The following is a 57,671-nucleotide window of genomic DNA, read 5'->3' as shown; positions in this document are numbered from 1 at the left end:
CGCCTACATGAAGGCCCACGCCTACGGCAACACCACCAGCGCCGACCTGTGGGCCGCCCTGTCGCAGGTCTCGCACCAGGATGTGGCGACGGTCGCGCGCAGCTTCACCGAGCAGCCGGGCATCCCGCTGGTCACCGTGAGCCGTCGCTGCGAAGCCGGCAAGACGACCCTGACACTGACCGAGGGCCGCTTTTCCATCGGCGACGCCCATCCGCTGCCCGCACGCTGGAACATCCCCGTTACCGTCGCGGGTCCCGACATCACCGCGCAGCGCGTGATCCTGACGTCCGAACAGCCGGCGCATCTGACCTTCGCCGGCTGCGACCTGGCGCTGAAGGCCAATCCGGGCGAAAACGGCTATTATCGCGTCGCCTATGACGCCTCGTCGCTGGCGGCTCTCGGCAAGGCCTTCAGCCAGTTGAGCCCCGTGGATCGTGCCAACCTGCTGGGCGACCAGTACGCCCTGTTCCAGGCCGGCCTGGCGCCGCTCTCGACCTGGCTGAATCTGGTTGCCGCCCTGCCGGCCACGCACGAGGACAATATCGCCGTCTGGCAGGACACGATCGGCCGCCTGAGGGATCTGGACGCCATGGAGCGCGGCAGCCCGTCGCGGCCCGCCTTCCACGCCTTCGCCCGCGCCCTGCTGGGGCCGCAACTGGCACGCCTGGGCTGGACACCGCGCGCGGATGAATCCTTCCTCGATACCCTGCTGCGTCCGCAGGTGATCTCGGCTCTGGGCCAGTTCGACGACCCGGCGGTCGTCAGCGGCGCGCAGGAGCGCTTCGCGGCCTACGTGAAGAACCCCGCCAGCCTGCCGCCCAGCCTGGTCGACCCCGTCACCTCGGTCGTCGGCCGGCATGCCGATGCCGCGACCTACGCCATCCTGGCCCGGAAGCTGCACGCGGCCACCAGCACCGAAGACAAGCTGCGCTTCTTCAACGCCATGGCCGGGGCGCATGATCCCGCGCTGATCCGCCAGAGCGTGCAGCTCGCCTATAGCGGCGTCATTCCCAACGGCCGCGTCGCCCACTCGCTCGCCCGCGTGGCCAGCGCCAGCGACAATCCCGATCTTGTCTGGTCGCTGGTGCAGGATCCGCAGACACAGAAGCAGATCCGCGCACGTCTGGCTCCCTGGTCGCAATCCGCCCTGCTGCCGGCCATCGCGTCGTACTCGATCAATCCCGACGTCGCGAAAGCACTGGCTGCCGACACCTCCGCCACGGAATCGACTGGTGCCAGGATCGAGGCCCACAAGGCCACCGATCTGATCGCGGCCAACGCCGCCATCGCGGCCCGCGCCCAGGCGGACCTGACCCCGTGGCTGGCTGCCCTCTCGCACTGATCACGATCGGAAACGCCGGAACACCCACCCGATCGTTTCAGGCCGGCGGAGCCTGAAACGATCGTCTCCGGCAATCCCACCTCGGGGCGCGATCAATCGCGGCCCCACCTGCCGCCGAGGCATTGTTCGTCCGTATAACTTCGCGAACAACGCCCCGGCGCCATTTCTCCATCGCCCTTTCAAATCCCGCAGGGCAACCCAGCCCTGAGCCACCGCGCTTGCGGCAAAGATCCGCGTCCGGCCTACAGGGCCTGTGGCCTATGGCGCTGGAGGTGCTGTATCAGGCCGCAGCGGCGCCTGATCGAAGAACCGCGCGGAACCGGCCGGGGCGCACATATGCCGCCCGAAGGACTGCCGCAACGTGCCCCCAGGCAGGTCAATCACCGCAGTGGCCGGCGAGATGCAGTGGTGACCGTCATAAACGTCACCCGAGACCCAATGCAGCCGCGCCGTCAGTGCCACGCCGGGCATTACCTGAACCGATGACAGGACCGGTCCAGGATGCATCCCAGGCGGCGCACGGCGCACCGCGTCCACTGCGCGACCATCGGCATCCTCGAAATGCAGGCGCGGTAGCGCCCGCACCCGGCACGGCGTGCGACCGATATTCCGCAGCACCAGCAGCGTACCGCTCTGCGACATGCCGTTGAATGCTCCCCCTTCGTCATCGAAGCCGAGCGAGAGCTGCGAAACCGGGCATTGGGACGACCGTACCGACGCGGCTTGAACCACGGAAGCGGACAGAACACCTGCGACGAATAGCCCGGCGCAAGACGAAAGAACCGCAAACCCCACACGTCGCGCGTTCATCATATCCTCAGCATTCCCTATCGTTTGCCGAGCCGACAGCCTAAGAACAGCACGTCATCTGAAGCAAGCGTGCGGCAGGCGGCCCACCATCACAGAGAGAAAACCGTCCTGTCCCGCGCCAGCCGCCTGCTCGACCTGCTTCAGGCCCTGCGCCGCCGCCGTCATCCTGTCACGGCCGGCACGCTCGCAGGCGAACTGGGTGTCTCCGTGCGCACGGTCTATCGGGACATCGCGACATTGACCGCGCAGGGTGCCGCGATCGAAGGGGAGGCCGGCATCGGCTACGTGCTCCGGCCCGGTTACCTGCTGCCTCCCTTGCGCTTCACCGGGGACGAACTGGACGCATTGATTCTGGGCCTGCGCCTTGTACGCCAGCGGGGCGATGATACTCTGGAACATGCGGCGGCCGATGTACTCGCCAAGATTTCCGCTGTCCTGCCCGATACGCACGGGGAAGAAGTCGAAACCAGCGGCATGCTCGCCGGACCGGCCGGCCGGAACGAGATGCCTTGCCTCGCGGTCATCCGGCAGGCAATCCGCGACGAGACGAAATTGCACCTGCGATACACGGACAAGAAGGAGCACACGACCGAACGCCTGATCTGGCCCGTTGCGATCGGTTTCTTCGAAGCCGCCGAGGTGCTGGCCGCATGGTGCGAGAAGCGCGCCGATTTCCGGCATTTCCGTCTTGACCGCATCGTGGCCGTCACCCCAGGCCGCGAGCGTTATCCGAGACGGCGGCGCATCCTGCTCGCCGAATGGCGCGCGCTCACGGGGATCGACACGCCCTACTGACGGAAACTGTCACAGGCGCCTGATAGGCAACAGCCGTTCCAACAATCGGGAGACCGGCTCATGTTTCGCTCAGCGTCCACCATTCTCTACGTTGATGACCCCACGACCAGTGCGCGCTTCTATCATGCACTGCTCGGGGTCGCACCGGTCCGGCAATCCCCCGGCTTCGTCCTCTTCCCGCTGCCCGGCGGGGCCAATCTGGGGCTTTGGCAACGGGATGCCGTCACACCGCCGGGCCGGGATGGTGAAATCACCCTCACGACAGATGATCCCGATACGCTCCATGCACTCTGGGCCGAACGCGGATACAGGATCATCCAGCCCCCGACGGATATGGGCTTCGGGCGCAATGTCCTGATCACAGACCCGGACGGCCATCGGCTCCGCGCCTTCCGACCGTCCGGACAGTAAGCAGGGTCTGGAAGGAGGGTCTGGCAGGTTCGACCGCGAAATACCCTGCCCCACCGCCCAACTTTACAAAGGCTGTTTCGGCAGCATGATGCACGTCATGAGGGGAGCAGGCTGCCACGCCCCCCCATGACGCACGACAGTTCAGCGCAATGTCGCTCCCATGTCCGCCGAGATGGCCCGCGCGGCATCAAGCACAAGCCCACCAAGCGGTGCGATCCTTTCCTCGACGATGCGGGCCATGGGTCCGGAGGCGGAAACGGCGGCGACGACATCGCCTGTTTCGTCAAAAATCGGCGCGGCAATGCACCGCAGACCTACCGCATGCTCTTCGTCGTCGACGGCATACCCCACGGCCCGCACGCGTTCGAGTTCCTCGCGCAAAGGGAGAGGCGCTGTGATCGTCTTGACGGTCAGGCGCGGCATCCCGTGCTGATGCAGAATTCTGGACAAGGACTTGTCGGACGTTGCCGAGAGTATAGCCTTTCCCACGCCCGAGCAGTGCAACGGTACCCGGGTTCCCGGCCGCGCGAAAACCCGCATCATCTGGCTGCATTCGATCTGCGCCAGATAAACCGCCTGCCCCTCGTCCACGATGGCGAGATTAACGGTTTCACCTCCCTCCTCCATCAGATGGCGCATATGCGGCCTGGCCACCGCGACCAGGCTGCGCGTTTTCGTGAAGGTACACCCCGTTACGAACGCCTGGACACCAACCGTCCACAGACGCTGCTCATGATTGAAACGCACATACCGTTCCTGCTCCAGCGTGGTCAGCAAACGATGCGCGGTCGAAGTAGGTAGCCCAACCTGCTGTGCGAGATCGGTAAGGGAAGCACCATCGGGCGCTTCCGCGATCCGGTTCAGCAGCCCCAACGCACGAATCAGCGATTGAACCTGATCGCCGTTCCCGCGTGAGGCCACGGCGTTCCGGCCCGGTTGGGCAGCCCGCTTCCTGACTGTGCGTTGCGGCATGACGTCCTCCCCGTCCGACATAATCGGTACCGTTCAACATCCTGAAATGATTGATACGCGAGCCTTCTATCCCACGATATGGAAAAAATTCCATTTCCCTACCAAAAGAGCCTTATTTTACCTTATCGGAATCATGTAACATATTATATTAAAACGATTATTTTCTTATTTCCCGCACTACGGAAATCATCCCACAAAAAAATCCTGCCTGTCATAGTGCGTTCAACAACGAAACGCCGGGGAGAGTAACGTGCCCAAGATGACCGCAGTCGACGCCGCTGTCCTCGTTCTGGAACGGGAAGGTATTTCAACCGCCTTTGGCGTGCCCGGTGCCGCGATCAACCCATTCTATGCCGCGTTGCGCAGGCGCGGCACGATCCGTCATATTCTGGCACGCCATGTCGAGGGCGCCTCGCACATGGCGGATGGCTACACCCGCGCCAGGCCCGGCAATATCGGCGTCTGTATCGGCACGTCGGGCCCCGCCGGCACCGACATGATCACGGGGATTTACGCCGCGGCCGCCGATTCCGTACCCATTTTGTGCGTCACGGGCCAGGCCCCCCGCGCGAGGCTCTACAAGGAAGATTTCCAGGCGATCGACATCGAATCCATCGCGAAGCCGGTCGCAAAATGGGCGGTCTGCGTGCGCGAGCCGGCGCTGGTCCCGATGGTCTTCCAACAGGCTTTTCATGTGATGCGCTCGGGTCGTCCCGGCCCGGTTCTGATCGACCTGCCCATCGACGTTCAGATGGCCGAAATCGAGTTCGATATCGAGACCTACCAGCCGCTGCCGATCTACAAACCCGCCGCGTCACGGCAGCAGGCCCGGCGCGCCATCGAGATGCTCAACGCATCGCAGCGGCCGCTGATCGTCGCCGGCGGCGGCATCATCAGCGCCGACGCCAGCGATCTTCTCGTCACCTTCGCCGAACTCACCGGCGTACCGGTCATCCCGACCCTGATGGGTTGGGGAGCGATCCCCGACGACCACGCGCTGATGGCCGGCATGGTCGGCCTGCAGACCAGCCACCGCTACGGTAACGCCACCTTCCTGAAATCAGATTTCGTGCTCGGCATCGGCAACCGGTGGGCCAATCGCCATACCGGCTCCGTCGAGGTCTATACGAAAGGCCGGACCTTCGTGCATGTCGACATCGAGCCGACGCAGATCGGCCGGGTGTTCGGGCCGGATTTCGGCATTGTCTCCGACGCCCGCGCCGCACTGGAACTGTTCATCGAGGTCGCCCGCGAGATGCAGGCGGATGGTTCGCTCAGGGACCGCTCCGTCTGGGCCGGACAATGCCTGCACCGCAAGAACAGCATGCTCCGCCAGAGCCATTTCGATCAGGTGCCGCTGAAACCCCAGCGGGTCTACCAGGAAATGAACGACATCCTGGACCGCGATACCTGCTACGTCACGACCATCGGCCTGTCCCAGATCGCCGGCGCGCAATTCCTGCACGTCTACAATCCGCGCAACTGGATTAATTCCGGCCAGGCCGGGCCGCTGGGCTGGACCCTGCCCGCCGCGCTCGGCGTCCGCGCCGCCGACCCCGACAAGAAGATCGTGGCGCTCTCCGGCGACTACGATTTCCAGTTCATGATCGAGGAACTGGCGGTAGGGGCACAGCACAAGCTGCCCTTCCTGCATATTGTCGTGAACAATTCCTATCTCGGCCTGATCCGGCAGGCCCAGCGGGCCTTCCAGATGGATTTCGAAGTCAGCCTCGCCTTCGAAAACATCAACGCCAAGCCGGATGGCGACGCCGTACCCGGCTACGGCGTAGACCATGTGGCCGTTGCCGAAGGACTCGGCTGCAAAGGCCTCCGCGTCAAATCCGCAAATGAATTCAAGGCGGCTTTCGCCAGAGCCCACGAACTGATGGCCGAACATCAGGTTCCTGTCGTGCTTGAATTCATCCTGGAGCGCGTCACCAACATCGCCATGGGCACCGAGATCGACAGCGTCAACGAGTTCGAGGAAATCCTCTGCCTCGACCCCGACCTCTCAATCCGGGAAAGCGAAGATATGCGCGACGTCGCGGAGCCCTTGCCCTCGAACGTGCGTTAGGTCGCTGACAGCCGGCCTCCGCGCACCTGCCGAACAATAACGATTCTCGTGAACAGGGAGGGTCTTATGCCCAAATTCGCCGCCAACCTCACCATGTTGTTTACCGAACTGCCCTTCCTCGAACGCTTCGCCGCCGCCAGGGTGGCGGGCTTCGAAGCCGTCGAATTCCTGTTCCCCTATGATTTCGACAAACAGGAGCTCGCCGCCCTGCTGAAACGGCATCGGCTGAGCCTTGTCCTGCATAACCTGCCGGCGGGCGACTGGGGCGCCGGCGAGCGCGGCATCGCCTGCCACCCCGACCGGACAGCCGACTTCCGGGCGGGCGTCGATCGTACCATCGACTATGCAACGGCACTGTCCTGCCCACAGGTGAATTGCCTCGCCGGGATCCTGCCCAAAGGCGTCCCGGCGGAAGTCGCCCGCGCAACGCTGATCGACAATCTGCGCTATGCGGCAGAGAGGCTTGAGGCCGCCAGCATTGGCCTGCTGCTTGAACCGGTCAACAGCCGGGACATTCCAGGCTTTTTTGTTGACCGCACGGCGCCCGCGCTGGAGATCATCGCGGCTGTCGGCTCGGCAAACCTCAAGCTGCAATACGATATTTATCACGCACAGGTGATGGAGGGCGATCTCGCCCGCACGATCGAGACCCATTTCGCCCGCATCGGCCATATCCAGCTCGCCGACAACCCTGGCCGCCACGAACCGGGCACGGGCGAAATCAATTACAGCTTCCTGTTCCAGCACATCGACAGGCTCGGCTACGCCGGCTGGATCGGCTGCGAATACAAGCCACTGACCACGACGGCGGCCGGGCTGGACTGGCTCCAGCCCTACGCGCCGCCCCCCGCGGCCTCGTCACTTGCGCAAGTCTCCTGAAAATCGGGAAAAGATCATGAGCAGAATCGGATTCATCGGACTGGGCATCATGGGCCGTCCCATGGCCGGCCATCTTCTCACCGCAGGCCATACCCTTTTTATTCGAAACACCGGAACCCCGCCGCAGGAACTGCTCGACAAGGGCGCCCACGCCTGTCGCAGCGGGCGCGAGGTCGCCCGCCAGGCCGACATCATCATCACCATGGTCCCCGATACGCCCGATGTGGAAGAGGTTCTTTTCGGCCCCGATGGCGTCGCCGAAGGGCTCACACCCGGCAAGATCGTGGTGGACATGAGCAGCATCTCGCCGATCGCGACGAAGGCGTTCGCCCGGCGCATCAACGAACTTGGCTGCGATTATCTCGATGCCCCGGTCTCGGGCGGCGACGTCGGAGCGAAAGCCGCGAGCCTCACCATCATGGTGGGTGGCCCGGATGCCGCATTCGAAACAGTGAAGCCGATTTTCGAACACATGGGAAAGAACATCACCCTGGTCGGTGGAAACGGTGACGGCCAGACCACCAAAGTCGCCAACCAGATCATCGTCGCCCTGACCATCGAAGCGGTGGGCGAGGCGCTCCTGTTCGCCTCCAAGGCCGGCGCCGACCCGGCGCGCGTCCGCCAGGCGCTGATGGGCGGCTTCGCCAGTTCCCGTATCCTGGACGTGCATGGCGAACGCATGGTGAAGCGCAATTTCGCGCCCGGCTTCCGCATCGCGCTGCACCAGAAGGATCTCAATCTCGCCTTGCAGGGCGCCCGCAGCCTCGGCGTCAGTCTGCCCAATACGGCAACCTGCCAGGAACTTTTCAATGCGGCGGTTGCGGCGGGCGGCGAAGCCTGGGACCATTCCGGCATGGTTCGCGTGCTGGAACGCCTTGCCTGCCACGAGATCGGCGAGAAAGCTGCGGGGGCATAAGGCCCGGCGGACGCAACGGCGTTCGTCCATGGTCGCAGCCTGGAACAACCTGTCCGGCCGATAAAGGCGGCCACATCGAAGACCTGGCACGCGTGGGCGAGGTCGTCACCATCACCGCATCAACACCATTCGACATCATCGGTACCAAAAATCTCTTGAAACAAGAACGCGACCGCGGGTGAGGCGAAGCCTCCCTGACGGGAAAAGAAATGTTCAAAGGGAGAGATATCCGTGTTCCAGCAACTTCTGGCGCCTGTCGGCGGCAGCCTGGGCCTATCCTTCATCGTCGCGGTCCTACCGGTTCTCGCAGTCCTGACCCTTCTCGGCATATTGCGCCGGCCCGCCTGGGAGGCCGCGCTTGCAGGGCTCGTCATCGGCCTGATCGCGGCAATCGCGGTCTGGCGCATGCCCGCGGGACTTGCCGTCGATGCCGTGCTCAATGGCGCCGTCTTCGCCTTGTGGCCAGTGATGTGGATCGTGCTCAGCGCGCTCCTTCTCTACAACATCGCAGTCAGGTCAGGCCGCTTCGATGCGTTCCGCACCTGGCTGCTCACCAACCTTCCCAATGACCGGCGCGTCGTGCTCGTCGTCATCGGCTTCTGCTTCGGTGCCCTTCTCGAAGGGGTCTCCGGTTTTGGCACGCCAGTGGCGATCACAAGCTCGCTCCTGATCCTTGTCGGTTTCCCCGCGCTCGAAGCGCTGGTGTTCGTGCTCATCTTCAACACCGCGCCCGTCGCCTTTGGCGCACTCGGCGTGCCCGTGACCGTACTCGGAGCCGTTACGGGGCTCCCCGCTCATACGCTCGCGGCAATGATCGGGCGACAATTGCCGTTTATCGCCATTGCCCTGCCCTTTTATGTAATGGCCCTCTATGGCGGCAGGCGTTCCCTGCGGGCGCTCTGGCCGCTTCTTCTCGTCGCGGGAGGCAGCTTCGCCCTTTCGCAGTTCGTGTCGTCGAATTATCTCGACTACGCCCTGACCGACGTGCTCTCCGCGCTCGGCTCGCTCGGCGCCACCCTGATATTTCTCAGGACATGGCGTCCGGCACCAGACCCGGAATTCGCCATCGACGCATCGATCCTGAATTTGCAGGCACCAACCCGCACCGTCGCGTCCTGGCAGGGATGGCTGCCCTGGCTGATCGTCTCCGCCGTCGTGATCCTCTGGACACATTTCGGCGTTTTCCTCGTCGGCCAGCAGAAGATCCATTGGCCGGGCCTCGACAATGCGATCGCGATCACGCTCTACGACAACAGGCCCTACGCCGCCGTCTGGGTATTCCAGCCACTGGCGACCGGTACCGCAATCCTGATCTCCGCCATCATCACCGCCCTGGTCGTCAGACTGTCGTTGGCCGATTTCATCGCCTGCATCGGCCAGACCCTGCGTCAGGCGTGGCTCGCCGTCATTACCGTGATGCTGATCATCGGCCTGGCCTATCTGATGAACTATTCCGGGATGGCCTACACACTCGGCAAGGCGGTGGCCTCCACCGGCCATCTGTTCGTCTTTCTCTCACCCTTCCTGGGCTGGGTCGCCGTCCTGCTTTCAGGCAGCGACACGTCCGGCAACGCGCTATTCGGCAATCTGCAGGTCGTCGCTGCCCGGCAGCTCCATTTCGATCCGGTCCTGTTCGCCGCGACCAATTCCTCGGGCGGCGTCATGGGCAAGATGGTCTCGCCGCAGAACATAGCGACCGGCGTCGCGGTCACCAGGCTGAAGGGGCAGGAAGGTGTCGTTTTCGCCCGCACCTTCTGGCATAGCATCGTCGTGACGCTGGCACTCAGCCTCATCGTCGCGGCACAGCAGTTCCTGGTTCCCTGGATCATTCCAACCCTGGGAGGCGGCCAATGATCAGGATGCCCGCTCCCGACGAAGCCGTGCTTGCCCGTCGTTCCGAAATCGTCGATGCGCTCCGGCGCATCGTGCCCGGCGAAGGTGTCATCGACAGCGAGCCCGAACGTCGCGCCTTCGAATGCGATGGCCTCACCGCCTACCGCCAGCTTCCGATGGTGGTGGTCCTGCCGGAGACGACGGCACAGGTCTCCGAAATTCTGCGCTACTGCCATGCCAATCGGATCAAGGTCGTGCCGCGGGGCGCCGGCACCTCCCTGTCCGGGGGCGCTCTGCCATTACAGGACGGCATTCTACTCGGCCTTGGCAAGTTCAAGCGCATTCTCGACATAGATGTCGAAAACCGCTGCATCGTGGTGCAGCCGGGCGTGACCAATCTCGGCATTTCCCAGGCCGTGCAGGCACAGGGTCTCTATTACGCCCCCGATCCCTCAAGCCAGATCGCCTGCACGATCGGCGGGAACGTCGCGGAGAATTCCGGCGGCGTGCATTGCCTGAAATACGGCCTGACCACCAACAACGTCATCGGTGTCGAACTGGTGATGATGGACGGCGAGATCATTCGCCTCGGCGGCAAGCATTTCGATGCATCCGGCTATGACCTGCTCGGCGTCCTGGTCGGGTCGGAAGGCATGCTCGGCGTCGTGACCGAGGTCACGGTGCGCATCCTGCCGAAGCCTCCGGGCGCCCGCGCCCTGATGATCGGTTTCGCAACCATCGAGGGCGTTGGTCATTGCGTCGCGGAGGTGATCGCCACCGGCATCATTCCCGGCGGCATGGAGATGATGGACCACCTCGCGATCGAGGCGGCCGAAGCCTTCGTCCATGCGGGTTATCCACTCGATGCGGCGGCATTGCTCATCATCGAACTCGACGGTTGCGCGGCCGAAATCGACCATCTCATCGCCGCGGTCGAGGCAATTGCCGGCAGGCACGGCGCGACGAGCTGCCGCGCCAGCCAGTCCGAGGAGGAACGGCTGCTGTTCTGGGCCGGCAGGAAGGCGGCGTTTCCCGCCGTCGGCCGGCTTTCGCCCGATTACTATTGCATGGACGGGACGATCCCACGCCGGCAGATCGGCACCGTGCTGCAACGCATGGAAGAGATGGAGGCGAAATATAAACTGCGCGTCGCCAACGTCTTTCATGCCGGCGACGGCAATCTGCATCCGCTCATCCTCTATGACGCCAATCGGCCGGGCGAATTGCAGCGCGCCGAGGATTTCGGCAACGACATCCTTCGGCTCTGTGTCGAGGTCGGGGGCGTTCTGACCGGAGAACACGGGGTCGGCGTCGAGAAACGCGACCTGATGGGCACGATGTTCAACGACAGCGACCTCGCTCAGCAAACCCGGCTGAAATGCGCTTTCGATTCCGAAAGCCTGCTCAATCCCGGCAAGGTCTTTCCTCAGCTTTGCCGCTGCGCGGAGCTTGGCCGCGTCCATGTGCATGCCGGGAATCTGCGCTTTCCCGACCTGCCACGCTTCTGAGAAGGGATGACCATGATCGTCCTTCGACCATCGAACGACGCCGAGGCGCAAGACATGATTGGCTGGGCGATGGCGGAAAACCATCCGCTCGAAATCGTCGCCGGCGGCAGCAAGCGTGCACTCGGGCGGCCGCCACGGACCGACCATCAACTCGACGTCTCCAGGCTCAGCGGCATCGTCGATTACGAACCGGCGGAACTCGTCATGACCGCCAGGGCCGGCACCCCGATGGCGGACATCCAGCGCCAGTTGGCGGACCAGCAGCAGATGCTGGCATTCGAGCCACCCGACTGGCGCAAACTGCTCGCAAGCAATGCCGAACCGACGCTGGGCGGCGTGCTGGCCTGCAATCTCTCCGGCCCGCGACGCCTGCGCGCCGGGGCGGCGCGCGATTTCTTCCTCGGTTTCGCCGCCATCAACGGGCGGGGGGATGCCTGGAAAGCAGGCGGGAAAGTCGTCAAGAACGTCACCGGTTACGATATGTGCAAGTTGCAGGCCGGCGCTTTCGGCACGCTCTCGCTGCTGACCGAGGTCACACTGAAGGTCATGCCGAAACCCGAGACCTCCTGTACCCTGCTTCTCCACGGGCTCGCCGACGACGTCGCGATCCCGACCATGCTGCGGGCTCTCAACACACCTCACGAGGTTTCGGGCGCGGCGCACCTGCCCAGCCCGGCCGCCCGCCGCTCCGGCGTCGATGCGGTGGCGAACGGCCTCGGCGGCGTGACCGCGCTGCGCCTTGAGGGGCCCGCGCCCTCGGTGATCTACCGCGCCGCCGAACTTGAGAAGCTGCTTGGCCATGGCGACCGTCTCGACGCAGCCGCGAGCGAACGACTTTGGACGGAGATCGCCTCCGTAGAGTCCCTGGTCGCGGGGCGGGAGCGCTATTTATGGCGGCTCTGTCCTACGCCCGCCAGGGCGAGTGCCGTCGTACAGGCGATACGTGCCCGACTGGTTTCCGCCGACACGCTGTTCGACTGGGGCGGCGGACTTGTCTGGCTGAACCTCGATGCGGAGGACGCCGGCCCCGATGGCGGCGCGGCAATCATTCGCGCCGCGATGGGCCAGGTCGGCGGTCACGCCATGCTCGTGGTCGCGCCGGAGGCGCTGCGTGCCGCGACACCCGTCTTCGAACCAGCCAGCGCGACGATGGATGCGCTTCAGTGCCGCATCAAGCAGGGCTTCGACCCCGGCGGCATCCTCAACCCGGGTCGCATGTGGGAGGGTCGATAAACACCATGCAGACGAATTTTTCCCCGGCTCAACTCGCAGATTCGGATATCCGGGAATCCGAGAGGATTGTGCGTTCATGCGTCCATTGCGGCTTCTGTACGGCGACCTGCCCCACCTACACATTGCTGGGCGACGAGCTCGACAGCCCGCGCGGACGCATCTACCTGATCAAGGACATGCTCGAAAATGACCGGCCGGCCACCACGGAGGTGGTCAAGCATGTCGACCGCTGCCTCTCCTGCCTCGCCTGCATGACGACCTGCCCCTCGGGGGTCAACTACATGCACCTCGTCGATCATGCGCGGAGCCATATCGAAAAAACATATCGCCGGCCGTGGATGGACCGTACGCTACGCCGGCTTCTCGGCGTGGTCCTGCCCCGGCCCGGTCTTTTCCGCCTCGCGCTGCGCGCCGCGAAGCTCGCCAGGCCGTTCGCGCATGTCCTGCCTGCCCGGCTGGCGGCAAGCCTGCGCCTGGCGCCCTCCCGGGTGCCTCCGCCATCGCCCGTCGACCGGCCGCAGTCATTCCCGACGGAAGCACCACGGGTCCGGCGGGTGGCCCTTCTCAACGGCTGCGCCCAGCAGGTGGTCGCCCCACAGATCAACGAGGCGACGATCCGCCTGCTGACGCGCCATGGCTGCGAGGTCGTCGTGGCCAGGGGGGGCCGGCTGCTGCGGCGCCCTCACCCACCATCTCGGCCAGGACGGTCACGCCTTCGCACGCGCCAACATCCTGGCCTGGACCAGGGAGATCGAGGCGGACGGCCTCGATGCGATCGTCATCAACGCTTCAGGTTGCGGCACGACCGTCAAGGATTACGGCTTCATGTTTCGGGAAGACGCGGAACTCGCCGAGCCCGCACGACGCATTTCGGCGCTGGCACGCGACATGACCGAGATCATGAGCGAAATCGGCCTGCTGCCCCCCGTCCAGCCCATGAAGCACCGGGTCGCCTACCACAGCGCCTGCTCGCTGCAACACGGTCAGCGGATCATCCAGCAGCCGAAACGGCTGTTGCAGGAGGCCGGCTTCGATGTCGTCGAGCCCCCCGAAACCCATCTCTGCTGCGGTTCGGCAGGAACATATAATCTGTTGCAACCAGACATCGCGACCCGCCTGCGCGATCGCAAGGTCGCCAATATCGAGAGCACCGCGCCGGATTTCATCGCAGCTGGCAATATTGGCTGCATAACGCAGATCGCCAGCGGAACGGACCTGCCGGTCGTCCATACCGTCGAACTCCTCGATTGGGCGACAGGGGGACCAAAGCCACCAGCATTGACCCCATCACCAGCAGGATGACCCGACCGTCATCCGAGGATCACCGGCCGGGACGCGACCAACCATCTGACCGACGAAAACCCGCCCGTCATCCCCCTGCATTCATTGCGTGATGCGCTCTCCGCTACCCAACAGGATCGGTCGGTCCCGGCGGACGATGGCGATCAGCGTCTGGTTCGTCTTCTCCGGGAGCCGATAAGCGCGGTAGTCGCACACCGTTGCCGGGGACTGTCCAATGACAGTCCCCGCCTCTGGACTATGCGCGATTGATCTGCCTCTGTGAAACTGGTCCGGTTTGAGTGTTAGTTTTTTTGGCGGATTTTCCTGATGAAGGGGTTCACGGAATGAAGACGAAGCGGTTCAGCGTGGAGCAGATTGTAGCCTGTCTGAAGCAGGCGGAACTGGGGCTGCCGGTGGCGGATCTGATCCGTCAGATCGGGATATCGGAGCAGACGTTCTACCGCTGGAAGAAGCAGTATGCGGGCATGGAGTCCGATCAGGTGCGGGAACTGAAGCAGGTGGTCGAGGAGAATGCGCGGCTCAAGAAACTGGTGGCGGAGCTGAGCCTGGACAAGGCGGTGTTGCAGGACGTCCTGTCAAAAAAATTCCCCGGCCGGCGCTCATGAAAGAGGTTGTGGCTTACGTGGTGACCCGCCACGGCTACAGCCAGCGTCGCGCCTGTGGCGTCGTGCGTCAGCATCGTTCGACGCAGCGTCTGGTCGGGCGTCGCGATCCGCGCACGGCCGAGCGCCAGAGGATGCGCGAGATAGCGGCGGCGCGGGTGCGCTACGGGTATCGGCGGATCCATGTCCTGTTGCGTCGCGAAGGATGGGCCGTGGGCAAGAATCTGGTCTACCGGCTGTATGGCGAGGAGGGACTGACCCTGCGGCGCGGCCGACCGAAACGGCGCAAGATGGCTCTGCACCGCGAGGCGCGCTGCACGCCGACCCGAGCGCATGAGGCGTGGAGCCTGGATTTCGTGCATGACCAGTTGAGCGACGGACAGAAATTCCGCGCCTTGACCGTGATCGACATCTACAGCCGCGAGGCGCTGGCGATCGAAGTCGGGCGGCGGCTGCGTGGCGAGGACGTCGTCGCCGTCCTGAACCGTCTGGTCTACAGACATGGAGCCCCACGCTGCCTGTTTGCGGACAATGGCGGCGAATTCACCGGGCGTCTGGTCGATCTGTGGGCGTATCATCACTCCGTTCGCATGGATTTTTCCCGTCCCGGAAAACCAACCGACAACGCCTATATCGAGACGTTCAACGGCACGCTCAGGGATGAATGCCTGAACCTGCACTGGTTCGGCTCGATCGCCGAGGCGCAGCGCCAGATCGAGGCATGGCGTCGGGACTATAATGAGAGCCGTCCTCACTCGGCTCTCGACCACATGCCGCCGGCGGAATATGCTGCCAGGGCAAAGATCTTGCTGGCCCCCATGGGGGCCAGCAAGACGGAAAACTAACTCTCGACCCGGACCACACAAGCCAGGCGCTTCAAAGCTACGATGCACTAACAATCAAACCGGACCACTCGGTGGGGGCCAATCAGATCTGCGCATTATGACAAAACATCGCGCGTACAATCTTACAGAATATCCTTTTCTTATATTCGTTATTCACGATAGCTCTCTGCACTTCCTGGCAGGATTCGGTCGACGATCACGCGCCCGATAGGCGCCAATTGAAGATATTGTCCCAATACATGTCGACATAACGATCTATCGCACTCTTGAGTTCCTCGGACTTTAATGTGACGTATTTATTATATTCTTTATCGATAAATGAATCGTGCAACTGATGAATTTTGGCATGACTTTTTCCCCGAAAAAGAAAGATGCACATCCACAGAATAAATATCCTCTTACTAAAAGAAAATTTTTACAAGATTCTTCCGGAAATTCAAAAGCATTATCACTTCCAATTCCATTGATATCATGTTCACCTTCATCCAAACTGAAGCAGGATACCTCGAAACAATTGCGATCATAACGTCTCACCATCAGGATCAGTGCTGACCTGTAACACAGACGTTCGTGGCGTATCATTCGAACATGGATCTGATACATTTATCGATCAATTCAGGATCGTACCCTTGCATGCCGCCCCGCCATCCGCCACGCGCCACCAATTCGCGCATGGCGATCAATCGCCCTTGAGCATAGACCCGATTATCTCGGGGCCTTCTGCTGAACCACCAACCGAAGACGCACCAAGCAGGGCATCGTCCCATGCTGCCTTCCACGCCGTCGCCACACCTTCACAATCCGCACATATGAAAAAAAGTCCGGTGCTGCGTGATCAATAAGCGGGAAGCATCCTCTTTTCATTTTCAAAAAAATCCTCGAACGTTCAAAAATTAAGAAAAAATCAAAAATTCTAAACAAGAGTTTAGGCAACGCATCCTGCCCCGAGCGTGTTTGCAACCGGAGGCGGCGGTTGCCAGAGGCCGTTACCTGCCAGTCCATGATTTTCCGCAGGAGACACCCTCATGACTCAAACCATTCCCCCCCAGAGCCAGGACCATCAGCCCGGCGTCGAGCGTCAGATGAAGCCGCAGGCGGAACATATCCGCGCCGATTATCGCGGCAGCGGCAAATTGCAGGGGCGCCACGCCCTGATCACGGGCGGCGACAGCGGCATCGGCCGCGCGGCAGCCCTGCATTTCGCACGCGAAGGTGCGGATGTCGCGATCCTCTATCTGGAAGAAACCGAAGACGCCCAGGAAACCATCCGCCTCATCGAAGCCGAAGGCGTAAAGGCCCTGGCGATCGAAGGCGACGTGTCGGACAGCTCCGTCTGCAACGATGCCGTCGCCCGCACGGTCGACACATTCGGCGGCCTGGATATCATAGTGAACAATGCCGGCGTGCAATATGTCAGCGAAGATTTGACCGACATTAGCGACGAGACGTGGCAGCGCCACATGAACGTCAACATCAACGGATATTTCTACATCACGCGCGCGGCCCTGCCCCATCTCGGCAAAGGCAGCGCCATCATCAACACGTCGTCGATCAATGCGTTCGCCGGCAACAAATCCCTGGTCGCCTACACCACGACCAAAGCAGCCGAAATGGGCTTCACCCGCGCCCTGGCCCTGCAACTCGCCGACAAGGGCATCCGGGTCAACGCCGTGGCTCCCGGCCCGGTCTGGACGCCGCTGCAACCCGCAAGCTGGGGCCCGATCGACCCGCAGGAAGTGGCCGACCTGGGCAAGGACACACCGCTGGGCCGGATCGGCCAGCCGAGCGAACTCGGCCCGGCCTATGTCTATCTGGCGTCGCAGGATGCGTCCTACGTCACAGGCCAGACCGTCCACGTCAATGGCGGCATGATCATCAATGGCTGAGCCACTTCCCTCACTGATGCTGCCGGCCTCAAGTTGGCTGCGCGCCTCCACGCATCGCCGCTGGCTCGATCTTCAGGGCCAGCGACTGCTGGATTTCTCCAAACCCTCGCGGGTCGATGCAGGCTTCGCCCCCCCTGGACAATGACGGCCGCCTGGTGCCGGGCAAAGCCGCCGACACGATCCTGACCGCGCGGATGACGCACGTGTACGCGGTTGCCGCCGGGCGCGGCCTGCCGGGCTGCGCCCCCCTGGCGGCGCATGGCGTCGCCAGCCTGCTCGGCCCGCTGCGCGACCAGACACATGGCGGCTGGTTCGAAGGTGCCGAACAGGGCGGAAAAAGACCGGGCAACGGCCGCAAGCAGGCCTACCTGCATGCCTTCGTGGCGCTCGCCGCCTCCTCGGCCGTGGTGCAGCGCATCCCCGGCGCGGACGACCTGCTGGACGACGCGCTGGCAGTCTGGGACCGGCATTTCTGGAGCGAGGAAGAAGGCGTCTTTCGCGAAAGCTTCGCGGCGGACTGGACGGATGAGGAAGCCTATCGCGGCGCCAACGCGAACATGCATTCGGTGGAAGCCTGCATGGCGGTCGCCGACGTCACCGGCAGGCCGCTCTGGCGCCACCGCGCCCTCAGGGTCGCCGAACGCTTCATCCACACCTTCGCCCGCAACGCGGATTACGCCGTGCCGGAACATTTCGATCTCGACTGGACGATCCTGAAGGATTTCCACGAGGACAAGCCAACCGACGATCTGCGCCCCTACGGCATGACACCGGGGCATTTCGTCGAATGGTCGCACCTGATGCTCAAGCTGGAAGCTGCCCTGCTGCGCGAGGACGGCACCGCGCCATCATGGCTGCTGGAAGACGCGATCGGCCTGTTCCATCGTGGCATCAAGGCAGGCTGGGCACGCGACGGCGCACCGGGCCTGCTCTATACGGTCGACTGGTCCGGGGAACCGGTCGTGCATAACCGCCCCCACTGGTGCCAGGCCGAGGCACTGACGGCCGCCGCCGCGCTGCTGAAACGCACGGGCCACGCCGAATATGAACGATGGTACCAGACGATCTGGGATTATATCGACCTGCACATGATCGACCGCAGACAGGGCGGCTGGCTCCAGGAACTGGACCGGAACAACCACCCCTCAGGCGTGGTCTATGAAGGCAAGGCCGATCTCTACCACGCCTGGCAGGCAACGCTGACGCCGCTCCTGCCCTTGGCACCGAGTTTCGCGACAGCAATCGCCATACTCGACCAGTAAAAGGCGGCCGGGCCATCAGGCCCGGCCGTCCTGTGCGTCAGGCAGCGATCGCCTTGCGCAGGTTGGTGTCCAGCACCGCCAGGAAGTCCTGGGTCGTCAGCCACTTCGCATCCGGCCCAATCAGCAGGGCCAGGTCCTTGGTCATCTGGCCCGCCTCGACCGTCTCGACGCAGACGCGCTCCAGCGTCTCGGCGAAATGGGTCACGTCGGGCGTGTCGTCGAACCGGCCGCGATAGGCCAGGCCGCGCGTCCAGGCGAAGATCGAGGCGATCGGGTTCGTGCTGGTCGGCCGGCCCTTCTGGTGCTCGCGGTAATGGCGCGTCACGGTGCCGTGCGCGGCCTCGGATTCCACCACGTCGCCGGTCGGGTTCAACAGGACCGAGGTCATCAGGCCCAGGCTGCCGAAGCCCTGCGCCACGATGTCGCTCTCCACGTCGCCGTCATAGTTCTTGCACGCCCACACATAGCCGCCGCTCCATTTCAGGGCGGAGGCCACCATGTCGTCGATCAGGCGATGCTCGTAGGTCAGGCCCAGCTTCTCGAAATCGGCCTTGAACTCGGCGTCGTAGACTTCCTGGAACACGTCCTTGAACATGCCGTCATAGGCCTTCAGGATCGTGTTCTTGGTCGAGAGATAGACCGGCAGCTTGCGGTCGCGGCCATAGGTCAGCGACGCGCGGGCAAAACCTTCGATCGAAGCACGGGTATTGTGCATGCCAAGCGCCACGCCGGGGCCCTTGAAATCATGCACGTCGAGCGTGACGGGCGCGCTGCCGTCGGCGGGCGTGTAGGTCAGCGTCACCTTGCCGGCACCGGGGATCTTGGTCTCGGCGGCGCGATAGATGTCGCCATAGGCATGGCGGCCGATCACGATCGGCTGCGTCCAGTGCGGCACCAGGCGCGGCACGTTCGAGCAGATGATCGGCTCGCGGAAGATCGTACCGTCGAGGATGTTGCGGATCGTGCCGTTGGGCGAGCGCCACATCTTCTTCAGCCCGAACTCGGTCACGCGGGCTTCGTCGGGGGTGATCGTCGCGCATTTCACGCCGACCCGGTATTTCTTGATCGCCTCGGCGGCCTCGACGGTCACCTTGTCGTCGGTGGCGTCGCGATGCTCGATCCCCAGATCGTAATATTTCAGGTCGATATCGAGGTACGGGAGAATGAGCTTCTCCTTGATGAAGCTCCAGATGATCCGCGTCATCTCATCGCCGTCGAGTTCGACGACCGGTTCCTTCACCTTGATCTTGGCCATACGGCATGTCCTCTTGGTTCTGCTTGCCTACGGGGGCGAAACGCTTCATGGGGGCCGGAGGAACCTGACGGTCCCCGGCCTGCCCCCGCCCCGTCCTGGCCGCGCGATGCGCCAGCCGCGAAATCCGGGCTCAATGTCATACCGGCCTGCAAGGAGACTGCCTAGCAGTCCTCGCAACTCTGTTATGACGATTGCGACATTCTACTTGCGAATGATTATCATTTGAATATAATAGGCAGCACACCTTGCCCGATGGAGTCCCGGATGCAGCGTCACCTCTCGACCGGTTCCACCCTGATCTCCGCCCTGCTGGCCCATGATCGGAACGGCCACTCCTCATCTCCCCGCCGCAACCGCGCGGGCAACCCGCCCGACCACACCGTCCCCGGCCGCCTGCCCTCCCCGTCACCCCGGCCGCACCCCGCGCGCACCCCCCTGGGATCACGATCGGGTCATCCCCTCGGCGCGCTGATCCAGATCATAGCGCAGGGCCATGCCGACATGATGGAGTAAGCAGGCAATCCCGACCAATGCGCCGGAGGCCCCGACCATGCATGCGATGAGACTGGATGCCCCACACGCCGAACTCCAGTGGGTGGAACTGCCGGACCGCCAGCCCGGCCCCGGCGAAATCCGGGTAAGGGTCTGCGCCTGCGGCGTCTGCCGCACCGATCTGCATGTCGTGGACGGCGACCTGCCCTTCCCCGGCCATCCCGTCATCCGGGCCACGAGATCGTGGGCCGGATCGACGCACTGGGCGAGGGGGTGCAGGGCCTGCATCTGGGGCAGCGGGTCGGCATCCCCTGGCTGGGCCATACCTGCGGCACCTGCCGCTACTGCCACACCGGCCACGAAAATCTATGCGACCACCCGCTCTTCACCGGCTACACCCGCGACGGCGGCTATGCCACGGCCGCCATCGCCGACGCCCGATACGCGTTCCCGCTGGGCGAGGAAGGCGACGATATCGATCTGGCCCCCCTGCTCTGCGCGGGCCTGATCGGCTGGCGATCGCTGGTCATGGCGGGCGAGGACGCCCGGACGGTGGGCCTCTACGGCTTCGGCGCCGCAGCCCATATCATCGCCCAGGTCGCAATCTGGCAGGGGCGTCAGGTATACGGCTTAACCCGCCCGGGCGACCGCAAGACGCAGGATTTCGCGCGCGACCTCGGCGCGGTCTGGGCCGGCGGATCGGACGAGGCGCCGCCCGAACCGCTGGACGCCGCCATCATCTTCGCGCCGGTGGGCGCGCTGGTCCCCGCCGCCCTGCGCGCGGTGCGCAAGGGCGGCCGCGTGGTCTGCGCCGGCATCCACATGAGCGAAATCCCGGCCTTTTCCTACGATCTGCTCTGGGAGGAGCGGCAACTGGTCTCGGTCGCCAACCTGACGCGACAGGACGGGATCGATTTCCTGTCCCTGGCCCCGAAGATCGGCATCCGCACCAGCACGACGCGCTATCCCCTTCGCGACGCCAACCGCGCGCTGGACGATCTGCGCGCCGGACGGTTCGAAGGCGCGGCGGTCCTGGTGCCCTGACTCTGGCGGCGGAAGCCCAGCCCTGCGCGGCGATCGTGCTTTCGCACTGGTATTTTCGGCGGCTATTCTTTATGGAGCGCGATCCCGCCACCGTGCCCTCTCCTGTCTCGCGCCACGTCGCGACGTGGCCTCTTCTGTCCGGATGATCCGCCCCATGCCTTTTCCCGAAACCCATCCCGCCCTTCGGCGCGCTCTCGACACGCGCGGCTATGACGAGCCCACGCCGGTCCAGCAGGCCGTGCTGGATGTCGCGGCGGACGGCAAGGATCTGCTGGTGTCGGCCCAGACCGGATCGGGCAAGACGGTCGCCTTCGGGCTGGCCATGGCCGACACGCTGCTGGGCGGGGCGGAACGGTTCGGACCGGCCGGCGCGCCCCTGGCCGTCATCGTCGCCCCCACGCGCGAGTTGGCCATGCAGGTGCAGCGCGAACTGACGTGGCTGTACGCACCGGCAGGCGGGCGCATCGTCTCGTGCATCGGCGGCATGGACGCGCGGCGCGAGGCCCGGGCACTGGAACTCGGCGCCCATATCGTCGTCGGCACGCCGGGCCGCCTGTGCGACCACCAACGCCGCGGCCGTCTGGTCCTGTCCGACCTGCGCGTCGTGGTGCTGGACGAAGCCGACGAAATGCTCGATCTCGGTTTCCGCGAGGAACTGGAGCAGTTGCTGGACGCGATGCCCGCCACGCGCCGCACGCTGCTGTTCTCGGCCACCATCGCCAAGGAAATCGCCTCGCTGGCACGACGCTACCAGCGCGACGCGCTGCGCATCGACACGCTGTCGGGCGCCCGCCAACACGCCGACATCACCTATCGCGCCGTGCTGACCGACCCGCGCGAGATCATCCCGGCGGTGGTCAACATCCTGCGCTATACCGACAGCCCCACCTCCATGGTGTTCTGCGCCACCCGCGAACTGGTGCGCCACATGCAGGGCGCGCTGCTGGAACGCGGCTTCGCCTCGGTCGCCCTGTCGGGCGAACTGGGCCAGAACGAGCGCACCCGCGCCATCGACAGCCTGCGCACCGGCCAGGCCAGCGTCTGCGTCGCGACCGATGTTGCGGCACGCGGCATCGACATCCCGGCACTCGCCCTGGTGGTGCATGCCAGCCTGCCGACCGACAGCGCCACCCTGCTGCATCGTTCGGGCCGCACCGGCCGCGCCGGCCGCAAGGGTGTCTGCGCCCTGGTGGTACCGGTTTCGATGCGCCGTCGCGCCGAACGCCTGCTGGCCATGGCCAAGGTCACGGCGGAATGGACCCCCGTTCCCACCGCCGACGCCATCCGCGCTCAGGATTTCGAACGGCTGCTGACCGACCAGAGCCTGACCGAAGCCACCGCCCCCGGTGACGAGGAGCAGGTCGCGCGTCTGGCCGCCGACCGCACCCCCGAACAGTTGGCAACGGCCCTGCTGCAGATGTACCGCGCCCGCCTGCCGGACCCGGAGGACATCCGCCCCCTGCGTGTCGATGCCCCCCGCCCGGCGCGTGATGGCGAACCCGCAGCCCGCCGCGAGCGCCCGGCTCGCGACGAGCAGGACCCGCGCGGCGACGGCGTATGGTTCTCCATGAGTGTCGGCCGCCAGGACAAGGCCGACCCGAAATGGCTGGTGCCGCTGATCTGCCGCCTGGGCGGCGTGCGCAAAAACGAGATCGGCTCGATCCGCATCGCCGGTGACCATACGCTGTTCGAAATCGCCACGGCATCGGCCGAGCGCTTCAGCGCCTGCGTCGCCGCCACGGATTCCGATGAGGTCCAGATCAGCGCGGCACAGGCTCCGGCCGGTGGCGGCGGCGGAGGTCGAGGCGGTGATCGCGGCCCCGGTGGCGCCCCGCGCGGACGTGGTCCCCGTAGTGCTCCCCCGTCGGGCGCTCCCCGCCGTCGCCCGGCGGCAGGGCCGTCATCGCGCAAGCGCGGCGCTTAAAGCCGCCAGGAACCGTCAACTGCCCGGATATGGGGATCCGGGCAGTTGACGGTTGGCGGCCTTACGCCACCGAGTCCATAACCTCCGGCGCAAAAACCGCCGGCTTCGTCGGCGGCGGAACACGATCGAAAATTTCGCGCAGAGTGAAGCGGGAGACCGTCTCCTCCATGCGCCGCGTCCCACGCACCAGACTCAACGACGCGGCGGTGACTTCCTCGCCCATCGCGGCGTTCTGTTGGGTCGAAGCGTCGATCTCCCGCACGTTATCCGCAATATGCCGGACTTCAGTCGCCTGCGTCCGCGTGGACGCGACGATCACCCCGAGATGCCGGGTGATGTCATCCATGACAGCCGATACCCGCCCTAGCGACCCGTCGGCCGCGTCGACCAGGCCGACGCCCTGATCGATATACAGCACCGCTTCGCGGATCTTCTGCCGAATGTCGCGGGCCTGCTCGGTCGATCGGGTCGCCAGATTGCGGATTTCCGTCGCCACCACGGCGAAACCACACCCGGACTCGCCCGCCCGCGCCGCCTCGACGCCCGCATTCAGCGACAACAGATTGGTTTGCAATGCGATATCGTCGATCACCCCAACGATCGTCTCGATATCGCGGGACGATGTTTTGATGACCGTCATCGTTTCCGTGACCTTGTCCATCGCCTGGATCGTCGCATCCATCGACGTCCCTACCGTCTCGACCAGTTTCCCGGCCTCGGAGGCCGACTGCGAGGCATCGCGGGTCCCGTCGGAGAACATAGCGATGCCGGCCGACATGCTGCCGACATCCCGGGCCTGCCCCTCGGTGCGACCGGCAAGATCCCCAACGGCTGACGAAATCTCCGCCGATGCCGAGGCAACGGCCTGGATACTCTGTCTCACCTCGTTGAATGCCGTGGCCAATTGCGCGATGGATGCGTTGAAGACCTGCGTCAGGCGTGCATAACCCGGCGCGAACTCCCTCTCGATCCGCACCAGCAGGTTGCCCTTGGCGACCTCTGACAGAGCCCTGTCGAGTTCGGCAATGAAGACCAGCGTCTCGGCTTCCTGCCGACGGATCCGCTCCATGCTGGCTTCCAGATTGGCGCTCAGCTTGACCTGCTCCGCATGGGCATCTTCCGCCTGCTGCTTGCGCCGCTCCGCTTCAGCGCGGCGATGGTCGGCATCCCGCGAAAGGGCCTCGGATACCTTGAACGCCCCACGTAGAGAGGCCGCCAGCCAGACCAGCGCCACCGTCTCCACGATCAGGATCGCCGCATGCAGAACAAGGCGGAAACTGTCGCAACCGCCAGGATAAAGCAGGTCGGGACGATAGAAATTGAGGCCGATATGCTGCACCGCCACCATCAGGGCGGCAATCACGATAGCGGAACAATCACAGGTCGCCGAGACGAACGCCAGCGCGGCAAAGTAGCCCATATGCACATCGACCTGGAGCTTGTTGCCTGCCAGCAGCGCAATGATGGCCGAAATGTTCGAGACGATCCCGAGACTGGCCGCCGACGAGATCCAGGAGGACCCGGCACCGCCGAGCATGAAGGACAGCGCCAGGGCATTCAAGCCGATGCTGGCCAGAAACCAAGCATATCCGCCGAAACCATAAAAACACATTCCCCCCACGAGCAGGGCAAGAACGGCATTCAGGGCCAGAAGAAAACAGAGAGCCCTTTTCGTTATGATTTCAAACGACATGTCATTGGACCACCCTCCGTCCCTGGAAATGGCCCACTCCCACCACTCCGACGGCATGGACGACGGGATTAAAGAGGCCGAGACAGCCCCGATGGCCGACTTTATCGCAACATGGAAAACGCGCGGGCTATCGCCCGCGCGCATTTCCAGACAGGCTTTTACAGGCCGCCCGTCAGCACGCTGGCAGCATTTGTACGGGTCTTCTGACCCAGCGCATTCAGGCTGTTCTGCTCGGTCGTACCGGCAGCGCGCACGCGGTCCATCTGGGTCTGCGGCATGTTACGCACTGCATTGACCGTATTGCGACCACTCTGCACACGCTGCTGCACACCCTTGGTCACTCCATCGCGATAGGCTTGGCCACGGCCGGCGAGGCAATCCTCGCGCTGGGCCAGGCGGCCGGCGACATCCCACCCCGGCGCCTTGGACTGCGTGCCGGACTGGGCGCAGGCATCGTCCGCCGCGCGGGCAACCGGCATGGCGATAGAGAGCCCGGCCAGAACGGTTATCGGCATGGCGAAAGCAAGCAGGCAATTCCGGATCGTCATTGATCGATTCTCATGTTCTGTGACAACAGCGCATGGAACCATGCAGTGATGGCGGGAATAGGTCCATCGTATGGCAGAACCGGGTCTGCCGCATAGGTCGGTTTCGCCCCCGGTATTCCGGAGTTTTTCAGACCGTCGCGCACCCCGATTTGATCCTAGACCTTCCCCTCATATATTCATTACGCGCATAGATAATGATCATTTCATTAGAGTATCCGTTATGCTCTAGCGGATCGTCACCGACGGCGGCGGTGGAAGCGCCACCGTCGGTGCGGGCTGAAGCTGCACTGCCGGCGCTGGCGGCGCGGCCCCGACTGGCGGAGCCGTCTTGACCACCGCCACGGGAATGGCGGTATAGCGCGACTTCGGGGGCGGCTTGGGGTGCCGCGACAGGGTCAGGAACAACACGCCATAAGCCACAGCCAGCACGACCAGCACCCCAAGCTTGAGCTTTTTCGGGTTCGGCAGCCTGGGCAGAATGGATGAGGGAGCGGAACGCAGGCGCATGGCGGGGACGATATTCCTGAACTGGCGGATGCGCCGGCGCGCAACTGGATAAGAGAGATCATACACCAGACAGACGTGCTCTGCACGGGCAGCGGAAAGCCCGGAAGACAGCCTCCACGGCTCGAAACCGATCTTCCAGAGTGACCCTGACGATAACGCCGGAAATCACGATACGATTTGTAGTGACCGGGGAATCATCTCCGCAGGCATTTCCTGAGTAAAAAAATCGAGCGTGGGAAGGATATTGTAAACCCCCACTCGCGATAAGCGTCTTCGACCTCAAGCGGCATGACCTGCATGCCGGGCGATAGAGAATCCTGTCATCAATGTCGCACGGCGGCAGTATCAGAGAGACCCGAAGGCGCTCCACCGCCAGAACCATCCTATCGTCTCGCCCTATTTCGGGAGCCACGCCGACGTGCCGTGTCGCCTTATCCATTTCATCCACGCATGCCCCGCCCTACTGCTCCTGATCAGCCACCCTGGCCGAACAGCCGAACAACCGCAGACAGCCGACTTGTTGCTCGAAGCTCCCTATCGCCGGGCCTATGTCGTCATGCAGCGCTTTCCGGACTGGATCAGTCGCGGGCAGGCGACGTCGACGCCCGTAGCGCGGGTCGTGACAGGCGGCCACAGCTATCTGCTCGGGCATCTGTGCAAGCCCCACGATTGCGATAACAACCAACTCGATATCGTTTTCGCGGCAGACGGCCACGCTGCCTGGGGATTGCTGCATACCCGGCGGGACGAACGGCAGCCTTTTCTGCAAAGCTGGCTAGGCAATCCTAATGAGGAAATGCAGGCTCTGCTGCTGCAGAACCATGCCGCCATCAACCCACCTGCTCCCTAAGCGCATCGCCAGGCGCAGAGGAACGCACGCCGGGCACCCTTTCGTCCAACGGCACTTCCTGCCATAGTCCCGCCGATCCCGCGCCGCCGCCGCCCGACCGGCCCGGCGTTCCCCGGGGAAAGCACGGGATCGCCGTCGAGAAGCGCGCGTCGCGTCCCCGGGGCCTCGCACCAGTGGAATACCCAGTGTGACGATTACCCATCCCGGCCGGCTTGCAGTCCTGTTCCTATCCGGCATCCTCGCCATCTCCCCAGCCTTCGCGCAGGCCGACGACGATGAGGCAGCAGCGCCCCCCACCGCGATGCAGTTGCAGAAAGTCGTTGCGGTGCTGCAGAGTGATCCAAACTCAACTAGTCAGTCATGCGTCGACGCTCTGACCGAACTGCACAAGACGCAGGACACTCTGGAAGCCGAACAGAAGCGGACCAATGACCCCGATATGGCAGTTGCTCGGGACGTACTGGAAACCGATTTCGAAACCGCGGTCGAATCCTGCACTGCCGATGCCACCGCATTGTGTGAGAAGCACGGCGACGATCCCAAGGTAGCCCGCGCCTGCACGGCTCTAGACCAGCCTGGCCCCGCCTCGAAATAAGAGGTGGGGGCAGAATACCGGCGCGCTCTGCCAAATCGTTCAGTCGCGCCGTTCACCGCCGCGTAGGGCATCGAGCCGCTCCAGACCCTCCGCGCTGCCCAGCACCGCCGCCTTTTCGGTCCGGCGCAGCCGCATGACCGCACTGTCGGGATCGGGGCTTTCCGACAGTTTCAACAACCCGACCAACAGGTCGGAATTGATCGAGTCGCCCGGCCTGCGTGGCGGCGGCAGCATCGCGCGGTGCGCGGCCATCAGTTCGGGATCAGCCAGCAGAAGATGGATTGCCTCGCCACCCTCGGCCTCCGGCCGGGCGGCGTTGGCGGCAGCGGCACGGCGCAGGATATCCGGCGGCGACGTTTCCTCGGGAATCAGCAGCAGTCCGGCCCGCAGCAGGGCCTGACCGGCATCACGGCTGCTGGTTGCTGCTGCCAGCGGAATAGCGAAAACCAACCCCAGCAGCACCGGCGTCATCCACAGAAACAGCGGGATCGACACACTCCACGCACATGCGCCCAGGACCAGGCCAAACAGCATGTAAATCCAGTAGGCCCGCACCGTATCCATCAACGGCACCCCACCATCGTCGCGACGCTGCGCGTTCCAGCCCGAATCACGTCCCAGCAGGATCGACAGCACGCCAGAGGTCTGGATCAGCATCGCTACCGGCGCGACCAGCCCACCGATCAGCGTTTCAACCAGCACCGATAGCGCGGCCCGCACCGCTCCACCGCAGCCCCGACGTGTGGCGGGATCGAACAGCAGCGCGACATAGGCCAGCAGCTTGGGTGCCAGCAGGATCCCCATGGTGCCGATGAACACATATTTCGCCTGTTCCGGATCAACGTGCGGCCAGTTCGGATAAAGGGATTTGGTATCGCCGAAATATTCCGGCTTCTCGAATCGAGACTGCAACGAGATCAAAATACCCGCGAGCAGGAACAGCAGCCACAGTGGCGACGTAACATAAGAGCCGATGCCCATCAGCATGTGCATCCGGCTGACCCAATTCAGGCCCCGTGTCCCCACCACCTTGGCATGTTGCAGATTGCCCTGGCACCAGCGGCGGTCGCGGATTGCGATGTCGGTCAGCGACGGCGGGCTTTCTTCGTAAGATCCGGGCAGGCCCGGCACCATATGAATGGCCCAACCGCCCCGGCGCATCAGGGCCGCCTCGACGAAATCATGGCTGAGGATATGTCCACCGAACGGTTTGCGCCCCGGCAGATGGGGCAGGCCCGCCTGCTCGGCGAAGGCACGGGTGCGGATCACCGCGTTATGCCCCCAGTAATTGCCCTCCGAACCGTGCCACCAGGCAATGCCGTGAGCGATCAGCGGACCATAGACCCGACCCGCGAATTGCTGCATGCGCGCGAACAGCGTGGTGCCGTTGACGATTTCCGGCAGGGTCTGGATCAGGCCCACGCCCGGATTGCACTCCATAGCGGCCACGATGCGCACCACCGTCCCGCCCGCCATCAGGCTGTCGGCGTCCAGCGTGACCATCTGGGCATAGGCTCCACCGAAACGGCGTACCCATTCGGCGATATTTCCGGCTTTGCGCTCGGTGTTCAGTGGCCGCCGGCGATAGAAGATGCGCCTGTCTCCACCCGTCGCTGCCCGCAGAGCCAGGAACGCGGCTTCTTCCTCGACCCACACATCCGGATTGGTGGTGTCGGAAAGGATAAAGAAATCAAACGAGTCCAACCGGCCAGTCGCCGCCATGCTGTCATACATGGCGCGCAGGCCGGCCATCACCCGTCCCGGACTTTCGTTATACGTCGGCATCAGCAGGGCGGTGCGGGTCGAAAGCGCCGGCAATTCCCCGTCGCATGCAATCCCCAACCCCAGACCACCGTGGCGCAACAGCGAGACGAAACCGCCCACGGCGGAAGTAAAGGCCAGCGCAATCCACTGGAACAGCAGCACGAACAGGACGAGCACGATCACGCCCAGCACCGAGTACCCCACCGAGTTCAGCACCCGGTTCATCGCGTAGGCGCCATAGATCGTCAGCAGGGTGGCCGAACCGATCACCGCAAGCCGCCGTAGCGCCATCAGCGCGGGCTCGGTAACCGGCACGCGCGGCCGGCCATGCGTCAGGGGACGCTCGGACAACGATTGCGTCGCCATCTCCATCGGAGCTTCGTCAGGCAGGGCCCGAAACATGCCACCATCGCCTGTCCCCGGCCGGGAGCCGTCCCCCATGCCCATCTCTGCGCGCCGCCCTATGGTGTCCATCGGTAGGTCCATTGTTCGGAGACCGGCCCGGCATCATTGGCCAGGACGCAAGTCAGTTCGGCGATCTTGGCGTTGCCAGGCGCGAATTCGAATGTCGTACGCCACCCCTGAATGGCCGGATCGGGTTCGACCACGACGTTGCGGATCGTACCGGCCGAACTGCTGGGCACCAGATGGAATTTGGCATCCGGCGGCAAATTTTCGAATGGCGCGCCGCTGAAATCGATCGCAAAGAACCGCGCAGCCGGATCATCGGTCACCGCACCGACACGGGTGGCGGCAATCCGCGCCAGCTTGGTCGGCCAGGGCGTATCCCAACCCCAATACATGCGATAGGTAAAGGCATATTCCTGCCCCGCCGCCAGCCCGCCGCCGGGGCGCCAGAACGAAACGATGTTGTCGTTCACCTCGTTGGGCGTCGGGATTTCCACCAGATCGACCGCACCGGGGCCCCAGTCGCCGATCGGCTCGATCCACAGCGACGGACGCTTTTCGTAATTGAGCGCCAGATCCTCGAAATCGGCGAAGGCCCGCTTGCGCTGCATCAGCCCGAAGCCGCGCGTCGAATTGTCCGAGAACGCAGAGAATTGCAGGTCTCGCGGATTGCGCAGCGGCCGCCACAATTGCTGACCGCTACCCGTCCAGATCGAGAGTGCCTCGCTGTCATGCGCAGCCGGGCGCCAGTCATCGACATGATTGCGGTCGTTGGCATCGAAGTAGAACATGCCCGTCAGGGGCGCGATGCCTGGCTCGTCGATCTTCGTGCGCGGATACACGTAGGACTGCACATCAAAAACAGTCATGTCGCCCGGACGGATGGTAAAGCTGAAAGCCCCTGCGACCGATGGGCTGTCCAGCAGCGCATGCACAACCACGGAATCGACGCCCGGCTGTGGCTTTTCCAGCCAGAAGGCACGGAACAGCGCGAATTCTTCACCTTTCGGGTTACCCGTGCCATCGGCGAAACCACGGGCCGAAAGGCCGTAATTCTGCCCCTTAGCCACTGCGCGGAAATAAGACGCCCCCAGAAAGACGCAGAATTCCTCCATTACGCCCGGTGTGTTGATCGCATAGCGCAGACGCAACCCAGCAAAACCCACATTGTCCGGCACCTTCAGCTTCGGGTCGCCATAGGTGAACAGATCGGGGTTATAGGGCACCGGCGCCGATTTGCCGTCCACAACCTCATAGATCTCAATACGGGGACGGTAGAGAAAACCGCGAGGGAAGAATTCCACATCGAACGCCAGGTTCTGGCCGTGCCAGAGCGCCTGATCCTCGCGATAGGCGATCGAGCGGTACTGATCGAAATTCAGCGAATCGATCGCCGCAGGCAGGGTCTGCTCGGGCGCACGATAGGGCCGGCGCGACAATTGCTGGGCGATCCGGCGCACCGTGCCTGCCTCGAAGGCGCCTGTCGGTGAGGGCGCACCAGGTGCGTCGGCATGGGCGTCACGGGCGCCGGGCGCCAGCATCGACAGCAGAGAGACACCCGCTCCGGTCTTCACGAGATCGCGTCTTAACATCCTTGCTCCCCGAACGCCGCGCATGGCAACGCCATCTGTCCATGATCTGCCACCGGCGCCAGCGCGCCAGCAAGTTGCGTTTCAGCGCCGCTGACGTCGGCGCCCACAAAGCCATACAGGCAATCTCTTAATTATGACAAAGGCCTGTGGCCATATTGCGGCGCGTTGTTACAATTCCCAAACATGAAATTATCAATGCAACGACACACGACCCTCATCGCGGTGCAAGACGCGTAGCCAGTTCCCGCAACGCCGGCAGGGCCGCCTGTGCTGCCCGCCCCTCGATCTCGCGATACAGACGTAGGATCTCGATCCCGGCCGGCGACAACTCGGCACCCCCACCCCCACCCGGTCGGGTCGCCACCACCGGCTCCGCGAAGGCGGCATTCATCGCCTCGACCAGCAGCCACGCGCGTCGATAGGACATCCCCATCGCCCGCGCAGCGCCGGAAATCGAACCACTGGCACCGATGGCTTCCAGCAAGCGGATCTTGCCATGACCCAGCAGCGGCGCGTCATGCGCGTCGATCCGCACCGTCAGACGCGCATCCTCCATCCCACACCGTCTCCCGCTGCCAATAGCGCTAGCACTGTCCGCCCACGCGCCGCATGCTATGCTGGAGTTGTCGCCCGCCTGTCGAGAGCGTTTTTGCCGCCCATGCCGACTGCCACCACCATACCAGGCTCCCGCCAGCCAAGCTGGCGCGCCATGCATCCGACCGATCTGCCCGCCGTGCTGGATATTGCGGCGCGCGTGCATCCTGCCTATCCCGAAGGCGAATCAGTCTTCGCCGAACGGCTCGCCCTATGCCCCCTCGGCTGCCTGGTCCTCGACCGAGGCGCGGGGCTCGAAGGCTATGTCATCAGCCACCCCTGGTGCGCCGCCGCTCCGCCGGCATTGGATTGCGCCCTGGGCGCGCTACCAGGACGACCGGATTGCTGGTATCTACACGATATCGCACTTTTACCTGACGCCAGAGGTCAGGGCGCCCCTGCCGCCGCGCTGGCTATTCTTGCCGAACACGCGGCATCCGCCGGCGTGTCGCGCATTGCACTCATCGCAACCGGCAGTGCCGGAGCTTACTGGCTGCGTATTGGCTTCGCCCCGATCGACGAGCCGAAAGCCACCGCCATTCTAGCCAGCTACGACCCGAAAGCACGGCTGATGACCCGTGCCATGCAACCGGGCTAACACGCCAGCAAGGCGACACCCTCAGCCTGGCAAGCCACCGCATTCCGCCAGCGCGGCCCGCACGCCGATTTCGCGAATAGCCTCACGGGCGGTGACGATGGCATCGGTCAAGGCGACGCTCCGCACCTCGCGCCAACCATCGAAGGCTGGCAGGGCCAGCGCCGCGCGCAGGTCTTCGGCATCGGCCAGTTCCAGTTGCGCGGCATCCAGCGTCGGTTCTGCAGGCGTATATTGCACGCCCGTTTCATCCACACCGCGCAACGCTTCCAGATAAGCCGCAATGCCGAAGGCGATACGCCGCAGATCGCCACCATCGGACAGTACGCGCCGCACCGTTTCGGTCCAGAAAACCTGAATCTTGGACGAACCATCCCCCCCGATCCGCAGTAACTGGTCCGCCATCGCCGGATTGGAAAAACGCCGTAATATGCTGCGCCGGTAATCCTGCGGGTCCAGGCCAGCCGGCGCATCAAGACGCGGAATCACATCCAGTTCCAGATAGGCGTTGACGAACCGCGCCAGATCCCTGTCGCGCAATGCTTCATCCACCTGGCGATAACCCAGCAAGATGCTAGGGAAGGCCAGTAGAATATGCGATGCATTCAGCATCCGTACTTTTACGTGCTCATAGCCGGTCACGTCGGCCACGAACTGGACGCCCGCCTTCTCCAGCGCCGGACGGCCGGCGCAGAACCGGTCTTCCACCACCCATTGGGTGAAATCCTCGGCCACCAGCGGCAGCGCATCGTCCAGACCGCTGGCGACATTCAGCGTGCGGGCAATCGCGTCGTCTACCGACGGCGTGATGCGATCGACCATGCCGTTGGGGAAGGTGACATGGGCCTCGATCCACGCCGCCAGATCCGGATCGCGCGCCTGGGCGAAACCCAGGAATGCCGTCCGCGCCACATCGCCATTATGACGCAGGTTATCACAGGAGAGCACGGTGAACGGTCCGCTCCCTGCGGCGCGACGACGAGCCAGGGCTTCGATAACAAAGCCGAAAATGGTCGTCGGCAGGGCATCAGCGACCAGATCAGCCCGCACCGCAGCGCTATCCAGGCGAAACGCCCCTGTCGTCTCATCGATGTTGTAGCCGCCTTCGGTGATCGTCATGCTAACAATACGCACCGATGGATCAGCCAACAGGTCCAGCACGGCTGTCGGATCGGCCGGTGCCAACAGATAGGCATGCAAGGCACCGATGACCCGCACTGCCCGCGCACCGTCCGGGGCGGCCTCGGTCAGGGAGTAAAGGCAATCCTGCTCCGTGAACTGTCTGGCCTTGCGTTCGGACCGCGCCCCCGCCGTCAGCCCGACACCGGCGATCCCCCAATCCTGCTGCCCCTCCAGCGCCAGGCAGCGATCGACATAGAAAGCCTCATGGGCCCGAAAGAAATTGCCGACCCCAAAATGCACGATACCGGTCCGGATGGTCGCCGGATCATAGCCAGGGGCGGACACACCCGCCGGAAGAGTTTTCAGGATCGTCCGGTTCAGCATGGGATCTACCCTCCGCTTTTTTCGCCTCTGCATATGGATGCGCCGCGCCGTCAGACCAGACCGCCTCCACCGCACGTTCCAGATCTTCATGCAGCATCCCCAGGGTAAACTGCATGGGCGCGCTCCAGGAGGGACCCGGCGTGTGCAGCACTGCCAATACGGTTGCCGCGTCCTCGCGCGATATCCGTCGGCGGCCACGCGCCGCACGCGCGCACCGGCGCGAAAGCTGCGACAGCACGCGCGCCAGCGCCCGCCGTTCGGCATCCAGGGCAGTATCCACGCTCGGCAATTCCCCCGCCTCGGTCGCCGCACGCGCGGCGAAGACCGCACTGCCGCGCAGGCGCCGCAGAAGGCCAGGCAGAACATCCAGCAACGGATCGGCCTTGCGGCGCAGGATGCGCAACCCCTCCACCCTGGTCTCGGCTACCGCGCCGTAGATTTCCTGCAAATGGGTGCGGCATGCCTCGTCGATCGTCTCGATCGTATCGTGATCCAGTTCGCCACGCAGCGCGCGGTCCAGCAGATCCGCGATATCGGCGATCAGCCGGCCGGACGCAGTCAACACGTCTCCTCGCGCAGCATCGTGCAGCACGAACATCGTTACCACGAGCGAAGTCACGACACCGATCAGGATCGAGGCGATCCTGTCCAGCGGTCGCAGGAACGGGTCACCGCTGATCGGAAACAGCAGCACGATCATCAGCGTCACTGCGGCAAAGCGCAGATTCGGTCGCGCCGCCGCCAGCAGGGCCAGCGGCGTCAGCGCCAGCCAGAACGCAACCCAGTCCGGCAGTATCCCCGTCTGGACCATCAGGATAGCCAGCAGCCCCGCCCCGGCCCCGACCAGCGTGCCCACGATCTGGTCCCGCCCGGTGGTCAGGGTCTGGGTAATCCGGCTTTGCGTGACGATGACCGAGGTAATCACCGACCAGACCGGTTCATGCAGATGCACCACACGCGCCAGAAGGTCCGACAGCAGAACCGACACCAGCAGGCGTGCCGCCTGGCGGATTTCCGCGCCCCTGGGTTCCAGCACCCGGCGGATCGCCGCCCAACGCGCGGACGGCGGCACGACCGGGCCATCCGCTACATTCAGAGCATCACGGTCCATGATTGGCTACGAACGTTATTTCGCGTCATCCGCCAACGGCAGGGGCACCCAGCGCAGACCGTCGGCATTCTGGACCAGGAACAAAATCGACCGCCGATGCTTGGCTCGCGCCGCATCGACCGACCGCCGTAGATCAGCAGGAGTCGCGACTTCGGCCTGCTGAACCTGGGTGATCACGTCGCCGGCCCGCAGGCCGCGATCCGCCGCGGCCCCATCCTGCGCCACACTGGTCACGACCACACCCTTTTGCCCTTCGGCCAGGTTGAATTTCTGCCGGGCCACGTCGTCGATCGCCCCCACGGTCAGGCCCAGGCCCTGAAGCTGGACGCTGCCCTGCACCTTGGCATCGGGCTTGGGAGCCGGCGCCTCCTTCGGGTCCTCGGGCAGCGCGCCGACCGTGACCGAGGCCGCTACCGCCTGGCCATGCCGCCAGACCCCCAGCTTCACCACCTGTCCGGGAGCCGTGTCGGCCATCAGGCGCGGCAGGGCGCGGCCGTCGATCTCCTTGCCGTTCAGGGTCTGGATCACATCACCGACCTGCAATTTCGCCGCGGCGGCCGGTCCCTTGGCTTCGACACCGGCGATCAGCGCACCATGAGCGGCCTTCAGCCCCAGCCCGTCGGCGATGTCCTGCGTCACGTCCTGAATCCGCACGCCGATCCAACCGCGCGAGACCTTGCCGGTGCGGCGCAACTGATCGATGATTCCCCGCGCCTCGGCCGAGGGGATCGAAAACCCGATACCGATCGACCCGCCGGACGGCGAATAGATTGCGGTATTGATCCCGATCACCTGCCCCTGCATGTCAAACAGCGGGCCACCCGAATTCCCTTTGTTGATCGGCGCATCGGTCTGGATGAAATCGTCGTATGGCCCCTGCTCGATATTGCGACCGCGCGAGGAGATGATGCCCGCCGTCACCGTACCGGACAAACCGAACGGGTTGCCAATCGCCAGAACCCAGTCCCCAACCCGCGCATGGTCGCTGTCACCGAAGACCACGGCAGGTAGCGGATGGGGGGTCTCCACCTTCAGCACCGCAAGATCGGTCCTGTCATCGTGGCCAAGCAGCTTGGCCTTGAGAACTGTATTGTCCTGAAGCGTCACCGTGATCTGGTCCGCGTGGCGGATGACATGATTGTTGGTGACCACGATACCCGACGCATCGATGATGAAACCCGACCCCAGGGCTTGCATCTTGCGCGGCGCAGCCTCCGGACCGTTCTGGTGGCTCATGAAATCGTGGAAAAACTTCTCGAAGGGCGACCCTTCGGGGAAATTCGGGATCTGCGGCGCATCCTCGCCGTCACCATCCGACTCCCCATCATCATCCCCAGGCTTGACCGTCTCGGTGGTCGAGACGTTGACCACTGCCGGCAGCAACCGTGCCGCCAGATCGGCAAAGCTGTCGGGGGTCCCCCGGCCTGGCCCAGGCAGGCGGATCGACGGCGCGGCGTCGGCCTGCGGCGGTGCCGGCGGGGGCGGCACCATGGCAGGCTCGGCCCGGGCAGCGGCCGCCGCGATCAGGGACAGGGAAACCGCCAGCCCGACGGCGGCGAACGGGCGAGGGAAAACCGGAACAGGCAAAGACATCGGGTAAAGCGCTTCCAGCAGTCAGGTCGTCGTGACCAGACTATCCTAGAGCATGATCGCGGCCGAATCGGAAGGGCTGACCCGCGCCCCGCGCGGGACGATCAGCGGTTGGGGAGAAATGCACCCGCCGGAGCCCCCGTCAGTTCCAGCAGCCAGCGCGCGACCGCCTCGCCCAGCAGCAGGTAGCCCCGGTCGCCCATATGCAGCCCGTCGGGTGACAATTCGTCGCGGTCCATGCCCAGCTCGGCGCACCAGGATTTCATGCGGGCATAGCGGCCGAAGACCGGAATCCCCAGTTCCGAGCCGATGCGATGCACTGCCGGGACAAAAGGCGGGAAGGCCGCGCATTCCTCGAGCATACGGCAATATTGCGGGTCGATCAGCGCCAGGTCGGCCCCCGTAGCGCGGGTGGCCAGCAGATCCCGGCGTGTCAGATCCTCGTAGGTTTCCAGCTTCACGCCCTGCCAGGCATCGTTGCTGCCGGTCTGCCACATCACGAGGTCCGCGTCGTCGGCCAGCACGCCGGGCAGGCGGTCGTGCATTTCCTGCGCACCGTTGCCGCCGATCCCACGATTGATCACCGCCAACCCGCCGGTCACGAAGGGCGCCAGGGTACGTTCGAAGACGGCAGCAAATCCATGCTCCGGACTGCTGGCACCGATCCCCTCGGTGGTCGAGGACCCGAATAAGGTCACACGCACCGGCCGGCCGCGCCTCAGCCGGTCGGTCAGACGGGGCAGGATAGGAGAGGGCGGACGTTCGGTCGCATCATTCATCAACGGGCTCTTTCCATTACGCTCCCCGCAGGAGCCGGGTTGCCGCGCCCCTCCGCTGCCGCAGGAGGCGCCGCCTGACGCTGTTTCTGCCTGATACGAGCCCGATCGAGAACCGTCGCGAGTTCCCACAGGATCGTGAATCCAATCACATTCACCGCGATCTGCAACATCCAGCCGGAACCGAAGGAGGTAAAGATCAGCCGCGCATACAGGTCGATCACCGTGCCGGCCGAGAAGACTTCCAGCGAATGGCGCCCGAAGAGCGCCATCACACGTCCAATGCGCCCCTCCGCAGCACCACGCACGCCATGCGAGGACTGAACCAGATAGAAGATTGCCAGCACATCCAGCAGCCGCAGCGGAGCAAGTACGCTCTTGTCCGGCGCGGTGATGGCGAAGGGCCGCAGATCGGGCAGACCCCATTGCTGCCAGGGAAAGGCCTCGAGCGCGGAGACCGCGAGATAGAGGCCACAAACCCAACGCAGCCAGCCCCGGCGCGGCAGGCTGCCGTCATGCCGTCCGGCCACCACGGCAGCACAGGCCCCCAGCGTGAACAGGAACTGCCAGGCCAGCGGATCGAAATACCAGCCATCCGGGTCCAGCCAGTTGGGAAAATTGATCGAGGGGTCGAGGTTAATGAGCAGCCACAGACTGGCACTCAGCGCCAGCGTCAGCCACAGACTGATCCGCATCATCAAATAGATCAGCGGGAAAACCCCGAGCAGAACCATATAAAGCGGCAGGATATTCAGATTGCTGGGCAGCGCATCGAGAAACAGGACCCGCCAGAAAGAACTCAGCCCGTGGGCCAGTTCGGGCTCCAGGAAATCGACCGGCACCGGCCAGAATGCGCGCCAGTATCGGATGGTGGCCGTGGTCACCACCACCATGACGGCCTGAAAGACGTACAACCGCAAGCAGCGCCGCCACACCCGGCCCACACCGGCCCGTAACCCGACACGCTCGAAATTCCGGCCATACGCCAACCAGGAAGCATAGCCCGCCAGCAGCACGAAGATCTCCGCGGCGTCGGCAAAGCCGACATTGCGCAACGTAAAACGATTCAGCACGTTCTGCGGAATATGATCGACGAACATCATCAACAGCGCGACCCCGCGCAACGCGTCGATCCGGTGATCACGTCGGCTGCCCGGTGGCCTCGGCGGCACCGTCGCTCCTTGTCCTGATCCGGACGAGACCTGCGGACTAGGCGCAGATGCAGTCATATCAGCCGGTTCTCCTGCCCGCCGCGAACATGCGGCATCTTCGACAAATGGAGCGGAACCGCCCGCCACTCCAGTCCCGTTGCGATTTCTTACATATGCCCCGAAGACGCGGGCACGACCATTCCGATTTGCGCGCAGACGGTTTTCGCCTATGTCCGGGCAACGACGCGACCACGCTCCGCGCGGCCGCCACGGAAGGATAGACCATGACGGAACCCACGCCGGCGCGGATCGCCGACATCCTGCGCCAGGTCCGCGACGCGGACGGATCCACGATCCTGGACCATGCGGCCCTGGACACGACGATGCTGCGCGACGGCACATTGCATGTCGCCCTGGCCACCGACCGGGCGGCGGCCGGACGCATCCAGTCCTTGCTGCCGGCGGCCGAACAGGCATTACTGGCACTGCCCGACGTGGTCGCCGCCAGCATCATCCTGACCGCCCATCGCCCGGCAGCCGCTCCCGCCCCGGCGCCGGCTGGTGGCCATCGACCGCTGAATCTCGGCACCCCCGGCGGCCGGCCCGCGCAGGGGCCGATCCTGCCGGACGTGCGCACCGTGATCGCCGTAGCCTCTGGCAAGGGCGGGGTCGGCAAGTCGACGACCGCCGTGAACCTGGCCGTCGGGCTGGGGATGGAGGGGCTGCGCGTAGGCCTGCTTGATGCCGACATCCATGGCCCTTCCCTGCCACGCATGATGGGCCTGCACCAGCCGCCCCAGGTCCGCGACGGTCGCATGGCGCCGCTGGAGGCGTGGGGCATCCGCGCCATGTCCATCGGCCTGCTGGTGGACGAACGCCAGGCCATGATCTGGCGTGGCCCGATGGTGATGGGTGCGCTGGGTCAGCTTCTGGGTGACGTAGAATGGGGCGCGCTGGACGTGCTGGTGGTGGACATGCCCCCTGGCACCGGCGACGCCCAATTGACCCTGGCCCAGAAGGTCTCACTGGCCGGCGCGGTGATCGTCTCCACCCCGCAGGACATCGCGCTTCTGGATGCGCGGCGCGGGATCGCGATGTTCGAGAAGATGAATGTCCCCGTGCTGGGGATGGTCGAGAACATGTCCTATTTCTGCTGTCCGAACTGCGGCCACCGCACCGACCTGTTCGGCCATGGGGGCGCCAGGGCCGAAGCCGAGGCGCTGGGCGTGCCCTTCCTGGGTGAAATCCCGCTGCTGGCCGATATCCGCGCTAGCGCGGACGCCGGTGCCCCCATCGTGATCTCGACGCCCAGCAGCCCCGCCGGCCAAGCCTATCGCGCCCTGGCCCATACGGTGGCGGCTACCGTCAGGCGGGTAAAATAGCGAGCGGGATCGCTATCGGCACGAAGCTCAAAGCTTCCTGTCGCGCTTGATGCGGTCCCAGGCGGCATTGATCCGGGCGATCCGCCCGGCTGCCGCTTCAACCGCCGCCTCGTCGGCACCACGGGCCGTCATGGCGTCGGGGTGATGTTCTCGCACCAGGACACGCCAGGCCGCGCGCACTTCGCTGTCCGTCGCATTGCGTGCCACGCCGAGTTCCGCATAGGCGTCGACCTCGCTGACATCGGGCCGCGCGCCGCCGGACTCCGCCCGGTCCCATGCGCCGGCGCTCAGGCCGAAGGCCTGATGCACGCGCCGCAGGAAACGGATTTCTGCCGGATGCAATGTCTCGTCATGGCCCAGATCGGCGCGTGCGATGATGAACAAAACGGCCAGCGCCTCTTCCAGCATTTCAGGCTTGTCGTGGAAAGCGCGGCCCAGTTCGGTAGCGAAGGCTTCGAAATCGTCGACCCGCTGCCGCGCCTGATCGAACAGGCGGCCCACGTCGCTCGCATTCTCGGCGGGAATCTGGAACCGGCGCTTGAAGGCATCGATTTCGGCCCGGTTCACCGGCCCATCGCATTTGGCGACCTTGGCGCACAGCACCACCATCACCAGCCCGTAAAGCTGGTCACGCTTGCCCATTACCGAGGCCAGCTTGGCCGCGACGAAGGTCGCCGCCCCATTCGGGTCGGCATTCACCCGGGGGGCCCAGCGGTCGGTCCAGCCGCCGACGGGCGTTTCCAGAATCGACCCGTTATCGGCCGCGTGACCAAGGGCCGCGCCCACCACGGCGCCCATGGGGCCGCCGACCGCGAACCCCGCCACACCACCGAATAATTTACCCCAGATCGCCATTTTTCCCGCCCAGATGTCCGGACCGATTCCGGTCTAGCACGCGGGCGGCTCCGCCCCCAAATCAGCGCGTGTCTGCTGGGCGTGCAACGCTGCGACCCGCAGGGCGGACGCCAGTGGCCGCGCCGGGTCGCGTGCGGCATCGATCGCGGCAATCAGCGCAGGCAGACCCATGGAGCGCGCGCGCGCCATGCCCTCCAACGCTGTCCAGAATTCGGGTTCCAGCGCCACGCTCGTCCGATGGCCGGACAGGATCAGACTGCGCTTGACCAGACCGCCGCTCATCGGGGCAACCGCCCGACCGCCCAACGCGCGGTCTCGGCCACCACCGCGTTCGCATCCTCGCACAAATCCTGCGCCACCGGCACCAGGGCCGCCTGCCCCGAATTGCCGACGGCCACCAGCACATTGCGCACGAACCGGTCACGGCCGATCCGCTTGACGGGAGAGCCCGAGAACAGGGCGCGGAATCCCGCGTCGTCCAGCCGCGCCAGGTCTGCCAAGCGTGGCATCGTCAGATCCTCGCGTGCGCGCAACTTCATATGACGCGACTCCGTGGCAAACCGATTCCACGGACAGACGGCCAGACAATCGTCGCAGCCATAGATCCGATTGCCCATTGCCGCACGGAATGGCTCCGGGATCGGTCCAGAGCTCTCGATCGTCAGATAGGAAATGCAGCGTCGCGCATCCAACTGGTACGGCGCGGGAAAGGCATCGGTCGGGCAGGCATCCAGGCAGCGATGGCACGACCCGCACCGCCCGCCGGATTCGTCGGACGCCGGCAGTTCCAGGCTGGTGTAGATTTCACCGAGGAACAGCCAGCTTCCATGTCGGCGCGAGACCAGATTGGTATGCTTGCCCTGCCAGCCGAGCCCCGCCTGCTCGGCCAGGGGTTTTTCCATCACCGGCGCCGTATCGACGAAGACCTTGACCTCGGGCGTGACGCCCGCGCGCGCCCCCTGGGCCACCACGAACTGGGCCAGATGCTTGAGCATGCCCTTGACCACATCGTGATAATCGCGATGGCGGGCATAGACCGAGATATTCCCCCGGTCCGCCAGACGTGTCGTTGCCAGCGCGTCACCCGCAGGGGCGTAGGACAAGCCCAGCGCGATCACGCTCCTGGCCTCGGGCCACAGGGCACGCGGATCGCCGCGCTGCTCCACCCGGTCGGCCAGCCAGCCCATCGCGCCATGATGGCCGGCCGCCAGAAAATCGGCCAGATGCCGCCGGGCATCGTCCCCCAGCGCAGCCGCGCAGAAGCCCACCGCGTCAAAGCCCAGCGCCAGCGCCTTGTCGCGAATGGCATCGCGCAGCGCGACGGCCCGGCCGGGCGGCGGACCGTTTTCCATCACGGAACCGGCGGAATATCGGGGGGTGGCATCTCGTCCGGGGACCAATCCTCCATCGCCCATTGCGCGCGCAGCCATGCCGCGTGCGCCTCGAGCGTGCCCTCGACGATCGCTGCCCGGATGCCGCGCATAAGGCGCTGATAATAGGCAAGATTATGCCAGGTTAGCAGCATCGGGCCCAGGATCTCGTTCGTGCGGAACAGATGATGCAGATAGGCACGGCTATGGCACGTGCAGGCCAGGCAGTCGCAATGCGGCGAAATCGGACGCGAATCCACCGCATGCCGCGCGTTGCGCAGGTTCAGCGTGCCGCGCTCGGTATAGGCCCGCGCCGTACGCCCCGCGCGGGTTGGCATGACGCAGTCGAACATGTCCACGCCGCGCTCGACGCTGCCCAGCAGGTCGTCAGGCGTGCCCACGCCCATCAGGTAGCGCGGGCTGTCCCACGGGATCAGCGGCGTGGTGGCGTCCAGGGTCGAGAACATCAGTTCCTGCCCTTCGCCCACCGCCAGGCCGCCGATGGCGTAACCTTCGAAGCCGATGCCGGTCAGGGCGCGAACGCTCTCAGCCCGCAATTCGGCCTCGGTGCCTCCCTGGATGATGCCGTACTGGGCGTAGCCGGGACGCTGCACGAAGGCTTCGCGGCAGCGCGCGGCCCAGCGCATCGACATCCGCATGGACTGCGCGATCACCTCGGGCGCGGCCGGCAGGGCCGGGCATTCGTCGAAACACATGGTGATGGTGGCATCCAGCGCGTGCTGGATGTCGGTCGAACGTTCCGGCGTCAGCCGGTGCTTGGAACCATCAATGTGCGAACTGAACGTTACCCCGTCCTGGTCCAGCTTGCGCAGCGGGCCCAGCGACATGACCTGGAAGCCGCCGGAATCGGTCAGGATCGGCCCAGGCCAGTCCATGAAGCGATGCAGCCCCCCCAGGGCGCGCACCCGTTCCGCCCCCGGCCGCAGCATCAGGTGATAGGTATTGCCCAGCACGATGCCGGCGCCGGTCGAGCGCACCGCATCCATCGTCATCGCCTTGACGGTGCCGACGGTGCCCACGGGCATGAAGGTTGGGGTCGGCACCACGCCATGGGCGGTGTGCAGGTGCCCTGCCCGCGCGCGGCCGGAACGGGCCTGCTCGACCCAGCGGAATGACGTGCTCATGCTCCTGTTTCTCCCGGTGTCGGCGCGCGATGCAGCAGGCACGCGTCGCCATAGGAGTAGAAGCGGTACCCCGTGCCGATGGCATGGGCATAAGCGTCGCGCATCCTGTCATATCCGGCAAAGGCGCAGACCAGCATGAACAGGGTCGAGCGCGGCAGGTGGAAATTGGTCATCAGCAGGTCCACCGCCCGGAAACGGTAGCCGGGACGGATGAAGATCGCGGTGTCGCCGTCGAAAGGCCTGATCGTGCCGTCGGGGTCGGCGGCGCTTTCCAGCAGGCGCAGCGACGTGGTGCCGACCGCCACGATCCGGCCGCCCGCGCGGCGGGTGCGGTTGAGCCGCTCGGCCGTCTCCTCGGTGATCACGCCGCGTTCGGCATGCATGCGGTGGCCGGCGATGCTGTCGCCGCGCACCGGTAGGAAGGTGCCTGCCCCGACATGCAGGGTCAGCGTGCAGCGCTCCACCCCCGCCGCGTCCAGCGCCGCCAGAAGCTGGGGGGTGAAATGGAGGCCCGCGGTGGGTGCGGCTACGGCGCCGCGATGGGCGGCGAAGATGGTGGCGTAGTCCTGCCGGTCCTGTTCGGTGGGTCCCTGGGGGCGGTCGATGTAGGGGGGGAGTGCGAGTACGCCTGCCTTTTGAAGAAAGGCATCGAACGCCGCCCCCTCGGTATCGAAGCGCAGGATCACCCCGCCTTCGTCGTCACGCGACACGATGGCTGCCGTGTTGGACGTGCCGGGAAACGTCAGCACGTCGCCGGCGCGCAGGCGGCGGGCGTTGCGGGCCAGCGCATGCCATGTGCCGTCGGGCAGGATACGGTCCAGCGTGATGCCGATTTTCGCCTCGCCGCGTCGGGCGTCGAGTTGGGCAGGGATGACGGCCGTGTCGTTGGCCACCAGCAGGTCGCCCGGCCGCAGCAGCGACGGCAGGTCGCGCACCACCCGGTCGTGGAACGGGCCGGTCGGCATGACGTCCAGCAGACGTGCGGCATCGCGCGGGCGCGCCGGATGCTCGGCGACCAGCGTGTGGGGCAGGTCGAAATCGAAATCGGAGACTTGATCACTCATCGGATGCCCCGTTTACGGAATCCGGCGCCGCGTGGCCAGCACGATGCGACGGTTGGACAGCGGCGGCGGCGGCGGTCAGAATGGCGTCCCTGCAATGCAAACCGGAGCCTGACCCATGTCCTATGCCGCGCTTGATGCCGCCCGCGTCGCCCGTGCCTGCAAATCGGCGCTGACCGTTCTGGAAAGCAGCGATGAAACGTCCGAAGCCCATGTGCGCAAGACGCTGATGGTCCAGCGCATTGCCGCCCTGGCCGAAGCGGCCTCGGAATCCCCGGCCGGCGGTGCCGTCGTGACCCTGACGTCGGAAGAGTTCTGGCTGGTCAGCAAGAACTGGTAAGCGAAGGACTGACCCATATGACATTCACCCTGACCAGCCGGGCCTTCAAGGACGGTGAACGCCTGCCGGACGCCCAGGTCTTTGACGGCATGGGCTATCGTGGCGGCAATATCTCGCCGCCACTGGCCTGGAGCGGCGCGCCCGAGGGCACGCGCAGCTTCGCCATCACGATGTACGACCCCGATGCGCCGACCGGCTCGGGCTGGTGGCATTGGGTAGCCGTGAACATTCCGGCCACCGTCACCACCCTGGCCGCCGGTGCCGGATCGGGCGATGCGGACCTGCCCGACGGCGCGTTCATGACCCGCACCGATTTCGGCGGCAACGTCTATGGCGGCGCGGCCCCCCCGCCCGGCCCGGCGCACCGCTACATCTTTACCGTCCACGCGCTGGATACCGAGACGCTGAGCGTACCCAGCGATGCCTCGGGCGCCATGGTCGGCTTCTTCCTGCACAGCCATTCCCTCGGCTCGGCCAGCCTGACGGCCCTGTTCGGCAAGGACGCCTGAGCGAAACCGACCCCGGAAAAGACTTTCCCCGTATGCCCCCAGAGGGTATACGGGCCGGTGAAGCCGCGTTTTCGCGTCGGAGCACAGGAGCCCTGGATGGTCAGGACACATGCCCGGATTTCGACAGGTCTGCTGGCCTGCCTGCTGATGCAGGTGTGGCTGCTGGTCGGCTTCGTTCCTGCCCATGCGGACGCGCCCCCGGTGATGCACCATCACGGGGCCACCATGGTGACGCACCATTGCACCGACATGAACCACCACAGCGACAAATGCTGCCATGTCCATGCCGCGTCGACCGATCTTTCGCCTCCGGCGACGATTCTGCTGGCGGCGCTGCAACCGGAAATGCGCAAGCAGCCCTTTGTGGCGTACGGTCTGGCCGTCCCCCCCAGCACTGACGGGATGCCGTCTTTCAGGCCACCGAAAATCCGCGCTGTCTGAACGCCTGACGGGCGTCTTGCGTCCTGCCATCTGCCGGTGGCCTGTTCTGACACTGTTTTAGCGGATCCTTAGCTATGTCCATACCGTCCCGCATGGCGGGCGGCCTGACACGTCGCCGTTTTGTCGCGCGTGTGGGGGCTGGCGGTCTTCTGGCCGCCCTCCCGCACCCGTCACAGGCGCTGGCCACGCCGCCGGGCGTGCTGCCACCCGCCGCTTCGGCGACCTGGAATTTGAATGTCGGCCGTTCGCGCATCGAAATCGACCGCAAATCCCTGAATGCGCCTTGTATCGGGGGTAGCGTTCCCGGCCCCATCCTGCGCTGGCGGCAGGGCGACACCGTTGCGATCAACGTGACCAACGGCTTGGAGAACGAAGACACCTCCATCCACTGGCACGGCATCCGTCTGCCCGCGGCCATGGATGGCGTGCCGGGCCTGAGCTTTACCGGCATCCGGCCCGGCGAGACCTTTACCTATCGCTTTCGCGTCCATCAGAGCGGGACATACTGGTATCACAGCCATTCCGGCATGCAGGAAGTGCAGGGACTGTACGGCGCCGTCGTGATCGACCCGCGCGAGCCGGCCCCGGAACCCTGTGACCGGGACTATGTGATCCTGCTGTCGGAATGGACAGACGTGGCGCCGTCGGACATCGTCAGCAACCTGAAGATGCAGGATGACTACTATACTTTCCGCCAGCGTACCGCCGCGTCTTTTCCGGCAGACGCGCGCCGGGCCGGCGGTGCGATCGCCGCGCTGAAGGACAGGCTGGCATGGTCGCGGATGCGGATGGCCGCCACGGACATCTCGGATGTCAGCGGGATCATCTACACCTATCTGCTCAACGGCCATGCGCCCGAGATGAACTGGAACGGCCTGTTCCGGCCCGGCGAGCGGGTTCGCCTGCGCTTCATCAACGCCGCGTCCATGACGTTCTTCGATATCCGCATCCCCGGCCTGGAGATGCTGGTGGTGCAGGCCGACGGCAACGACGTGGACCCTGTGCCCGTGGACGAGTTTCGGATCGGCGTAGCCGAGACCTATGACGTGATCGTGCAACCGAGGGAGGACCGGGCCTACACGATTTTCGCGCAGAGCGAGGACCGCACCGGCTTTGCCCGTGGCACGCTGGCGCCGCGGGCGGGCATGGCCGGCGTGATCCCGCCGATGGACCCCCGGCCCGTGCGCACGATGATCGACATGGGCATGGGAAACATGGGCATGGGAGACATGAAACCCGGCGAGAGCATGAAGGACATGGATATGTCCGGCATGCCGGGCTCGGGCGGCATGGATATGGCGCATGGGGATATGCCCGCCATGGGCGACATGCCCATGCCCAAGCCGGCGATGGAGGTGGATGACCCCGGACCACCGCCGCTCAATGTCGAGAACCAGAATGTCGCCATGATGCCGGTGGACCGGCTGGGCAGCCCCGGAGACGGGCTGGAGGAGAACGGCCGGCGGGTCCTGACCTACAAGCAACTGAGAGCCACCCGGCCGGGCGCCGATCCGCGCCCGCCCACGCGGGAGATCATCCTGCATCTGACCGGGAACATGGAGCGCTATATCTGGGGCTTCAACGGCCGGAAATTCTCAGAATCGGGGCCGATCCGGCTGAAACTGGGCGAGCGGGTGCGCTTTACGCTGATCAACGACACGATGATGGAGCACCCGATCCACCTGCACGGATTATGGAGCGAACTGGAAAACGGCCAGGGGGATTACCGCCCTTACAAACACACGATCATTTCCCAACCGGGGTCGCGCCTGAGCTACCTTGTGACCGCCGACGTGCCGGGCATGTGGGCCTATCACTGCCACCTCATCTACCATATGGATCTTGGCATGTTCCGCACGGTGATCGTGGCATGAAGGGCGCGCTGCTGGTGACGGCGCTTATGCCGTTTCTGCTCGCGGGGCCGGCGTGGGCGCAGGGTTCGGGCACGCATTATGTCGCCGCCGATGCGCCCTCCGCGACGCCGGTCGCCTATCTGGGCAACATGCCGCCCGTCATGGACCAGGACCGTTATTTCCATGGCATTCTTGACGAATTCGAAGGCCGGTATGCGCCCGGCGGCTCTGCCTTTCGCTGGGATGGAGAAGCCTGGTACGGCACGGACTACAACCGGATCTGGCTCAAATCCGAAGGGACGGTCCAGAACGGCAAGCTGGGCGACGGGGACCACGAAATTCTCTACAGCCGCGCGATCTCGACCTATTTCAATCTTCAGGGCGGCGTGCGGGCGGATCTCGATGACGGGCCGACCCGGACCTGGGGCGCGTTCGGCATCCAGGGGCTTGCGCTCTATCAGTTCGAGTTGCAGGCCACGGCCTATGTCAGCGACCGGGGGCGTTTCGCCAGCCGGGTGGAAGGGTCCTACGATTTCCTGCTGACCAACCGGCTGATCCTTCAGCCGCAGGCCGAGTTCAATCTGTACACCAAGGCCGATGCCGAGCGGCAGGTTGGCGCCGGGCTGTCGGATGTGGATGCCGGGCTGCGCCTGCGGTACGAGATCTGGCGGAAATTCGCGCCTTATGTGGCCGTGACCTATGCGGGGCATCTGACCCAGGGCCGCCGGATCGTCCGCGATCAGGGCGGGGAGACCGGCACGCTTCGCTTTACCTTCGGCATCCGAAGCTGGTTTTGAATATTCACAAAAGAAACAAGGATATTTCGATGCGTTATATTCTTTCCGCCATGATGGCCGCGCTCTTCGCCGGCACGGCCCATGCCGCGCCGATGCGGATGACGCCCGGCATGGCCATGGATTCCATGAAAACGTCGTCTGCGACGCAGGCGCCGGACCCGATGGCCGGGATGTCGATGGAACAGCAGATGGCGCTCTGTTCCAGCCTTGAAAGCCAGGAAAGGCAGGGCAAGACCCTGTCACCGACCATGAAGCAGCAGAGTGCCGCCTGCCATGGCATGACAATGGGGGCATCGGCGCAGACCGCGCCGCCGGCGACCCAGGAACGCTGAGACTGTTGGGCGCGTGCTAACGCAGCATGCGCCTGACGACGCCGAGCAGTTCTTCGATGGCCTCTTCGCCGCCATCCTCTCTCACCGCCTTGCGCACGCACCCGCTGGCATGGGTGGACAGAACCTGGATGGCGACGCCGTCCAGCGCCGATTTGACGGCGGAAATCTGCATGAGGATATCCACGCAATACCGGTCGTTCTCGACCATGTTCAGCACGCCGCCGATCTGCCCCTCGATCCGGCGCAGACGGTTGACCAGGGCCTTTTTCTGCGGCTGACGAACGCGCTTGCCCGTGTCATCCGCCTCCACCACGCACTCCGTGCAGGTGTCGACGGCTGCCGGCTTTCGACGCTGTGTTGCCATGCCTGTCCTGCCTCCTGTCGGCGTTTACAATCATTCCCTTGAATATACCGGGGTGGGGTATAATATCCAGAGCGTATTTCCGGGGGAGAGAAACAGTGTCGGTAACGGTCAGTTTTCAGGTTGGCGGCATGAGCTGCGCGGCCTGCGCCGCCCGCATCGAGAAAGTGCTGAACCGGCAGGATGGCGTGACGGCGACGGTGAATTTCGCCACCGAGCGCGCGCAGGTCGTTCTGGAAAACCCGGCCACGCCGATCGATTCCGTCGTCGCTGCCGTGCGCAAGGCCGGGTTCGATGTCGCGGAACGCAGTATCGACCTGTCGCTCTCCGGCATGAGTTGCGCGGCTTGCGCCGCCCGCATCGAAAAAATCCTCAACACGCTGCCCATGACACGGGCGGCCGTGAATTTCGCCACCGAGCGTGCGCATATCGTGTTCGTACCCGGTATCGTGGAGCCCGAGACCTTCATCACCCGCATCGAAAAGGCCGGTTTCGGCGCGAAACGGCTGGATGACGGCGTGCGCGAGGACCCGCAGGCCGAACGCGCCGAGACATGGATCGCCGAGCGCAACCTCTTCATCCTGACGGCGGTCCTCTCCCTGCCCTTCTTCGTGCAGATGCTGGGGATGCTCGCCGGGCATATGGCGATGATGCCCGGCTGGCTGCAACTGGTGTTTGCGACGCCCGTGCAGGTTTTCTGTGCGTGGCATCTGTATCGGCGGGCGTGGAATGCGCTGCGCGGGGGCTCGGCCAACATGGATGTGCTGGTGGTGCTGGGCACCGGCATCGCATACGGGTTCAGCGCCGTGGTGGTGCTGTTCCAGCTTCATCAACCCGTCTATTTCGAGGCCAGCGCGTCCATCCTCACGCTGATCTCGCTCGGGAAACTGATGGAGACGCGGGCGAAGAACCGGGCCAGCGCCGGGATCGAGCGCCTGCTTCAGCTTCAGCCGCCGGTTGCGCATGTCGAAAGCGGCGGCGATGTGATCGACCGGCCGGTGGCCGATCTCCGGGTGGGGGATATCGTCGTCATTCGCCCCGGCGAAAGCGTGCCTGTCGATGCGACGGTGATCGAGGGCGCGTCGGACATCAACGAGTCCATGCTGACGGGTGAGAGCATGCCCGTGCTCAAGAAACCCGAAGACCGGGTCTTCGGCGGCACCCTGAATGAAAATGGCGTGCTGCGGGCCAGGGCAACCGGTGTGGGCGCGGATACCGCGCTGGCGCATATCGTACGGATGGTCGAGCAAGCGCAGGGGTCCAAGGCCAGGGTGCAGCGGCTGGCCGACAGGGTTTCGAACATTTTCGTCCCGACCGTGGTGGCGCTGGCGCTGATTACGTTTCTCGCCGGCTGGGGGGTGACGGGGAACGCCATATGGGCCCTGGTTTCGGCGGTTTCGGTGCTTGTGATCGCCTGCCCCTGTTCGCTCGGGCTGGCCACGCCGACCGCGATCATGGTCGGGACGGGGCTGGGAGCGCGTTCGGGCATTCTGTTCCGCAATGCGGACGCGCTGGAACAGGCGGAAAAGCTGACGACCATCATCGTGGACAAGACCGGCACGCTGACGCAGGGTCGGCCGACCGTCAGCGACCTGCACCCCGCGCCGGGCAGCCGTGAGGCCGAATTGCTGGATGTGGCCTACGCGCTGGAGCGGGATTCGGAACATCCGCTGGCGCGCGCGATCGTGGACCATGCACGGGCCGCCCATAGTGCCGAACGGGTCGTCGTGGATTTTCAGGCCGTCGCCGGGCTGGGGGTTACGGCCATGCTGGACGGCGCCGTTGCCCGCCTGGGTTCGCCCCGGTTTCTTGCGGAGGCCGGGCTGACCGTTGACGATGCGCTGGTCGGGCGGCTGGAAAGCGAGGGCAAGACCGTTATCGGCGTGGCGCTCGCCGCGCGGGTGCTGGGGTATATCGCCCTTGCGGACCGCCTGCGGCCGGATGCGGTTGCGACCGTGACCGCCCTGAAGCAGGCCGGAATCCGGGTGGTGATGCTGACCGGGGACAACCAGCGCGCGGCAGCGATCGTGGCGAAGCAGGTCGGCGTGGACGATTATCTGGCCGGCGTGCTGCCCGGCCACAAGGCGGAGGGCGTGGAGCGATACCGCGCGCAGGGCGGTGTGGTCGGCATGGTGGGCGATGGCATCAACGATGCGCCCGCGTTGGCGGCGGCCGATGTGGGTTTCGCGATCGGTGGCGGTTCGGCCATTGCGCTGGAGACGGCGGATGTGGTGCTGATGAACAGCGAATTGACCAGCGTGCTGGATGCGATTTCGCTCTCGCGCGCCACGCTGTCCAAGATCCGGCAGAATCTGTTTTTCGCTTTTATCTACAATATTCTGGGGTTGCCTTTGGCCGCGTTGGGCATGCTCAACCCGATCGTGGCCGGAGCGGCGATGGCCATGAGTTCCGTCTCGGTGGTCAGTAATTCCCTGCTGCTCAACCGTTGGAAGCCGTCGGTCAGGCCCCGCGATGTTCGGCGGGGGGCGGCTTGAGAGCCGCCCCCCGGCCGGTCCATGCGTCGGCCTTATGCGTCGGTCTGGGTCGGGAACCGCCCTTCGAACGCCAGGTCGGACAGCGGCCGGCGGCCCGATGGCGTTTCACGCGCGCGCAGCCCTTCGGGCAGGATGTCGGCCGCCCCCTGGCGACCGATGACGATGGCCGCGTTGAGCGCGTAATCGTCCGGCAGTTCCAGACCCGCACGGGCGACGTCCTTGTCGAACCCGCTGACCGGGTGCGTCGCCCAGCCGGCGCGGGCCGCCTGAAGCTGCACCAGCACCGCTGCCGCGCCGGCATCGAAGGCATGGGTGGGGGCGGGCACGGGCTCGGCCTGCCCCGCCGCGCTGGTCACCGTGTGCGACGCGACATAGACCAGCGCCGAGGCATGCTGCGCCCAGGAATGGTTGAACGGGATCAGCCAGGACAGGAACCGCTCCCAATCGGGTGTGTCCCGCCGGGCATAGAGAAAGCGCCAGGGCTGGGAATTATAGGCGGACGGCGCCCAGCGGCCGGCATCGAGAAGGGCCAGCAGGTCGGCTTCGGCAATCGGAGCGGCGGCAAAGGCGCGCGGCGACCAGCGGTCGAGGATCAGCGGCTCGACGGGTGTTTCGGACACGCGCCCGGAGGATTCAGGCCTGGAAGATTCAGCCATGGTGATCAACCTCTTTTACAACATGCATCACAAAGCGGATGTCGTCATCGTCATGGACGCCGGGGCGGGCCCGGTCCGGCCATGAGGTCGTGACATCGCGGCCCGCTGACATATCATCACGCCCTGTCGTTTGATCAGACTTTAGTCATGGTGTCATGTGGATATTATTAATACGAACATCCATCGTGATTCGATCGCTTCCTGTGATCCTGGCTGGGTCAAATCGCTCTGGCATTATGGTCACCGCCGCGCCATGCGGCGCCGGGGCGCAGATTATCGGCCATCGTTTCGGCGACCAGCAGGTGTCGGCACGGGATGAAGGAGAAAAAATCCTTTTGTAATCATGATTCTTTACATGCTCATGCGCCGATCCGCCGCCCGTGGCCGGCGAGTGCCCCATGCCGCCATCCTGGCCACCAGAAGATAGAGGGCCGGCGTGGTGAACATGGTCTGGGCCTGGCTGACGACGAGACCGCCGATCAGCGCGATGCCCAGCGGCTGGCGCAGTTCCATTCCGTAGCCCCCCATCAGCACCAGCGGCAGCGCGCCGAGGGCGGCGGCGCAACTGGTCATGACGATCGGCCGCAGGCGCAGCAGGCAGGCCTGCTGGATTGCCTCCTTTTCCGTCAGGCCCTGCGCACGTTCGGCATGGATGGCGAAATCGACCAGGAGGATGGCGTTCTTGAGCGAGATTCCGGTCAGCAGCAGCATGGCGATGGCCGCCATGCCCGAGAAGGGCAGACCGAACAGGCCCAGCGCGATGACCGCGCCGACCCCGGCCGAGGGGATGGTAGAGAGAATGGTCAGGGGATGCAGCACGTTCTCGTAGAGCATGCCCAGCGTGAGATAGACGGCGAGGATCGCGCCGCCGATCAGGATTTCGGTATCGTAGGTGTTCCGACCAAGGTCGCCCTCGTCGCTCTGCAATTCGCCGCCGACCGCATCGGGCAGGTGAAGCGCCAGCCGCTCGGCGCCGATGATCGTCTCGACCTGCGACTGGCTGACGCCCGGCGCCAGTTCCAGCGCCAGCGACGCCGAACTGGCGTAGCCCAGATGGGTGACCGCCACCGGGTCGAGGCTGGGCGTGATCCGGGTGACCACCGATAGCGGCACCAGGGTTTCCGCCCCCGTGGCCACCGCCGAACCGGTCGAGACATTGGCACCGCCGGCCAGGCTGTTGGCGATCTGGTTGCGGAAGGCCGTGCCGGCGGCGGCCGATGTGGCGACCCGGACGGTATTTGAAGCCGAACGGCCCGAGGCGGAGCCGCCGGAGGGGCTGATCCAGAATTGCTGCAGGATGGCCGGGTCGCGCAGGAAGCGGTCCTGGACCGTCATCACCACGTTATACTGGCCCTGCGGCGTGTAGACGACCGAAGCCGTGGTCTGGCCCAACGCATCGGACAATGTGTGGCCGATCACCTGCGGCGTGACGCCCACGCGGGCGGCGGTGTCGCGGTCGATGGCAAGCGTGATCCCCTGCCCCGGCGGGTCGATATCGGGATCGACCGTGGTGAATTCGGGGTGGTGGCGCAGGGCCTGTGCCAGCCGGCGGGTGACGGGGCTTAGAAGCCGGTCGTCGTCGCTACGCAGGATGTAGCTGAGGCCGCTGCTGTTCGACCCCACGCGCATCATCAGGTTGCCCGGCGCCTGCGCATGGTATTCGGCGTGAATATCCCGCCCCATGCGGGCCGCCGCTCGCGCGGCGATGACCGGTGCGGGGTCGCGCCCGGTCGAACGGTCGCGGAGCGTGGCGAAGAGCATGCCGTGGCTGCTGCCCTCGTCGGTATCGAGATAGGCGATGACATGCGCAACGCCCGGATCGGCCAGCAGGACGCGGCTGAACCGCTCCAGCCGGGCCTTGGTCTGGGCCACGGAGCTGCCGGTCGCGCGCGAGCCGCCGGAGACGATCCCGATATCCTGACGCGGGAACACGATTTTGGGCATGCGGACGAACAGCGCCACACCCAGCGCCAGCGTCAGCGGAAGCAGCAGCGCGCTGCGGCCCGGATGCGCCACGCAGAATGCCAATGTCCGACGATACAGGCTGCCCCGCTGCTTTTCATGCGCCAGCAGGGCGGCGACATCCGCGTGACGGGGCCTGCGCCCACCGATGCCGCGTGCCTCGGCCAGCCGCATGCAGAGCGCCGTCAGGCAGGGTGTCGCCATGCAGGACAGGACCAGCGACACGATCACCGCGATGCCGACCGTGCCGGCGAACTCCCGGAACAGCCGCCCCGTAAGCCCCGAGGCCAGCCCGATCGGCAGGAACACCGCCAGCACCGACACGGTAATCGACAGCAGGGTGAACAATACCTCGCCTGCTCCCGCGATGGCGGCATCCTCCGGCGACAGGCCGCGCGCGCGATGGCGCATGATGTTTTCGATCACCACGATGGCGTCGTCGACCACCAGTCCGGTCACCACCGTGAGGGCCATGAGCGAGAGATTGTCCAGCCCGAAGCCCGCCAGCTTCATCGGCCCGAGGCTTGCGGCCAGGCCGCAGGGCACGATGATCGCGGCCGCGATCGAGGCCGTCCATGACCGCAGGAACGCCCACACCACCCCCAGCGCCAGCAGGCAGGCCAGCAGCAGCGTCACCATCGTATGATGCAGCGAGGAGCGGATGACGGCCGAACCGTCGCGCGCCACCGCGATATCGGCGCCGGGCGGCATCAGCGTGCGCAGTTGCGGCAGGCGCGCCCGCACCGCATCGACGATGCCCACCAGATTGGCACCCGGCTGGGCCCGGACCATGAGCGTCAGCGCCGGCTTGCCGTCGAAAAACGCGGCGGCGTTCACGTCCTGCATGCTGTCGGTGACGGTGGCCACGTCGGCCAGCCTGACCGGGTGGCCATTCTTGTAGGCGATGACCAGGTCGCGATAGGCCGCCGCCTGTTCCGCCTGGTCGTTCACCGCGAGCTGGTAGCGACGATTTCCCTGGTCGATCACGCCTTTGGGCGTGTGGGCATTGGCGGAGGCCAGGGCCGCGCGCAGATCCTCGAACCCGATCCCGTATTTGAAGAAGGCGAGCGGGTTCATGGCTACGCGGACCGCCGGATCGGAACTGCCGACCAGCGTGACGTCCCCGACCCCCTGGACCTGCAAAAGCATCGGGCGGAGCGTGGTATTGACCAGATTATGAAGCTGGGACAGCGGCTGCATGCCCGGCGTGACGGCCAGGATCAGCACCGGCGTCGCATTGGGATTGGCGCGATGATATTGCGGGTCCGACCCCGGTGTGGTGGGCAGGTCCATGCGCGCGGCCCGCAGCGCCGCCTCGACATCGCGCGCGGCGCCGTTGAGGTCCCGCCCCAATGCGAAGCCCAGCGAAATCTGCGTGCGCCCGCGCGACGATGTGGAGACCATCTGCGTCACGCCGGCGATATTGCCCAGACGCCGTTCCAACGGGGCGGCCATGGTGCGGGCCATGACCTCGGGCGAGCCGCCGGCCTGGGACGCGGTGACCGAGATGACCGGCAGATCGACATCGGGCAGGTCGGACACCGGCAGGCGCGGCAGCGCCAGCAGACCGGACAGGACCGCCGACACCAGCAGCAGCATGGTCGCCACCGGGTGACGGACGAACCAGACAATGACTTTCAACGCCCGACACCTATCCCGCCCAGGCGGCCACTCTTCCCATGACGCACGACAGACGGGGGTTTCCCCCAGCCAGACCGAACGGTTCCGAAAGACTCAGATTCTGTTTCCACCGTTTCTGTTTGCACCGTGTCGATGCACGCCCCAGGTGCCCGCGCGCACCGAAGCACGGACACTGCGTGCCGGATCACCGGGAGGGCGATGGTCCAGACAGCCTATGAGAGTCCGACCGGAACCACCGTAACCGATGCCCCCTGCACCGCCAGCCCGCGCTCGGCGGCGATGCGGTGCAGCAGGCTTGCGATTTCCGTTACGTCGCATGGAATTTTCCGGCCGGTTCCGGCCTCGACAAAAGTGATCAGGGGGGCGACCCTGCGCTCGGAGGGCACCCGGTAGTGCCAGACCCGGTCCGGCCCGACCTCGCGCCGCAGCACATCATGCTCCACCAGCAGGTTCAGGTTGCGCTGGATCGAGCCCTGGGTGGGAGCGTGCCCCGTCATCATCGCCGCGATGGTCTTCCAGATCCCGACCGCGGTGGCGCCGGGCCCGGCTTCCAGCACGCCATGCAGGAGCACGCGGCGCAGGTCGGTCATCTTCAGGCCGGCTTCGCGGCAGCATTCCTCCAACCGGCGGACCTGTTCGCGGCCGGCGCCCATGCCGGGACGGATCTGATGAATATCGGGCGGAGAACGACGATGTTCGGGGAAGGCAAGCATGAAGGCGATCCTCTCACGATCTGCGGAAACATCAGTTCGGGTGGATGTAGAATTCGACGGGCACGGTCAGCGTGATCGGGTCGCCCTTCACCTCGTCGGGCGGGACCGGCAGCGGTTCGGCACGCCGCACCAGCGCCAGGGTTTCCTGATCCAGCAGGCTGTGGCCGGAACTGGTTTCGATATTGGCCGACAGCACATGACCCTTGCGGTCCATCGCGAAATGCAGATAGGCCGTGCCTTCCTGCCGGTCTGCCTGGGCTTCTGCCGGGTAGCGCTTGAATTTTTCCAACTGCGCCAGCAGCGCGCCCTGCCATGTGACCGGATCGTGCGCGGCATGCGACGACGAGGCGCCCGGTGCGGGGGCCGCCTGATCGGGCGCCGGCGGGGCCTCCGACGAGGGAGGGGCCGTGGTGGCCTCGGCAGGCGGGGTCTTGTCCGGGATCGGCTTCTTCTGCAACAGCGTCGGCTTGGTCTTCTTCTTGATGATCTTGCGCTTTTCCTCCTTCGGCACCACGAGCGGCGGGTTGGGCGCGGGCGATGGCGGGGCGGTGATCTTGGGCGGCGGCTCGGGTTGCGGATCGGGCACCGAGACGGTCTGTTGCGGACCGACCGGGGCGTCGGTCGGCGGGGTGGGGGTGGAGACCGGCTCGGGCGCAAGGTCGATGGCGATCGCGGCGGGGGGCGGCTCGGGCACCGGCATCACGGGCGGTGGCAGGTGCATGACCCACAACACCACGCCACCCGTCACGGCCAGCACGGTGACGAAGGATACCCCCCAGCGCACGACCTCGCGCCGCCGTTCGCGGCGAAGCTGCCCGGTCCGCCAGTCGGCGAAGGACAGGAGCGTACCGCCGTCAACCATTTGCGCCATGTCCGCCGTATCGCTCACGGCGTGGCTCCGGGCGCGGGAACGGCGGCGACGGGAGCAGCGGGGACGGGGGCCGTAGCGGCCGCGCTGCCTTCTTCCTGGCCCTGGAGATTGACCAGCGCGACCTTGGGGTAACCCGCGGCCCGCAGCTTATCCATCACGCCCATCAGGGTGCCGTAATCGACCGTCTTGTCGGCGCGCAGGAAGATCCGCTCGTCCTTGTTG

General features: G+C 65.1%; 50 protein-coding genes and 3 pseudogenes (1 of these 53 running past the window's edge). 28 read left to right on the top strand and 25 right to left on the bottom strand.

Going from position 1 to position 57,671, the window contains the following annotated elements; genetic code table 11:
• Positions 1 to 1,342, top strand: the 3' portion of a protein-coding gene (locus C7453_RS16250; RefSeq protein ID WP_114728921.1) for a M1 family metallopeptidase. 1,307 nt of this gene lie to the left of the window's left edge; only the last 1,342 of its 2,649 coding nucleotides appear in the window; its start codon lies off the left edge, out of view; the stop codon is at positions 1,340 to 1,342.
• Positions 1,343 to 1,600: 258 nt separating this feature from the next.
• Here the strand turns inward: C7453_RS16250 and C7453_RS16245 are convergent, their stop codons facing one another.
• Positions 1,601 to 2,074, bottom strand: coding sequence for a DUF4232 domain-containing protein (locus tag C7453_RS16245; RefSeq protein ID WP_170143259.1), 474 nt, complete (start codon positions 2,072 to 2,074; stop codon positions 1,601 to 1,603).
• A gap of 147 nt (positions 2,075 to 2,221) precedes the next feature.
• Between C7453_RS16245 and C7453_RS16240 the strand changes: the two genes are divergently transcribed.
• Positions 2,222 to 2,947, top strand: coding sequence for a helix-turn-helix transcriptional regulator (locus C7453_RS16240; RefSeq protein WP_245949105.1), 726 nt, complete (start codon positions 2,222 to 2,224; stop codon positions 2,945 to 2,947).
• Between the two features lie 60 nt (positions 2,948 to 3,007).
• On the top strand, positions 3,008 to 3,358 hold the full coding sequence (locus C7453_RS16235) for a VOC family protein (protein ID WP_114728917.1): 351 nt from the start codon (positions 3,008 to 3,010) through the stop codon (positions 3,356 to 3,358).
• A 141-nt stretch (positions 3,359 to 3,499) separates the two neighbouring features.
• On the opposite strand, the gene C7453_RS16230 is transcribed toward C7453_RS16235, so the two are convergent.
• Positions 3,500 to 4,330, bottom strand: a complete 831-nt coding sequence (locus tag C7453_RS16230; RefSeq protein ID WP_170143258.1) for an IclR family transcriptional regulator domain-containing protein — start codon at positions 4,328 to 4,330, stop codon at positions 3,500 to 3,502.
• Positions 4,331 to 4,589: 259 nt separating this feature from the next.
• On the opposite strand from C7453_RS16230, the gene gcl reads away from it, so the two are divergent.
• The 11 genes and pseudogenes from gcl to C7453_RS16180 all read left to right on the top strand — a co-directional run bounded on the left by gcl (position 4,590) and on the right by C7453_RS16180 (position 18,670).
• Positions 4,590 to 6,404 carry a glyoxylate carboligase gene (gene gcl / locus C7453_RS16225; protein ID WP_220791284.1) on the top strand — a complete coding sequence of 605 codons (1,815 nt, stop codon included), beginning with the start codon at positions 4,590 to 4,592 and terminating at the stop codon, positions 6,402 to 6,404.
• Between the two features lie 66 nt (positions 6,405 to 6,470).
• Entirely contained in the window at positions 6,471 to 7,283 is an 813-nt protein-coding gene (gene hyi / locus C7453_RS16220) for a hydroxypyruvate isomerase (RefSeq protein WP_114728911.1), read from the top strand.
• Between the two features lie 16 nt (positions 7,284 to 7,299).
• Positions 7,300 to 8,199, top strand: a complete 900-nt coding sequence (glxR, locus tag C7453_RS16215) for a 2-hydroxy-3-oxopropionate reductase (RefSeq protein ID WP_114728909.1) — start codon at positions 7,300 to 7,302, stop codon at positions 8,197 to 8,199.
• Positions 8,200 to 8,430: 231 nt separating this feature from the next.
• Positions 8,431 to 10,053, top strand: a complete 1,623-nt coding sequence (locus C7453_RS16210) for an L-lactate permease (protein ID WP_114728907.1) — start codon at positions 8,431 to 8,433, stop codon at positions 10,051 to 10,053.
• The gene (locus tag C7453_RS16205) at positions 10,050 to 11,540 is read left to right on the top strand and encodes an FAD-linked oxidase C-terminal domain-containing protein (protein WP_114728905.1); all 1,491 of its coding nucleotides are present in this window, start codon (positions 10,050 to 10,052) and stop codon (positions 11,538 to 11,540) included. Before C7453_RS16210 ends, C7453_RS16205 begins: the two co-directional genes overlap by 4 nt.
• Before the next feature lie 12 nt (positions 11,541 to 11,552).
• A complete protein-coding gene (gene glcE, locus C7453_RS16200; protein WP_245949104.1) occupies positions 11,553 to 12,773 on the top strand; it encodes a glycolate oxidase subunit GlcE in 1,221 nt (406 codons plus the stop codon).
• A gap of 5 nt (positions 12,774 to 12,778) precedes the next feature.
• Positions 12,779 to 12,991 (top strand): annotated as a pseudogene (locus C7453_RS19860) (4Fe-4S dicluster domain-containing protein); the annotation flags it as partial.
• A 415-nt stretch (positions 12,992 to 13,406) separates the two neighbouring features.
• Positions 13,407 to 14,075: a heterodisulfide reductase-related iron-sulfur binding cluster gene (locus tag C7453_RS19855; protein ID WP_456303634.1), complete on the top strand. Its 669-nt coding sequence runs from the start codon at positions 13,407 to 13,409 to the stop codon at positions 14,073 to 14,075.
• Between the two features lie 323 nt (positions 14,076 to 14,398).
• Positions 14,399 to 15,522 (top strand): IS3 family transposase gene (locus C7453_RS16190; RefSeq protein WP_371858497.1). Its coding sequence is split into 2 segments (ribosomal slippage): positions 14,399 to 14,663 and positions 14,663 to 15,522, totalling 1,125 coding nucleotides; the frame shifts between segments, so codons are not numbered across the junction.
• Between the two features lie 1,025 nt (positions 15,523 to 16,547).
• The gene (locus C7453_RS16185; RefSeq protein WP_114728899.1) at positions 16,548 to 17,408 is read left to right on the top strand and encodes a glucose 1-dehydrogenase; all 861 of its coding nucleotides are present in this window, start codon (positions 16,548 to 16,550) and stop codon (positions 17,406 to 17,408) included.
• Positions 17,401 to 18,670, top strand: a pseudogene (locus C7453_RS16180) (D-mannose isomerase). The gene C7453_RS16185 and the pseudogene C7453_RS16180 overlap by 8 nt, the downstream one beginning before the upstream one ends.
• A 37-nt stretch (positions 18,671 to 18,707) precedes the next feature.
• On the opposite strand, the gene C7453_RS16175 reads toward C7453_RS16180, so the two are convergent.
• A complete protein-coding gene (locus C7453_RS16175) occupies positions 18,708 to 19,925 on the bottom strand; it encodes an NADP-dependent isocitrate dehydrogenase (RefSeq protein ID WP_114728858.1) in 1,218 nt (405 codons plus the stop codon).
• A gap of 264 nt (positions 19,926 to 20,189) precedes the next feature.
• On the opposite strand from C7453_RS16175, the gene C7453_RS18745 reads away from it, so the two are divergent.
• The 3 genes and pseudogenes from C7453_RS18745 to C7453_RS16165 all read left to right on the top strand — a co-directional run bounded on the left by C7453_RS18745 (position 20,190) and on the right by C7453_RS16165 (position 23,385).
• Entirely contained in the window at positions 20,190 to 20,438 is a 249-nt protein-coding gene (locus tag C7453_RS18745; protein ID WP_141289014.1) for a hypothetical protein, read from the top strand.
• A gap of 37 nt (positions 20,439 to 20,475) precedes the next feature.
• Positions 20,476 to 21,461: pseudogene (locus tag C7453_RS16170) on the top strand (zinc-dependent alcohol dehydrogenase family protein).
• A gap of 154 nt (positions 21,462 to 21,615) precedes the next feature.
• On the top strand, positions 21,616 to 23,385 hold the full coding sequence (locus C7453_RS16165; RefSeq protein ID WP_114728856.1) for a DEAD/DEAH box helicase: 1,770 nt from the start codon (positions 21,616 to 21,618) through the stop codon (positions 23,383 to 23,385).
• A gap of 61 nt (positions 23,386 to 23,446) precedes the next feature.
• Here C7453_RS16165 and C7453_RS16160 read toward each other — a convergent pair whose 3' ends face one another.
• The 3 genes from C7453_RS16160 to C7453_RS16150 form a co-directional block, all read right to left on the bottom strand.
• Positions 23,447 to 25,078 (bottom strand): methyl-accepting chemotaxis protein, encoded by a 1,632-nt coding sequence (locus C7453_RS16160; RefSeq protein ID WP_170143257.1) that lies wholly within the window; start codon positions 25,076 to 25,078, stop codon positions 23,447 to 23,449.
• A 158-nt stretch (positions 25,079 to 25,236) separates the two neighbouring features.
• Positions 25,237 to 25,626 (bottom strand): hypothetical protein, encoded by a 390-nt coding sequence (locus C7453_RS16155; protein WP_245949103.1) that lies wholly within the window; start codon positions 25,624 to 25,626, stop codon positions 25,237 to 25,239.
• A 225-nt stretch (positions 25,627 to 25,851) separates the two neighbouring features.
• Entirely contained in the window at positions 25,852 to 26,133 is a 282-nt protein-coding gene (locus C7453_RS16150) for a hypothetical protein (RefSeq protein WP_114728852.1), read from the bottom strand.
• A 517-nt stretch (positions 26,134 to 26,650) separates the two neighbouring features.
• On the opposite strand from C7453_RS16150, the gene C7453_RS16145 reads away from it, so the two are divergent.
• Positions 26,651 to 26,983 (top strand): Ivy family c-type lysozyme inhibitor, encoded by a 333-nt coding sequence (locus tag C7453_RS16145; RefSeq protein WP_245949102.1) that lies wholly within the window; start codon positions 26,651 to 26,653, stop codon positions 26,981 to 26,983.
• 187 nt (positions 26,984 to 27,170) lie between these two features.
• Positions 27,171 to 27,578, top strand: a complete 408-nt coding sequence (locus C7453_RS16140; protein WP_114728850.1) for a hypothetical protein — start codon at positions 27,171 to 27,173, stop codon at positions 27,576 to 27,578.
• Positions 27,579 to 27,617: 39 nt separating this feature from the next.
• Here the strand turns inward: C7453_RS16140 and mdoH are convergent, their stop codons facing one another.
• From mdoH to C7453_RS16125, 3 genes are all read right to left on the bottom strand, one after another.
• The gene (gene mdoH, locus C7453_RS16135) at positions 27,618 to 29,783 is read right to left on the bottom strand and encodes a glucans biosynthesis glucosyltransferase MdoH (RefSeq protein ID WP_245949101.1); all 2,166 of its coding nucleotides are present in this window, start codon (positions 29,781 to 29,783) and stop codon (positions 27,618 to 27,620) included.
• A gap of 20 nt (positions 29,784 to 29,803) precedes the next feature.
• Positions 29,804 to 31,342, bottom strand: a complete 1,539-nt coding sequence (locus C7453_RS16130; RefSeq protein ID WP_114728846.1) for a glucan biosynthesis protein — start codon at positions 31,340 to 31,342, stop codon at positions 29,804 to 29,806.
• Between the two features lie 214 nt (positions 31,343 to 31,556).
• Positions 31,557 to 31,898, bottom strand: coding sequence for a winged helix-turn-helix domain-containing protein (locus C7453_RS16125; protein ID WP_114728844.1), 342 nt, complete (start codon positions 31,896 to 31,898; stop codon positions 31,557 to 31,559).
• A gap of 102 nt (positions 31,899 to 32,000) precedes the next feature.
• Between C7453_RS16125 and C7453_RS16120 the strand changes: the two genes are divergently transcribed.
• Entirely contained in the window at positions 32,001 to 32,534 is a 534-nt protein-coding gene (locus C7453_RS16120) for a GNAT family N-acetyltransferase (RefSeq protein WP_114728842.1), read from the top strand.
• 21 nt (positions 32,535 to 32,555) lie between these two features.
• Here the strand turns inward: C7453_RS16120 and C7453_RS16115 are convergent, their stop codons facing one another.
• From C7453_RS16115 to C7453_RS16095, 5 genes are all read right to left on the bottom strand, one after another.
• Positions 32,556 to 34,037, bottom strand: coding sequence for a mannitol dehydrogenase family protein (locus C7453_RS16115; protein WP_114728840.1), 1,482 nt, complete (start codon positions 34,035 to 34,037; stop codon positions 32,556 to 32,558).
• Positions 33,979 to 35,148 carry an FUSC family protein gene (locus tag C7453_RS16110; RefSeq protein WP_114728838.1) on the bottom strand — a complete coding sequence of 390 codons (1,170 nt, stop codon included), beginning with the start codon at positions 35,146 to 35,148 and terminating at the stop codon, positions 33,979 to 33,981. Before C7453_RS16110 ends, C7453_RS16115 begins: the two co-directional genes overlap by 59 nt.
• A 15-nt stretch (positions 35,149 to 35,163) precedes the next feature.
• Positions 35,164 to 36,741 carry a DegQ family serine endoprotease gene (locus tag C7453_RS16105; RefSeq protein ID WP_114728836.1) on the bottom strand — a complete coding sequence of 526 codons (1,578 nt, stop codon included), beginning with the start codon at positions 36,739 to 36,741 and terminating at the stop codon, positions 35,164 to 35,166.
• 101 nt (positions 36,742 to 36,842) lie between these two features.
• Positions 36,843 to 37,517: an SGNH/GDSL hydrolase family protein gene (locus C7453_RS16100; protein ID WP_114728834.1), complete on the bottom strand. Its 675-nt coding sequence runs from the start codon at positions 37,515 to 37,517 to the stop codon at positions 36,843 to 36,845.
• A complete protein-coding gene (locus C7453_RS16095; RefSeq protein WP_114728832.1) occupies positions 37,517 to 38,743 on the bottom strand; it encodes an OpgC family protein in 1,227 nt (408 codons plus the stop codon). Before C7453_RS16095 ends, C7453_RS16100 begins: the two co-directional genes overlap by 1 nt.
• Before the next feature lie 206 nt (positions 38,744 to 38,949).
• Between C7453_RS16095 and C7453_RS16090 the strand changes: the two genes are divergently transcribed.
• Positions 38,950 to 40,047: an Mrp/NBP35 family ATP-binding protein gene (locus C7453_RS16090; protein ID WP_114728830.1), complete on the top strand. Its 1,098-nt coding sequence runs from the start codon at positions 38,950 to 38,952 to the stop codon at positions 40,045 to 40,047.
• A 27-nt stretch (positions 40,048 to 40,074) separates the two neighbouring features.
• On the opposite strand, the gene C7453_RS16085 is transcribed toward C7453_RS16090, so the two are convergent.
• The 5 genes from C7453_RS16085 to queA are packed head-to-tail and all read right to left on the bottom strand — an operon-like array spanning position 40,075 to position 44,481.
• Positions 40,075 to 40,902 carry a TerB family tellurite resistance protein gene (locus C7453_RS16085; RefSeq protein ID WP_114728828.1) on the bottom strand — a complete coding sequence of 276 codons (828 nt, stop codon included), beginning with the start codon at positions 40,900 to 40,902 and terminating at the stop codon, positions 40,075 to 40,077.
• Positions 40,903 to 40,935: 33 nt separating this feature from the next.
• The gene (locus tag C7453_RS16080; protein WP_114728826.1) at positions 40,936 to 41,184 is read right to left on the bottom strand and encodes a ribbon-helix-helix domain-containing protein; all 249 of its coding nucleotides are present in this window, start codon (positions 41,182 to 41,184) and stop codon (positions 40,936 to 40,938) included.
• The gene (queG, locus tag C7453_RS16075; protein ID WP_114728979.1) at positions 41,181 to 42,254 is read right to left on the bottom strand and encodes a tRNA epoxyqueuosine(34) reductase QueG; all 1,074 of its coding nucleotides are present in this window, start codon (positions 42,252 to 42,254) and stop codon (positions 41,181 to 41,183) included. The genes C7453_RS16080 and queG overlap by 4 nt, the downstream gene beginning before the upstream one ends.
• Positions 42,254 to 43,417, bottom strand: a complete 1,164-nt coding sequence (gene tgt, locus C7453_RS16070; RefSeq protein WP_114728824.1) for a tRNA guanosine(34) transglycosylase Tgt — start codon at positions 43,415 to 43,417, stop codon at positions 42,254 to 42,256. Before tgt ends, queG begins: the two co-directional genes overlap by 1 nt.
• A complete protein-coding gene (gene queA / locus C7453_RS16065) occupies positions 43,414 to 44,481 on the bottom strand; it encodes a tRNA preQ1(34) S-adenosylmethionine ribosyltransferase-isomerase QueA (RefSeq protein WP_114728822.1) in 1,068 nt (355 codons plus the stop codon). The genes tgt and queA overlap by 4 nt, the downstream gene beginning before the upstream one ends.
• Positions 44,482 to 44,596: 115 nt before the next feature.
• Here queA and C7453_RS16060 point away from each other — a divergent pair, with 115 nt between their 5' ends.
• The 6 genes from C7453_RS16060 (at position 44,597) to C7453_RS16035 (ending at position 48,750) form a co-directional block, all read left to right on the top strand.
• Positions 44,597 to 44,818 (top strand): hypothetical protein, encoded by a 222-nt coding sequence (locus tag C7453_RS16060; protein WP_114728820.1) that lies wholly within the window; start codon positions 44,597 to 44,599, stop codon positions 44,816 to 44,818.
• 17 nt (positions 44,819 to 44,835) lie between these two features.
• Positions 44,836 to 45,327, top strand: a complete 492-nt coding sequence (locus C7453_RS16055) for a kinase inhibitor (protein WP_114728818.1) — start codon at positions 44,836 to 44,838, stop codon at positions 45,325 to 45,327.
• Between the two features lie 96 nt (positions 45,328 to 45,423).
• On the top strand, positions 45,424 to 45,768 hold the full coding sequence (locus C7453_RS16050) for a hypothetical protein (protein ID WP_114728816.1): 345 nt from the start codon (positions 45,424 to 45,426) through the stop codon (positions 45,766 to 45,768).
• Between the two features lie 74 nt (positions 45,769 to 45,842).
• Positions 45,843 to 47,642 carry a copper resistance system multicopper oxidase gene (locus C7453_RS16045; RefSeq protein WP_114728814.1) on the top strand — a complete coding sequence of 600 codons (1,800 nt, stop codon included), beginning with the start codon at positions 45,843 to 45,845 and terminating at the stop codon, positions 47,640 to 47,642.
• Complete coding sequence (locus C7453_RS16040; protein ID WP_174787990.1) at positions 47,639 to 48,418, top strand: copper resistance protein B; 780 nt, start codon at positions 47,639 to 47,641, stop codon at positions 48,416 to 48,418. Before C7453_RS16045 ends, C7453_RS16040 begins: the two co-directional genes overlap by 4 nt.
• A gap of 29 nt (positions 48,419 to 48,447) precedes the next feature.
• On the top strand, positions 48,448 to 48,750 hold the full coding sequence (locus C7453_RS16035) for a hypothetical protein (RefSeq protein ID WP_114728812.1): 303 nt from the start codon (positions 48,448 to 48,450) through the stop codon (positions 48,748 to 48,750).
• A 16-nt stretch (positions 48,751 to 48,766) separates the two neighbouring features.
• On the opposite strand, the gene C7453_RS16030 is transcribed toward C7453_RS16035, so the two are convergent.
• On the bottom strand, positions 48,767 to 49,114 hold the full coding sequence (locus C7453_RS16030) for a metal-sensitive transcriptional regulator (protein ID WP_114728810.1): 348 nt from the start codon (positions 49,112 to 49,114) through the stop codon (positions 48,767 to 48,769).
• Positions 49,115 to 49,209: 95 nt separating this feature from the next.
• Here C7453_RS16030 and C7453_RS16025 point away from each other — a divergent pair, with 95 nt between their 5' ends.
• Complete coding sequence (locus tag C7453_RS16025; RefSeq protein WP_114728808.1) at positions 49,210 to 51,606, top strand: heavy metal translocating P-type ATPase; 2,397 nt, start codon at positions 49,210 to 49,212, stop codon at positions 51,604 to 51,606.
• 32 nt (positions 51,607 to 51,638) lie between these two features.
• On the opposite strand, the gene C7453_RS16020 is transcribed toward C7453_RS16025, so the two are convergent.
• From C7453_RS16020 to C7453_RS16000, 5 genes are all read right to left on the bottom strand, one after another.
• On the bottom strand, positions 51,639 to 52,262 hold the full coding sequence (locus C7453_RS16020; RefSeq protein WP_114728806.1) for a nitroreductase family protein: 624 nt from the start codon (positions 52,260 to 52,262) through the stop codon (positions 51,639 to 51,641).
• A gap of 351 nt (positions 52,263 to 52,613) precedes the next feature.
• Complete coding sequence (locus tag C7453_RS16015; protein WP_114728805.1) at positions 52,614 to 55,865, bottom strand: efflux RND transporter permease subunit; 3,252 nt, start codon at positions 55,863 to 55,865, stop codon at positions 52,614 to 52,616.
• Between the two features lie 212 nt (positions 55,866 to 56,077).
• A complete protein-coding gene (locus C7453_RS16010; protein WP_114728803.1) occupies positions 56,078 to 56,578 on the bottom strand; it encodes a Fur family transcriptional regulator in 501 nt (166 codons plus the stop codon).
• Positions 56,579 to 56,609: 31 nt separating this feature from the next.
• Positions 56,610 to 57,467, bottom strand: a complete 858-nt coding sequence (locus tag C7453_RS16005; RefSeq protein ID WP_245949100.1) for an energy transducer TonB family protein — start codon at positions 57,465 to 57,467, stop codon at positions 56,610 to 56,612.
• Positions 57,464 to 57,671: biopolymer transporter ExbD (locus C7453_RS16000; RefSeq protein ID WP_245949099.1), on the bottom strand; the 208-nt coding region annotated here is incomplete at its 5' end. The genes C7453_RS16000 and C7453_RS16005, both read right to left, overlap by 4 nt.

The organism is Gluconacetobacter liquefaciens, assembly GCF_003350405.1.
In the GTDB taxonomy this organism is placed as follows: Bacteria; Pseudomonadota; Alphaproteobacteria; order Acetobacterales; family Acetobacteraceae; genus Gluconacetobacter; species Gluconacetobacter liquefaciens.
This window is presented reverse-complemented; position numbering and strand designations above follow the sequence as displayed.

What these genes read in the sequence shown, in the direction of transcription:
- C7453_RS16235 (WP_114728917.1), top strand. Translation starts at nt 3,008, where the DNA reads ATGTTTCGCTCAGCGTCCACCATTCTCTACGTTGATGACCCCACGACC.
- C7453_RS16230 (WP_170143258.1), bottom strand. Translation starts at nt 4,330, where the DNA reads ATGCCGCAACGCACAGTCAGGAAGCGGGCTGCCCAACCGGGCCGGAAC.
- gcl (WP_220791284.1), top strand. Translation starts at nt 4,590, where the DNA reads ATGACCGCAGTCGACGCCGCTGTCCTCGTTCTGGAACGGGAAGGTATT.
- hyi (WP_114728911.1), top strand. Translation starts at nt 6,471, where the DNA reads ATGCCCAAATTCGCCGCCAACCTCACCATGTTGTTTACCGAACTGCCC.
- glxR (WP_114728909.1), top strand. Translation starts at nt 7,300, where the DNA reads ATGAGCAGAATCGGATTCATCGGACTGGGCATCATGGGCCGTCCCATG.
- C7453_RS16205 (WP_114728905.1), top strand. Translation starts at nt 10,050, where the DNA reads ATGATCAGGATGCCCGCTCCCGACGAAGCCGTGCTTGCCCGTCGTTCC.
- glcE (WP_245949104.1), top strand. Translation starts at nt 11,553, where the DNA reads ATGATCGTCCTTCGACCATCGAACGACGCCGAGGCGCAAGACATGATT.
- C7453_RS19855 (WP_456303634.1), top strand. Translation starts at nt 13,407, where the DNA reads ATGGCTGCGAGGTCGTCGTGGCCAGGGGGGGCCGGCTGCTGCGGCGCC.
- C7453_RS16185 (WP_114728899.1), top strand. Translation starts at nt 16,548, where the DNA reads ATGACTCAAACCATTCCCCCCCAGAGCCAGGACCATCAGCCCGGCGTC.
- C7453_RS16175 (WP_114728858.1), bottom strand. Translation starts at nt 19,925, where the DNA reads ATGGCCAAGATCAAGGTGAAGGAACCGGTCGTCGAACTCGACGGCGAT.
- C7453_RS18745 (WP_141289014.1), top strand. Translation starts at nt 20,190, where the DNA reads ATGCAGCGTCACCTCTCGACCGGTTCCACCCTGATCTCCGCCCTGCTG.
- C7453_RS16165 (WP_114728856.1), top strand. Translation starts at nt 21,616, where the DNA reads ATGCCTTTTCCCGAAACCCATCCCGCCCTTCGGCGCGCTCTCGACACG.
- C7453_RS16160 (WP_170143257.1), bottom strand. Translation starts at nt 25,078, where the DNA reads ATGTCGTTTGAAATCATAACGAAAAGGGCTCTCTGTTTTCTTCTGGCC.
- C7453_RS16155 (WP_245949103.1), bottom strand. Translation starts at nt 25,626, where the DNA reads ATGACGATCCGGAATTGCCTGCTTGCTTTCGCCATGCCGATAACCGTT.
- C7453_RS16150 (WP_114728852.1), bottom strand. Translation starts at nt 26,133, where the DNA reads ATGCGCCTGCGTTCCGCTCCCTCATCCATTCTGCCCAGGCTGCCGAAC.
- mdoH (WP_245949101.1), bottom strand. Translation starts at nt 29,783, where the DNA reads ATGGGGGACGGCTCCCGGCCGGGGACAGGCGATGGTGGCATGTTTCGG.
- C7453_RS16130 (WP_114728846.1), bottom strand. Translation starts at nt 31,342, where the DNA reads ATGTTAAGACGCGATCTCGTGAAGACCGGAGCGGGTGTCTCTCTGCTG.
- C7453_RS16125 (WP_114728844.1), bottom strand. Translation starts at nt 31,898, where the DNA reads ATGGAGGATGCGCGTCTGACGGTGCGGATCGACGCGCATGACGCGCCG.
- C7453_RS16120 (WP_114728842.1), top strand. Translation starts at nt 32,001, where the DNA reads ATGCCGACTGCCACCACCATACCAGGCTCCCGCCAGCCAAGCTGGCGC.
- C7453_RS16115 (WP_114728840.1), bottom strand. Translation starts at nt 34,037, where the DNA reads ATGCTGAACCGGACGATCCTGAAAACTCTTCCGGCGGGTGTGTCCGCC.
- C7453_RS16110 (WP_114728838.1), bottom strand. Translation starts at nt 35,148, where the DNA reads ATGGACCGTGATGCTCTGAATGTAGCGGATGGCCCGGTCGTGCCGCCG.
- C7453_RS16105 (WP_114728836.1), bottom strand. Translation starts at nt 36,741, where the DNA reads ATGTCTTTGCCTGTTCCGGTTTTCCCTCGCCCGTTCGCCGCCGTCGGG.
- C7453_RS16100 (WP_114728834.1), bottom strand. Translation starts at nt 37,517, where the DNA reads ATGAATGATGCGACCGAACGTCCGCCCTCTCCTATCCTGCCCCGTCTG.
- C7453_RS16095 (WP_114728832.1), bottom strand. Translation starts at nt 38,743, where the DNA reads ATGACTGCATCTGCGCCTAGTCCGCAGGTCTCGTCCGGATCAGGACAA.
- C7453_RS16090 (WP_114728830.1), top strand. Translation starts at nt 38,950, where the DNA reads ATGACGGAACCCACGCCGGCGCGGATCGCCGACATCCTGCGCCAGGTC.
- C7453_RS16085 (WP_114728828.1), bottom strand. Translation starts at nt 40,902, where the DNA reads ATGGCGATCTGGGGTAAATTATTCGGTGGTGTGGCGGGGTTCGCGGTC.
- C7453_RS16080 (WP_114728826.1), bottom strand. Translation starts at nt 41,184, where the DNA reads ATGAGCGGCGGTCTGGTCAAGCGCAGTCTGATCCTGTCCGGCCATCGG.
- queG (WP_114728979.1), bottom strand. Translation starts at nt 42,254, where the DNA reads ATGGAAAACGGTCCGCCGCCCGGCCGGGCCGTCGCGCTGCGCGATGCC.
- tgt (WP_114728824.1), bottom strand. Translation starts at nt 43,417, where the DNA reads ATGAGCACGTCATTCCGCTGGGTCGAGCAGGCCCGTTCCGGCCGCGCG.
- queA (WP_114728822.1), bottom strand. Translation starts at nt 44,481, where the DNA reads ATGAGTGATCAAGTCTCCGATTTCGATTTCGACCTGCCCCACACGCTG.
- C7453_RS16060 (WP_114728820.1), top strand. Translation starts at nt 44,597, where the DNA reads ATGTCCTATGCCGCGCTTGATGCCGCCCGCGTCGCCCGTGCCTGCAAA.
- C7453_RS16055 (WP_114728818.1), top strand. Translation starts at nt 44,836, where the DNA reads ATGACATTCACCCTGACCAGCCGGGCCTTCAAGGACGGTGAACGCCTG.
- C7453_RS16050 (WP_114728816.1), top strand. Translation starts at nt 45,424, where the DNA reads ATGGTCAGGACACATGCCCGGATTTCGACAGGTCTGCTGGCCTGCCTG.
- C7453_RS16045 (WP_114728814.1), top strand. Translation starts at nt 45,843, where the DNA reads ATGTCCATACCGTCCCGCATGGCGGGCGGCCTGACACGTCGCCGTTTT.
- C7453_RS16040 (WP_174787990.1), top strand. Translation starts at nt 47,639, where the DNA reads ATGAAGGGCGCGCTGCTGGTGACGGCGCTTATGCCGTTTCTGCTCGCG.
- C7453_RS16035 (WP_114728812.1), top strand. Translation starts at nt 48,448, where the DNA reads ATGCGTTATATTCTTTCCGCCATGATGGCCGCGCTCTTCGCCGGCACG.
- C7453_RS16030 (WP_114728810.1), bottom strand. Translation starts at nt 49,114, where the DNA reads ATGGCAACACAGCGTCGAAAGCCGGCAGCCGTCGACACCTGCACGGAG.
- C7453_RS16020 (WP_114728806.1), bottom strand. Translation starts at nt 52,262, where the DNA reads ATGGCTGAATCTTCCAGGCCTGAATCCTCCGGGCGCGTGTCCGAAACA.
- C7453_RS16010 (WP_114728803.1), bottom strand. Translation starts at nt 56,578, where the DNA reads ATGCTTGCCTTCCCCGAACATCGTCGTTCTCCGCCCGATATTCATCAG.